The 57,671-nt window shown below is 40.6% G+C and carries 50 protein-coding genes and 1 pseudogene; 44 read left to right on the top strand and 7 right to left on the bottom strand.

Annotated elements, in window-relative coordinates:
• Positions 1–671: 671 nt before the first annotated feature.
• The 26 genes from GCA01S_RS09515 (at position 672) to GCA01S_RS09390 (ending at position 32,458) form a co-directional block, all read left to right on the top strand.
• Positions 672–1,982 (top strand): ABC transporter substrate-binding protein, encoded by a 1,311-nt coding sequence (locus GCA01S_RS09515; protein ID WP_042409367.1) that lies wholly within the window; start codon positions 672–674, stop codon positions 1,980–1,982.
• Between the two features lie 89 nt (positions 1,983–2,071).
• Positions 2,072–3,016: a carbohydrate ABC transporter permease gene (locus GCA01S_RS09510; RefSeq protein ID WP_017434292.1), complete on the top strand. Its 945-nt coding sequence runs from the start codon at positions 2,072–2,074 to the stop codon at positions 3,014–3,016.
• A 12-nt stretch (positions 3,017–3,028) separates the two neighbouring features.
• On the top strand, positions 3,029–3,865 hold the full coding sequence (locus GCA01S_RS09505; RefSeq protein WP_026078374.1) for a carbohydrate ABC transporter permease: 837 nt from the start codon (positions 3,029–3,031) through the stop codon (positions 3,863–3,865).
• Between the two features lie 26 nt (positions 3,866–3,891).
• A complete protein-coding gene (gene arfA, locus GCA01S_RS09500; protein ID WP_017434290.1) occupies positions 3,892–5,400 on the top strand; it encodes an arabinosylfuranosidase ArfA in 1,509 nt (502 codons plus the stop codon).
• Between the two features lie 96 nt (positions 5,401–5,496).
• On the top strand, positions 5,497–6,492 hold the full coding sequence (locus GCA01S_RS09495; RefSeq protein ID WP_042409364.1) for a Gfo/Idh/MocA family protein: 996 nt from the start codon (positions 5,497–5,499) through the stop codon (positions 6,490–6,492).
• 67 nt (positions 6,493–6,559) lie between these two features.
• On the top strand, positions 6,560–7,612 hold the full coding sequence (locus GCA01S_RS09490) for an aldose epimerase family protein (protein ID WP_042409362.1): 1,053 nt from the start codon (positions 6,560–6,562) through the stop codon (positions 7,610–7,612).
• A 56-nt stretch (positions 7,613–7,668) separates the two neighbouring features.
• The gene (locus tag GCA01S_RS09485; protein ID WP_071997945.1) at positions 7,669–8,472 is read left to right on the top strand and encodes an HAD-IIA family hydrolase; all 804 of its coding nucleotides are present in this window, start codon (positions 7,669–7,671) and stop codon (positions 8,470–8,472) included.
• Complete coding sequence (locus GCA01S_RS09480) at positions 8,469–9,674, top strand: sn-glycerol-1-phosphate dehydrogenase (RefSeq protein ID WP_042409357.1); 1,206 nt, start codon at positions 8,469–8,471, stop codon at positions 9,672–9,674. Before GCA01S_RS09485 ends, GCA01S_RS09480 begins: the two co-directional genes overlap by 4 nt.
• 368 nt (positions 9,675–10,042) lie before the next feature.
• A complete protein-coding gene (locus GCA01S_RS09475; protein ID WP_244379919.1) occupies positions 10,043–11,650 on the top strand; it encodes a sensor histidine kinase in 1,608 nt (535 codons plus the stop codon).
• Positions 11,622–12,404, top strand: a complete 783-nt coding sequence (locus tag GCA01S_RS09470) for a response regulator transcription factor (RefSeq protein WP_042409350.1) — start codon at positions 11,622–11,624, stop codon at positions 12,402–12,404. The genes GCA01S_RS09475 and GCA01S_RS09470 overlap by 29 nt, the downstream gene beginning before the upstream one ends.
• Positions 12,405–12,482: 78 nt before the next feature.
• Positions 12,483–13,796, top strand: a complete 1,314-nt coding sequence (locus tag GCA01S_RS09465) for an extracellular solute-binding protein (protein ID WP_042409346.1) — start codon at positions 12,483–12,485, stop codon at positions 13,794–13,796.
• 73 nt (positions 13,797–13,869) lie between these two features.
• On the top strand, positions 13,870–14,748 hold the full coding sequence (locus GCA01S_RS09460; RefSeq protein ID WP_042409343.1) for a carbohydrate ABC transporter permease: 879 nt from the start codon (positions 13,870–13,872) through the stop codon (positions 14,746–14,748).
• A 92-nt stretch (positions 14,749–14,840) separates the two neighbouring features.
• Positions 14,841–15,650, top strand: a complete 810-nt coding sequence (locus GCA01S_RS09455) for a carbohydrate ABC transporter permease (protein WP_375781807.1) — start codon at positions 14,841–14,843, stop codon at positions 15,648–15,650.
• Positions 15,651–15,675: 25 nt separating this feature from the next.
• Positions 15,676–17,790 carry a glycoside hydrolase family 52 protein gene (locus GCA01S_RS09450; RefSeq protein ID WP_042409340.1) on the top strand — a complete coding sequence of 705 codons (2,115 nt, stop codon included), beginning with the start codon at positions 15,676–15,678 and terminating at the stop codon, positions 17,788–17,790.
• Positions 17,791–18,306: 516 nt separating this feature from the next.
• Positions 18,307–19,956: an extracellular solute-binding protein gene (locus GCA01S_RS09445; RefSeq protein ID WP_042409337.1), complete on the top strand. Its 1,650-nt coding sequence runs from the start codon at positions 18,307–18,309 to the stop codon at positions 19,954–19,956.
• 281 nt (positions 19,957–20,237) lie between these two features.
• Complete coding sequence (locus GCA01S_RS09440; RefSeq protein ID WP_375154101.1) at positions 20,238–21,098, top strand: ABC transporter permease; 861 nt, start codon at positions 20,238–20,240, stop codon at positions 21,096–21,098.
• A gap of 10 nt (positions 21,099–21,108) precedes the next feature.
• Positions 21,109–21,999, top strand: coding sequence for a carbohydrate ABC transporter permease (locus GCA01S_RS09435; RefSeq protein WP_026078372.1), 891 nt, complete (start codon positions 21,109–21,111; stop codon positions 21,997–21,999).
• Positions 22,000–22,038: 39 nt separating this feature from the next.
• Positions 22,039–24,120, top strand: a complete 2,082-nt coding sequence (locus tag GCA01S_RS09430; RefSeq protein ID WP_042409334.1) for an alpha-glucuronidase family glycosyl hydrolase — start codon at positions 22,039–22,041, stop codon at positions 24,118–24,120.
• Between the two features lie 49 nt (positions 24,121–24,169).
• A complete protein-coding gene (locus tag GCA01S_RS09425) occupies positions 24,170–25,678 on the top strand; it encodes a GH39 family glycosyl hydrolase (RefSeq protein ID WP_042409331.1) in 1,509 nt (502 codons plus the stop codon).
• 85 nt (positions 25,679–25,763) lie between these two features.
• Complete coding sequence (locus tag GCA01S_RS09420) at positions 25,764–26,714, top strand: sugar kinase (protein WP_042409329.1); 951 nt, start codon at positions 25,764–25,766, stop codon at positions 26,712–26,714.
• A 20-nt stretch (positions 26,715–26,734) separates the two neighbouring features.
• Complete coding sequence (locus GCA01S_RS09415) at positions 26,735–27,373, top strand: bifunctional 4-hydroxy-2-oxoglutarate aldolase/2-dehydro-3-deoxy-phosphogluconate aldolase (RefSeq protein ID WP_017434265.1); 639 nt, start codon at positions 26,735–26,737, stop codon at positions 27,371–27,373.
• 193 nt (positions 27,374–27,566) lie between these two features.
• Complete coding sequence (locus tag GCA01S_RS09410) at positions 27,567–28,268, top strand: GntR family transcriptional regulator (protein ID WP_017434264.1); 702 nt, start codon at positions 27,567–27,569, stop codon at positions 28,266–28,268.
• Positions 28,269–28,324: 56 nt separating this feature from the next.
• Complete coding sequence (gene uxaC / locus GCA01S_RS09405) at positions 28,325–29,728, top strand: glucuronate isomerase (RefSeq protein WP_017434263.1); 1,404 nt, start codon at positions 28,325–28,327, stop codon at positions 29,726–29,728.
• Between the two features lie 33 nt (positions 29,729–29,761).
• A complete protein-coding gene (gene uxuA / locus GCA01S_RS09400) occupies positions 29,762–30,844 on the top strand; it encodes a mannonate dehydratase (RefSeq protein WP_042409327.1) in 1,083 nt (360 codons plus the stop codon).
• A complete protein-coding gene (locus tag GCA01S_RS09395; protein WP_042409324.1) occupies positions 30,845–31,690 on the top strand; it encodes an SDR family oxidoreductase in 846 nt (281 codons plus the stop codon).
• Between the two features lie 117 nt (positions 31,691–31,807).
• The gene (locus GCA01S_RS09390; protein ID WP_042409321.1) at positions 31,808–32,458 is read left to right on the top strand and encodes a YesL family protein; all 651 of its coding nucleotides are present in this window, start codon (positions 31,808–31,810) and stop codon (positions 32,456–32,458) included.
• Positions 32,459–32,553: 95 nt separating this feature from the next.
• On the opposite strand, the pseudogene GCA01S_RS19845 reads toward GCA01S_RS09390, so the two are convergent.
• Positions 32,554–32,763, bottom strand: a pseudogene (locus tag GCA01S_RS19845) (hypothetical protein); the annotation flags it as partial.
• An 8-nt stretch (positions 32,764–32,771) separates the two neighbouring features.
• Between GCA01S_RS19845 and GCA01S_RS09385 the strand changes: the two are divergent.
• The 4 genes from GCA01S_RS09385 to GCA01S_RS09370 all read left to right on the top strand — a co-directional run bounded on the left by GCA01S_RS09385 (position 32,772) and on the right by GCA01S_RS09370 (position 38,608).
• The gene (locus GCA01S_RS09385; protein ID WP_042409319.1) at positions 32,772–34,379 is read left to right on the top strand and encodes a glycoside hydrolase family 43 protein; all 1,608 of its coding nucleotides are present in this window, start codon (positions 32,772–32,774) and stop codon (positions 34,377–34,379) included.
• A 149-nt stretch (positions 34,380–34,528) separates the two neighbouring features.
• On the top strand, positions 34,529–35,854 hold the full coding sequence (gene xylA / locus GCA01S_RS09380) for a xylose isomerase (RefSeq protein ID WP_042409316.1): 1,326 nt from the start codon (positions 34,529–34,531) through the stop codon (positions 35,852–35,854).
• An 18-nt stretch (positions 35,855–35,872) separates the two neighbouring features.
• Positions 35,873–37,372 (top strand): xylulokinase, encoded by a 1,500-nt coding sequence (gene xylB / locus GCA01S_RS09375; RefSeq protein WP_042409314.1) that lies wholly within the window; start codon positions 35,873–35,875, stop codon positions 37,370–37,372.
• A gap of 189 nt (positions 37,373–37,561) precedes the next feature.
• On the top strand, positions 37,562–38,608 hold the full coding sequence (locus GCA01S_RS09370) for a nitronate monooxygenase (protein WP_042409311.1): 1,047 nt from the start codon (positions 37,562–37,564) through the stop codon (positions 38,606–38,608).
• Positions 38,609–38,734: 126 nt separating this feature from the next.
• Here GCA01S_RS09370 and GCA01S_RS09365 read toward each other — a convergent pair whose 3' ends face one another.
• Positions 38,735–40,444, bottom strand: a complete 1,710-nt coding sequence (locus GCA01S_RS09365) for a sigma 54-interacting transcriptional regulator (RefSeq protein ID WP_017434254.1) — start codon at positions 40,442–40,444, stop codon at positions 38,735–38,737.
• A 275-nt stretch (positions 40,445–40,719) separates the two neighbouring features.
• On the opposite strand from GCA01S_RS09365, the gene ahlS reads away from it, so the two are divergent.
• From ahlS to GCA01S_RS09350, 3 genes are all read left to right on the top strand, one after another.
• Positions 40,720–41,568 carry an AhlS family quorum-quenching N-acyl homoserine lactonase gene (gene ahlS / locus GCA01S_RS09360; RefSeq protein WP_017434252.1) on the top strand — a complete coding sequence of 283 codons (849 nt, stop codon included), beginning with the start codon at positions 40,720–40,722 and terminating at the stop codon, positions 41,566–41,568.
• An 18-nt stretch (positions 41,569–41,586) separates the two neighbouring features.
• Positions 41,587–42,768, top strand: coding sequence for an iron-containing alcohol dehydrogenase (locus GCA01S_RS09355; RefSeq protein WP_017434251.1), 1,182 nt, complete (start codon positions 41,587–41,589; stop codon positions 42,766–42,768).
• 207 nt (positions 42,769–42,975) lie between these two features.
• Positions 42,976–43,377: an acyl-CoA thioesterase gene (locus GCA01S_RS09350; RefSeq protein WP_017434249.1), complete on the top strand. Its 402-nt coding sequence runs from the start codon at positions 42,976–42,978 to the stop codon at positions 43,375–43,377.
• A 204-nt stretch (positions 43,378–43,581) separates the two neighbouring features.
• Here GCA01S_RS09350 and GCA01S_RS20520 read toward each other — a convergent pair whose 3' ends face one another.
• Both GCA01S_RS20520 and GCA01S_RS09345 read right to left on the bottom strand, forming a co-directional pair.
• Entirely contained in the window at positions 43,582–43,719 is a 138-nt protein-coding gene (locus tag GCA01S_RS20520; protein ID WP_017434248.1) for a hypothetical protein, read from the bottom strand.
• Positions 43,700–43,891, bottom strand: coding sequence for a Fur-regulated basic protein FbpA (locus tag GCA01S_RS09345; protein WP_042409309.1), 192 nt, complete (start codon positions 43,889–43,891; stop codon positions 43,700–43,702). Before GCA01S_RS09345 ends, GCA01S_RS20520 begins: the two co-directional genes overlap by 20 nt.
• A gap of 181 nt (positions 43,892–44,072) precedes the next feature.
• On the opposite strand from GCA01S_RS09345, the gene GCA01S_RS09340 reads away from it, so the two are divergent.
• The gene (locus tag GCA01S_RS09340; protein WP_042409306.1) at positions 44,073–44,372 is read left to right on the top strand and encodes a MerR family transcriptional regulator; all 300 of its coding nucleotides are present in this window, start codon (positions 44,073–44,075) and stop codon (positions 44,370–44,372) included.
• A 39-nt stretch (positions 44,373–44,411) separates the two neighbouring features.
• Here the strand turns inward: GCA01S_RS09340 and GCA01S_RS09335 are convergent, their stop codons facing one another.
• The gene (locus GCA01S_RS09335; protein ID WP_042409304.1) at positions 44,412–45,587 is read right to left on the bottom strand and encodes an MGDG synthase family glycosyltransferase; all 1,176 of its coding nucleotides are present in this window, start codon (positions 45,585–45,587) and stop codon (positions 44,412–44,414) included.
• 154 nt (positions 45,588–45,741) lie between these two features.
• On the opposite strand from GCA01S_RS09335, the gene GCA01S_RS09330 reads away from it, so the two are divergent.
• Both GCA01S_RS09330 and GCA01S_RS09325 read left to right on the top strand, forming a co-directional pair.
• Positions 45,742–46,317, top strand: coding sequence for a YkoP family protein (locus GCA01S_RS09330; protein ID WP_042409302.1), 576 nt, complete (start codon positions 45,742–45,744; stop codon positions 46,315–46,317).
• Between the two features lie 57 nt (positions 46,318–46,374).
• Positions 46,375–47,223: a metallophosphoesterase gene (locus tag GCA01S_RS09325; RefSeq protein ID WP_042409300.1), complete on the top strand. Its 849-nt coding sequence runs from the start codon at positions 46,375–46,377 to the stop codon at positions 47,221–47,223.
• Positions 47,224–47,241: 18 nt separating this feature from the next.
• Here GCA01S_RS09325 and GCA01S_RS09320 read toward each other — a convergent pair whose 3' ends face one another.
• On the bottom strand, positions 47,242–47,634 hold the full coding sequence (locus GCA01S_RS09320) for a MaoC family dehydratase (protein ID WP_017434236.1): 393 nt from the start codon (positions 47,632–47,634) through the stop codon (positions 47,242–47,244).
• 190 nt (positions 47,635–47,824) lie between these two features.
• Here GCA01S_RS09320 and GCA01S_RS09315 point away from each other — a divergent pair, with 190 nt between their 5' ends.
• Positions 47,825–49,351: a Na+/H+ antiporter NhaC family protein gene (locus tag GCA01S_RS09315; RefSeq protein ID WP_026078369.1), complete on the top strand. Its 1,527-nt coding sequence runs from the start codon at positions 47,825–47,827 to the stop codon at positions 49,349–49,351.
• A gap of 115 nt (positions 49,352–49,466) precedes the next feature.
• Entirely contained in the window at positions 49,467–50,405 is a 939-nt protein-coding gene (locus tag GCA01S_RS09310) for an endonuclease I family protein (protein WP_017434234.1), read from the top strand.
• A gap of 30 nt (positions 50,406–50,435) precedes the next feature.
• Here GCA01S_RS09310 and GCA01S_RS09305 read toward each other — a convergent pair whose 3' ends face one another.
• Positions 50,436–51,395 carry a bile acid:sodium symporter family protein gene (locus GCA01S_RS09305; protein WP_017434233.1) on the bottom strand — a complete coding sequence of 320 codons (960 nt, stop codon included), beginning with the start codon at positions 51,393–51,395 and terminating at the stop codon, positions 50,436–50,438.
• Between the two features lie 355 nt (positions 51,396–51,750).
• Here GCA01S_RS09305 and GCA01S_RS09300 point away from each other — a divergent pair, with 355 nt between their 5' ends.
• The 6 genes from GCA01S_RS09300 to GCA01S_RS09275 form a co-directional block, all read left to right on the top strand.
• A complete protein-coding gene (locus tag GCA01S_RS09300) occupies positions 51,751–51,972 on the top strand; it encodes a FeoA family protein (RefSeq protein ID WP_017434232.1) in 222 nt (73 codons plus the stop codon).
• 3 nt (positions 51,973–51,975) lie between these two features.
• A complete protein-coding gene (feoB, locus tag GCA01S_RS09295; RefSeq protein WP_042409296.1) occupies positions 51,976–53,976 on the top strand; it encodes a ferrous iron transport protein B in 2,001 nt (666 codons plus the stop codon).
• 337 nt (positions 53,977–54,313) lie between these two features.
• Positions 54,314–54,619, top strand: coding sequence for a hypothetical protein (locus tag GCA01S_RS09290; RefSeq protein ID WP_042409295.1), 306 nt, complete (start codon positions 54,314–54,316; stop codon positions 54,617–54,619).
• Positions 54,598–55,443 carry a Ger(x)C family spore germination protein gene (locus GCA01S_RS09285; RefSeq protein ID WP_071997943.1) on the top strand — a complete coding sequence of 282 codons (846 nt, stop codon included), beginning with the start codon at positions 54,598–54,600 and terminating at the stop codon, positions 55,441–55,443. The genes GCA01S_RS09290 and GCA01S_RS09285 overlap by 22 nt, the downstream gene beginning before the upstream one ends.
• Before the next feature lie 282 nt (positions 55,444–55,725).
• Positions 55,726–56,301: a DUF5317 domain-containing protein gene (locus tag GCA01S_RS09280; RefSeq protein WP_017434227.1), complete on the top strand. Its 576-nt coding sequence runs from the start codon at positions 55,726–55,728 to the stop codon at positions 56,299–56,301.
• Between the two features lie 470 nt (positions 56,302–56,771).
• Positions 56,772–57,671, top strand: a 900-nt coding sequence (locus tag GCA01S_RS09275) for a GGDEF domain-containing protein (protein ID WP_155835561.1), incomplete at its 3' end; no start/stop codon positions are given.

Below are 57,671 nucleotides of genomic sequence, written 5' to 3'. Positions count from 1 at the left end.
AATGGATCTGACGCCAATCTCCCCTTTGGCAGAAATTGATAATCTCCCTTCTATTGTCGCGAAGCGCTAAGTGAAATAACCTAATGTGGTTGAAAGAAAGAAGTAATTTCAGTTGATGTTGGTAAGAATAACCGATAGTAATAGAAAAGGAGAATTGCAACAAGGTATTTGAAGAAAGATGAGGGCTTTTCAGCGGAACAAAACAGAACAAATTTTTATAAAAATGAAAAATTCTAAAAATTCTTATTGAAAAAACCATGACAAATGTTAAAATTTAATTAGAGTTATACGTACAATTTGTATCAAAAATAAATTAATGCATAAATTGTTATGACAAATTTTATGTTATTGTTATTTGTTTGTACAATATAGTCACTTAACAAAGTTATTTTTTACAGGAGCTATGGTAGCATCTATTAGCTGATTTAGGAATTGGAAGTTTACGAAGGGTTGGGAAAAATTAAAAACAGATAACATCTTTATGGGTCAGCTCTCATCCTATCTGAATAATAAAGAAAATCCTCTTTTACACAGGTGAACCTCACTTATTATAGGGTTGATATGCTGATATATAGGGGTTATTTATTGCTGAGAAAGGAGGGGATTGAATTATTTTGTTTAAGCGTTTTCATACTTGCTATAAGCAATTATTTTAAAAAGGGGATGGGAATATGAAGAGGTTGATGATGTTGCTATTTACATTGACAATGACAGTGTCCTTACTGTTAAGTGGATGCTCCAGTGAAGCGAGTGACTCCGGTCAATCCGGAAAAAGTTCTGATGGTGCTACTAAATTAACTCTTTGGACATTTGTAGAGCAGCATGCTAAATTCTACAAATACATGGCTGATGAATGGAACAAAAAGCATCCCGACAAAAAAATTGAATTACAAGCTACTACTTATCCTTATGACGATATGCATAATAAGCTATTATTATCCTTGCAGTCTGGAGTAGGGGCGCCGGATATCGCAGATATTGAAATTTCCCGTTTTTCCAACTTTTTGAAAGGTAAGCCTCAACTGGTAGAATTAAATGATATTGTGGAACCAGTTAAAGATAAAATCGTTCAATCTAGATTAAATATCTATTCAAAAGACGGAAAATATTACGGCATCGATTTTCATGTAGGCGCCACCGTTATTTACTATAACAAAGAATTATTAGGTAAAGCTGGTGTAGATCCCAATAAAATTATAACATGGGAAGATTTCAAAGAAGCAGGCAAAAAAGTTGTCAGTGCAACAGGGAAGCCGATGATTACTATTGAAACTAACGATTTATGGAGCTACTGGCCATTAATTGTGCAGCAAGGTTCTGACTTCTATGGCAAAGATGGCAATGTTACTTTGGATAATGAAATTAATGTAAAGACGTTAGAGTTTTTAAAACAGTTATTAGACGAAAAGATTGCTAAAGCAGCTCCTGGAGGAGGTCATCACACAGAAGAATATTATGGCTTTATGAACAAAGGAGGAGCTGCATCCGTTGTAATGCCAATGTGGTATATGGGAAGATTCACAGATTATATGCCTGATCTAAAAGGAAAAATGATTATTCGCCCTATGCCACGTTGGACAGCTGATGGTAATCGTTCCGCTGGTATGGGCGGGACTGGAACGGCTATTACGAATCAATGTAAAAATGTAAAGCTCGCGAAGGAATTTTTAGCATTTGCGAAACTGTCTAGAGAGGGAAATATTCAAATTTGGAAACAGCTTGGATTTGACCCAATACGTTGGGATGTTTGGGATGATCCGGCATTAAAAGAGCCGAATAAATATACTGAATATTTCGGTAAAGATATTTTTAATACCCTAATGAGTGTGAAAAACGAGATTAACTCACCGACAATTACAGAAAATACTCCGAAGATGAATCAACTTGTTGTGCAATCCGTTCTTTACAAGGTGTTAAAGGAAGGGAGTCTGTCGCCTAAGCAGGCGCTAAAGAACGTGGCAAAAGAGATGAAAAAACAATAATTTTCGAGATGGTAAGGAAGGTTCGAACGACACGTAGTCGTTTTAACCTTCCAAAATCACCCATTTGCTCGATATAAGGGGGAAGTATAATGGAGAATTATCATTTGAATTATTCAATAAATACGCAACCAGTACCCCAAAAGAAGAAAATACGCAGGAATATTTTATTTTCTCAAAAAATAGCTCCATATATTTTTGTATCTCCGTTCATTATTTCATTTTTAGTCTTTTTTCTTTATCCTTCTATTTCGACGATTATCATGAGTTTTCAAGAGGTTTTGCCCGGCGAGACAAGGTTTATCGGATTGCAAAATTATAAGAAACTATTAAATCCGCATTTTTACGCGGCGTTGCGCAATACAACGATTTATACCATTTGGACATTAATAATTCTGATTCCACTGCCCCTAGTATTAGCTGTGATATTAAACTCCAAGGTTATACCAGGGCGTAACTTTTTTCGTTCTGCGTATTTTATACCGGCGTTAACGTCTACTATTGTGGTTGGCGTAATATTCCGGTTGATCTTCGGGGAATTGGAGTCCTCTCCAGCAAATATGTTAATGAAAGCATTAGGGCTACATGCTCAACAATGGACAATGCATTGGGGAACAGGGATGTTTTTGATGGTATTTTTAGCATCTTGGAAGTGGCTAGGTGTTAACATTTTATATTTTCTTTCAGGATTACAAAATATACCGAAGGAACTTTATGAATCGGCCGAAATGGATGGAGCAGGGGTGTTTACAAAATTTTTTAGGATTACACTTCCGCTTTTGAAACCAGTGACAATTTATGTGTTAACCATCAGTATTTTTGGTGGATTCCGCATGTATGAGGAAAGTTTTGTATTTTGGCAAAACCAGTCTCCTGGCGATATCGGACTTACCTTGGTAGGTTATATTTATCAGGAAGGGTTTATGAACAATGATATGGGGTTTGGATCTGCCATTGGGATTGTATTGTTGGCTATTGTATTAGTTATTAACTTGATTCAGCTTAAGTTTACAGGGGCGTTTAAAAAGGAGGGGTGAACAATGGAATCAATGGCAAGACCAAATACGGCCGTAAAGATCATCCTTGTATTAATGTTACTTTTTATTGCTGTTATTGCATTATTTCCTTTCTTTGCTCTTTTATTAGCATCATTTAAACCATCTACTGAATTATTGCGATATGGTTTAAACCTCAAGCTGCAAGCGCATTTATTATCGTTTAAAAATTATATTTACCTTTTTCAAGAAGGAGCCAAATATCTTATTTGGTATAAAAATAGCTTAGTAATTACGATAGTAGGAACCATATTATCGTTATTCTTTTCTTCAATGGTTGGATACGCATTAGCAGTTTATGATTTTAAAGGTAAGAATGTTGTTTTTATTCTTGTCTTGGCTGTGATGATGATTCCTATGGAGATTTTAATGTTACCATTATACAAGCTAATGGTTTCTTTTAAAATGATTAATACGTATTGGGGAGTAATTGTTCCCATTATGGTAGCCCCAGTAGCAATATTCTTCTTTCGCCAATATGCTTTAGGATTACCGAAAGAATTGCTGGATGCCGCTAGAATCGATGGATGTTCCGAATTTAGAATTTTTTTTAATATTATGGTTCCATTAATGAAACCTGCTTTTGGGGCAATGGCGATTTTACAAGCGATGGGTTACTGGAATAGCTTTTTATGGCCAACCGTTATTCTTCGCACAGAAGATATGTTCACATTGCCAATCGGTCTATCAGGATTATTAACTCCTTACGGAAATAACTACGATATTTTAATTTCGGGTTCTTTGCTAACGATTCTTCCAATTATTATTTTATTTATTTTCTTCCAGCGCTATTTTATTTCAGGTTTAACCGTTGGAGGAGTAAAAGGATAATATTATTAAGCGAAAGGATGAAAACCATGAACACAAAAAAAGCCAAAATGATTGTCGAAAAAGATTTCAGAATTGCGGAAATCGATAAGCGGATTTATGGCTCATTTATAGAGCATCTTGGCCGTGCGGTATATGGAGGAATTTACGAACCAGGTCATCCGCAAGCGGATGAAAGAGGATTTCGAAGAGATGTTATCGAATTGGTAAAAGAGCTGCAGGTTCCATTAATTCGTTATCCAGGAGGAAACTTTGTTTCCGGGTATAACTGGGAAGATGGGGTAGGTCCGAAAGAAAAGCGACCGCGGCGTTTGGAGTTAGCGTGGAAATCAATTGAAACAAATGAAATCGGTGTCAATGAATTCGTGGAGTGGGCGAAACTTGTCAATGCTGAAGTCAATATGGCGGTTAACTTAGGAACACGCGGCATTGATGCTGCCCGCAATTTAGTCGAATATTGCAACCATCCATCAGGTTCGTATTATAGTGATTTACGTATTTCCCACGGCTACAAAGAACCGCATAAGATTAAAACGTGGTGTTTAGGAAATGAAATGGATGGTCCATGGCAAATCGGCCATAAGACTGCAGTAGAATATGGGCGCATTGCCTGCGAAGCGGCAAAGGTCATGAAATGGGTCGATCCAACGATTGAGCTTGTCGTTTGTGGAAGTTCCCACCGCAACATGCCAACCTTTGCGGAATGGGAGGCAACAGTGCTTGATCATACGTATGAACATGTAGAATACATTTCGTTACATCAATATTATGGGAATCGTGATAATGATACAGCGAATTATCTAGCTCTTACATTAGAAATGGACGATTTTATTCGTTCTGTGGTTGCAATTGCAGACTATATTAAAGCGAAAAAGCGCAGTAAAAAAACACTTTATCTTTCTTTTGATGAGTGGAATGTTTGGTATCATTCCAACGAAGCGGATAAGTTAATCGAGCCTTGGACGATTGCCCCTCCTTTATTGGAAGATATTTATAACTTTGAAGATGCATTATTAGTTGGATGCATGTTGATTACATTGATGAAACATGCCGATCGTGTGAAAATTGCTTGTTTAGCGCAATTGGTGAACGTAATTGCACCAATCATGACGGAGAAAAATGGCCCGGCTTGGAAACAAACCATTTACTATCCATTTATGCATGCATCCGTGTATGGCAGAGGTGTAGCCTTACATCCAGTGATCTCTAGCCCGAAATATGACAGCAAAGACTTTACCGATGTTCCTTATTTGGAGGCAATCGCTGTTTATAATGAAGAAAACGAGGAATTTACGATTTTTGCGGTCAACCGTGACTTGGAAGATGCACTGTTGTTAGAATGTGATATCCGTAATTTCGATGGATATCAAGTGATCGAACATATTATTTTAGAGCATGAGAACGTAAAACAAACAAATTCGGCAACCCATTCCCCTGTTGTTCCACACAGCAATGGAAATGCCCATCTATCAGATGGAAAAGTGGTAGCCCAGTTGCCAAAACTATCGTGGAATGTGATTCGTTTGGCTAAGAAATAAGCGGAAGCAGGCTGGTCTAATTAAGTTATGAATGGGACCAGCCTATCCCTTTGATGTAAATATGTAAAATAATATAAGAAAAAAGGAGAAAAATTTATGGAACAAAAGGTTCGTTGGGGAATATTAAGTACAGCCGCTATTGCTAGAGAAACGATGATTCCGGCTATTCAACGTGCTAACAATGCAGAAGTGGTGGCAATTGCTAGCAGTAGCGGAAAAGCAAGTAGTATCGCCAAAGAATTAGGAATTCCTATTTCATATGAGAGCTATGACCAGTTGTTAGATGATCCAAATGTGGATGCTGTTTACATACCGCTTCCTAACAGCATGCATGTGGAGTGGACGATTAAAGCAGCAAATAAACAAAAACACGTTCTTTGCGAAAAGCCAGCTGCGTTGTGTGAAGCGGATGTAAGAAAAATGGTCGAAGCATGTAAACAAAATAACGTGTTTTTTATGGAAGCGTTTATGTATCAGTTTCACCCTCAGCATCAGAGAGTGAAAGACATTATTTCCTCAGGGGAAATAGGAGATATCAAATGCATGCGCGCTAGTTTTTCGTTTTATCTTCACGATCGGGAAACTAACATTAGAATGAACGCACAGATGGGCGGAGGAAGTTTATTTGACGTAGGATGTTATTGTGTCCATTCGATTCGCAATTTATTAGATTCAGAGCCTGTGGAATTGTTTGTTCAATCTAATTACGATGAACATCACTCTATTGATATGACCACTAGCGGGTGGATGAAAATGAAAAACGGAGTTCATGCATTGTTTGATTGCAGTTTTGAAATGTTTCCGCAAAATAAATATGAAATGATTGGGACAAAGGGAAAAGTAGAAGTGTCCCGAGCATACCGTCCGGATGTACATGGGGGAAATGGAATTATTACCGTTACGACCGATAGTGGGGAAACTCGGAAAGAAGTCGTTTTCGGCGACCAATACGTATTAGAGATGGAACATGCTTCCCGCTGCATTCTTGAAGATGTAGAGCCGCTTTATTCAGGCGACAATATGATTCAACAGGCGCGAGTGTTGGAAGCATGCTATACATCTGTGAAAACAGGAAATGTTGTACGACTTTAGGTATTCTCATCATGCTGATGAAAATACAAAGCCTTTCTGATTGGTTTGAAAAAGGGGGATGAGCAGAATGAAAGTCATTCCAGAAAAATGGGCAGAAATCAACCAACAGCCGGTAATATCTTTCACACTGATCAATGATCATGGAATCGAAATTACCTGTATGAATTATGGCTGCATTATTACAAAAATCATTGCACCTGACAAAAATGGAAACTATGAAAATATAGTGTTGGGTTTTAACCGTTTTGAACCGTACTTAACGAATTCCCCTTATTTTGGCGCAGTCATTGGGCGAGTGGCTGGGCGAATTCAGGGAGCCAGCTTTGAATTAGACGGGAAAATATACCGGTTGTGTAAAAACGAAAACAATAACCATTTACATGGCGGAATCAAAGGATTTCATCATGTACTTTGGGACGCGGAGATAGTGGAAAAAGACGAGGAAATAGGTGTTCGCTTCTCCTATACAAGCCCTGATGGAGAAGAGGGATATCCAGGTGCTGTCCACGTTCAAGTAACCTATCTATTAAATAAAGAAAACGAACTAATTATTTCTTATCATGCCCATTCCGATAAAAATACGTTATTGAACTTAACAAACCATACGTATTTTAATTTAAGCGGCAATATAAAAAGGGATATTTTAGATCATGAATTAAAAATAAAAAGCGATCGGTTTTTAGAGTTAGATCAGGAATTGATTCCAACAGGGGCCATTTTGGATGTAACGAATACTCCTTTTGATTTACGCCAAGGAAAAAAAATAAAAGATGGAATTATGACCAATCATTCGCAAATTGAGCTGGTTGGGCAAGGATATGATCATCCGTTTGTGCTGAATACGCACCATGATGAAGAAATTGTCTTGCAAGATCCCGAAAGCGGACGTACATTGACGATCGAAACAGATGAAGTAGGAGTAGTAGTATACACAGGAAATCAACTGCAATCAGGAATGGATATTTACGGTGTACCATCACGAAAATATTTAGGAATTTGTTTAGAAACACAAGGGCTGCCCGACGCTGTTCATCATCCTCATTTTCCTTCTTATGTATTACAGGCAAATCAGAACTATTCATCGGTAACCAAGTACAAATTTGGTGTTTTGAAATCATAAATATAGTCATAAATATAGTCACAAAAGTTTCTTTCAGAAGGGGCAAGGGAGAACAGGTGCTACAAGAAATTGAGGCGGTTATTATTGACTTAGATGGTACTATGTTTAAAGGAAAAAGATTGATTCCTAAAGCAGACGATGCGGTTGCGTACTTGCGCTCTCTTGGCAAGCGAATCGCGTTTGTTAGTAATCGTGGCAACATATCACAGAGAATGTGCTACGAGTGGCTAAAGAAATGGAGAATTAGTGTACGGAAAGAAGAAATTATTTTGTCATCTACAGTTACGGCAGAATTTCTGTACGTACATTATCCGTTTTGCAAAGTATGGACATTAGGAGATGATGGATTACAGGAAGAGCTTCAACGTTATCATGTTCGATTGGCAAAAAAACCGGAAGAAGCGGATTTTCTGGTTATAACACTACATGAAAGAATGACATACGATGATTTAAATTTAGCGTTTCAAGCTGTGCAGCACGGAGCGAGAATCATTGCGACACATGCAGATAAAACATTTCCGAATGAGAACGGAAATGCCATAGATGTGGTAGGAATGATTGGAGCGATTGAAGCAACAACAGGACGAAAAGTGGAACTTATTTTAGGTAAACCTTCTTGTTTTATGGCGGAAGCTGCTTTGCGTTATTTGCAAGTAAGCCCGCCAAAGTGCCTGATTATTGGCGACAGTATTGAAACGGATATTCGGATGGGGCGTATGCACGGAATGAAAACAGCACTTGTCTTGACGGGAAATACAAAGAAAAAACATCTCGATTCGTTATTAGAGAAGGAGCTCCCCGACTATATTATTGATTCGATTTACGATATCGTTCGATTTGGGGAGGAAATAGTGCAATGAATCGAACATTAATAGAAATTAAGGCTCTTTCTAAACAATGTCACTGTGGGAACGACCATAATGACATCCCAATTGAAACCATTATGATCAGCGATGATGCTTTACAACAAGTAGTTATATACTTGCAAAGAAAAAGATATCAAACAGTTGCTTTAATTGTAGACCAACATACATTTGAAGCAGCTGGACGACAGTTGAGCGCATTATTGCAAGGGGAACAGATTCATCATACTACTTGTTTCATTCAGCCAGATGAAAATGGTGATGTTATAGCAGATGAAGCGTCCATTGTACAAGCGCTTTTGGAGGTTCCTCATGATGTTGATGCAATATTAGCGGTTGGATCCGGAACGATTCATGATATTACACGCTTTTGCAGCTATAAAATGAAAGTTCCGTTTATTTCCGTGCCAACAGCTCCATCTGTCGACGGATTTACCTCTATGGGCGCGCCATTAATTATCCGAGGAGTAAAAAAGACTATTCAAGCACAGGCGCCTATTGCTGTATTTGCGGATATTAGTGTATTAAAACAGGCGCCTAAACAGATGATCGCAGCAGGATTTGGGGATATGATAGCCAAATACACTTCGCTTATTGACTGGCGTTTTGGCCATCTTGTTGCTGGCGAGCCATATTGTCCGCTGGTTGATAAGATTACTCAAGAGTCGTTGCAGGAATGCGTCAACAATATCGAGAAAATCGCTGCTGCGGAAGAAGAAGGAGTGCAGATTTTAATGAACGCACTTCTTCAATCGGGAATAGCGATGCTGATAATGGGACAATCATATCCAGCATCTGGTGGAGAACACCATCTATCTCATTATTGGGAAATGGAATTTTTGCGTAGGAAAAAGCCACAAGTGCTTCACGGAACTAAAGTAGGGGTTTCCACATCATTAATTGCTGAAGTATATACCAATCATTTTTTAATCCTCTTAAATGATTTACGAGAAAATAAAGCATTATTAGGCAACAAGACTATAGAACTGTTGGAGAGAAACAGACAAAAAATAAAAGAATGGTTTGGGTCGCTGCCATCTCCATCGGAACTGCGCTTAATGATGGAAAGAGTAGGAGGTGCTTGCACTCCAGAACAGCTTGGGATAGATCAAGAATTGGTTGATAGAAGCCTTAAAGAAGCATATCATTTACGTGATAGATTTACTATATTACGTTTTCTAAATGAGTTTGTTAAATAGTGGAGTTAGTATTATGAGGGAATTCCATATTTGGAATTCCCTTTAAATCTGTTTTTTCTGTCTTTTTAGATATAATTATAATATTACGATAAAACGGAATATGAATCACTGCTTAGGTTTGTGGCCCATACTATTATTTGTCCCTTTATTATGTAAGAAACATCGTTCATGAAAGCAAACAATCATGCTATGGGGGGATAAAGATATTGAAGAAGAGATTATATAAATTTAATACGCTTCGTAACCAAATATTAATTGTTTTTGTATTTGTAATGATCATGGTGCTATGTTTGGTAGGAATGATGACCTTTCATTCAGTTTCTACGTTGCTGAAAAACAACGCCGAGAAGCAGATCGAGCAGACGGCGATGCATGCCAACGGACGTTTAGAAGCTCTCTATCAACAAATCGATACATTAACAAAACAGGTGGCCACTAATATATACGTACAACAGCTGCTTTTGAAAATAGCTAACGGTTACTCTCCCGGATTCAGGGAAAAGCAGGGGCTAATGCATATTGTAAATACGTTTCAGGCGTATTCTGATGGAATTCATTCTCTTGAACTTTATACGAATAACTACAAAAAAATATTTCCATTAGATGAAGAGGATTTAGGTGACCGAATAGGTATAAAATGGATTAAACAAGCTTCCGAGGCAAAGGGAAAAATGGTCTGGGTTGGCCGTGATCCGAAGGCTCCGGGATATTTTCTAGCTTTGCGGCAAATTCGCCTAATGGAACGATGGTTTTCCCCAGGCGGTTATTTATTAGTTCGCATAAATCGGGATTATTTTCAATTTAGTGATTATTTTTATCCATCTAAAGGAAAAAAAGGATATATGCTTCTTATTGATTCCAATTCAAATCCAATTTTTTTAAACTACAAAGGGGATTTCCGCCAACTTCTTCATGCCAAACAACCTATGATTCGAAAAGATGGGGAAGAATATTTAGTGGTAAAACAATTATCTAATTTAACTGGATGGACGCTTGTAATTGTAACTCCCGTGAAGACGCTTACCGAAGGGGTGTCGATCCTTAAAAATGCGATTATCCTTTCCGGAACGATAGGTTTCTTTATTTTTTTGATATTTTCTTTCTCTCTCTCTACAATGATTACTCAGCCGATTTTGAGATTAACGAGAATCATGCAACGTGGCAGAAACGGCGAGTTAAGGACAAGCCCGCCGATTTCATCAACGGTTGAAATTAATGAGTTGAATGAAACATATAATGCGTTAGTAGAAAATATTAAACACTTAATTCAAGTAGTTTATGAAAAAGAATTGGTTCGCAGCCGCGCAGAGTTGAAAGCTCTGCAGGCGCAAATAAATCCTCACTTTCTTTTTAATACGCTTGACGCCCTTTATTGGTCCCTTGTAGAAAAGGAAGAAGAAGAATTATCGCAATTTGTCCTTAATATGTCTCAATTATTTCGCTACACTATAAGTAGCTCAAAAAATGACGAATGGGTAACGCTTCGCGAAGAAATAGAACATATTAGACGTTACATGGAAATCATGAAATTAAGATGGGGAGATCGTCTGATATGGGATATAGTAGTCCCGGCGCGATGTTTAGATATCCGGATACCAAAACTGTTAATCCAGCCGCTAGTGGAAAATGCCGTTTTGCATGGGATTGGAAATAAGATGGAACAAGGTTCTGTGTTGGTCACTGTAGAGGAATCTGATCATTCCAATGAGTTAATTATTAAAGTAATAGACGATGGTGTTGGAATGGATGAAAAAACTCTACAGGAAATAGAACAGTTGTTAAATAAAAAGGAGTTTCCAACATTTAAAGGAAGCAGGATGGCCATTGCCAATGTAAATAGGAGACTGCAGCTTTATTATGGGGAAGATAGAAAAGTGGTCATTCAAAGTGAGTTGGGCAAAGGCACATGCATATCTTTCAAAATTCCCAAAAGCGGGGGATTCGATGATGAATTTTCGGACTATTTTGATTGTTGATGACGAACCACGAGCACGACAAGGATTAAAGAAAACTTTAGAGTCCTGGTCAGCGGGGAAACATGAAATTTTTTGTGCGGCAAATGGGGAAGAGGCGATCAACATGATGAATCAGCGAACGATCCATTTGTTAATCACAGATATTCGCATGCCTGAAATGACTGGTTTAAAACTAATCAAGTCAATAGAGAAGCAGAAAAGCAAACCGGTTGTGATTATCATATCCGCTTATTCTGAATTCGAATACGCGCAAGAAGCTATTACGTTAGGTGTAGTGAATTATCTTTTAAAACCGATAGATAAACATAAACTTATTCATGCAGTGGAGCAAGCGATAAAGATTTGGGAAGAGCGTCAGAAAGCGGCGGTAGTGGAGAAAATGATTGATAACCGGGTAATCAATATCCAAGAAGGAACGCGTTCTCAAGTCGTTAAAGAAGCAATACAGTTTATTCATGAAAATCTAAATAGACCATTTAGTTTACGTGAAGTATCATCATTCGTACATTTAAACCCTAGTTATTTCAGCACTTTGTTTAAAGAGGAAACAAACATGACTTTTAGCGAATATGTAACAAGATGTAGACTGCAAAAAGCAAAAAGCTTATTAATTACAACAGATTTAAGTATTGCAGAGATCGCAGAAGAAGTAGGGTATCAGACCGCAAAATACTTTATCAAATTGTTTAAAGAGTTTGAAGGAATAACCCCTTACCAGTTTAGAAAAGAGAATCTAAAAAAAGTAGAATTTTAGCCAACCATCGTTACCTTAATCCCCTCGCTTTTACAATGCTATAATTGCATTGTAGCAAAAACCAAGGGGGGATTGGATTTGTCAAAGAAAGCGTATTCATTATTTTGCGTGATGGTCATTGCTTTTGCACTTGTGTTAACAGGCTGCTCCAGTTCAACAAATGGAAATCCATCTTCGTCCGAATCGGGAAAAAAAGTAACGATTACATTTATGCACCTTTGGCCTGCGGGAAGTTCGAAGCAGCAAAACATGATTGTGAATGAAATTATTAAAGAGTTTGAAAAGCAAAATCCAAATGTTACGGTTAAACAGGAAGTTTTAGAAAATGAACAATATAAAAATAAACTAAAAATACTTGCTTCTTCCAATGAACTTCCTGATGTAGGAATGACTTGGGCTGCAGGATTTTTAGAGCCTTATGTAAAAGGAAATTTATTTGCGCCGCTAGATGATATCTTGAATTCCGGGCTGAAAGATAAGTTTGTTTCGGGAACAACTGAAGCATATGCTGTTAACAATAAAACGTATGCGCTTCCATTAGAATTAAATATCACTCCTATTTACTACAACAAAAAAATCTTTTCCAAGTACCATTTAGAGCCACCTCAAACATATGAAGATTTTAAAAATATTGTTCAAACGCTTGTTAAAAATGGTGTAGCACCGATTGCGCTTGGAAATAAAGATCGCTGGACAGGATCATTGTGGTACATGTATCTGGCTGATCGAATTGGTGGAGCAGATACGTTGAAAAATGCGATTAATCGTAAAGGCTCTTTTGAAGACCCAAGTTTAATCAAAGCAGCGGAAGAAGTTCAAAAATTAGTAAAAATGAAAGCGTTTATTAAAGGATTTAATGGATTATCTAACGATGAAGCAAAATCAGAATTTATGAATGAAAAAGCCGCTATGTACTTAATGGGAACATGGGAATTGCCCAACTTTACTACTAATGAGGAAGTACCAAAAGAGTTTAGAGACAAAGTCGGTTTCTTTAAATTCCCTGTAGTTGATGGTGGAAAAGGAGATGTAAATAGCTGGGTTGGTGGTCCTGGAGTTGGATTGTTCGTTTCTGAAAACTCTAAAGTCAAAAAAGAGGCAAAAGAATTTGTGAAATTCTTTATTGAAAAGTGGGGAGAGCAATCTGTCACAAAAGCTGGGGTTATTCCTGCAACAAAAGTCGATACGGCAAATATCCATTTACCACAGCTATACATCGATGTACTCAGCGAGCTAAATAAAGCTAGCAACATCACATTGTTTGCCGATGTGCAAATGAATCCGGAAGCAGCACAGACTCACTTGAATTTAATTCAATCATTGTTTGGAGAAGAGGTTACACCTAAGGACTTCGTAAAACAGCATGAAGAAGTACTTGCAAAGACACAATAAAGAAAATCTGACCAAAAAGGACATATTTGAAAATATGTCCTTTTTGGTCAATGAGTAAAGGAGGGAAGACGTCATGAATAACATGATGTCTGATAAAAAAGTCATTGCTTTATATATACTTCCACCTTTGTTATTGATTGTAGCATTAATTTATATTCCGATCATCATGACAGGATATTATAGCTTAACCCAATGGGACGGTATCGGACAGATGAAGTTTATTGGTTTGGATAATTATAAAGAACTGATAAAAGATGGAATGTTTTGGAAAAGTGTCTATCATTCATTCTTACTAGCAGTCTTTTCTGTTATTAGTTTGTTAGGTTATTTAGCGGTATCACTTGTACTCTCTGGGAAAGTCAAAGGCGCAAATTTATTAAGAAAAATTTACTTAATACCGATGTTGTTGTCTTCTGTTGCTATTGGTCAACTTTGGCTGAGAATTTACCATCCATCTAATGGCATGCTTAATTATTTTCTCTCCTTTTTAGGAATAGAAAATCCTCCTAACTGGTTGGCAGATCCTTCGATTGTACTATATGCGATCTTTATCCCGATTATATGGCAGTATGCAGGGTTTTATATTTTGATTTACTATGCAGCTTTAAAAAGTATCCCGCCTTCTATTATAGAAGCAGCGATTATCGATGGAGCAAATCCTTTGCAATTGGCTTATAAAATTAAAGTTCCTTTAATTTCAGGGGTTATTAAAGTAACCATTGTGTTAGCCGTTGTAGGTTCTTTGAAATATTTCGATCTTATTTATGTAATGACAGACGGGGGGCCGAACGGCGCAAGTGAAGTAATGGCCTCCTATATGTATCATAAAGCGTTTCGCAGTTTTAATTTTGGGTACGGAAGCACGGTCGCCTTTTCTCTATTATTCATTTGTATGATTGTTACATGGCTTATTCGAAAACTTACTAATTCTAGTGAAGAAGTACAATATTAACCGCAAAGGAGGGGACAAAGATGGAGCGAGCAACAGTGACCGAAAAGCCGGTTATTTCATTGCTGCCTGGTCAAATCGGAAAGAAGATAGGCATGTTCATTTTCTATACAGTGCTAATTATTCTAGCTGTTTTTCAAATACTTCCTCTAATTTGGCTATTGTTCTTTTCTCTGAAGAATAACCAAGAAGTATTTAATACGCCACTTTTTGCATTGCCATCTCCGCCTAGATGGGAAAACTATGTAAAAGTATGGGTGGAAGGAAATATAGGACGTTATTTTTTTAATAGCGTCTGGATCACTACGTTATCGGTCATTTTCACAGTATTATTAGCCAGTTTCGCTACTTTCGCTATTACGCGTATGCATTGGAAATTAAAACATGTTGTATTGGGATTGTTTATGGTCGGGTTGATGATTCCAGTTCATTCAACACTGATTCCATTGTTTAGCTTTTTTATGAAAATGAAATTAGTAGACCATCCATTATCTGTTATTTTAACGAATATCGGATTTAACCTGCCACTTACTATAATGGTTTTGCTTGGGTTTTATTACTCATTGCCGCGTGAGTTAGAAGAATCCGCAATTATGGATGGGTGTTCTGTTCATCGGATGTTTTTCCAAATCATTTTACCGATGACTTCTCCTGTCATCGTAACGACGGCGATTATTAATATGATTTATAACTGGAACGAATTCGTTTTTGTAAACACATTTATTAGTTCAGATCAATATAAAACCCTTACGGTAGGGATCCAAAACTTTATTGGACAATATACGACAGATTGGGGAGCAATTGGTGCAACGTTGATGATTAGTATTTTGCCAATTCTACTAGCATTCTTTTTCCTCAGCGACCGAATTGTAGAAGGAATTACGGCTGGAGCAATTAAAGGATAATTAGTTAGAAAGGAGAAGTATAGACATGCCAAAAAACATGTTTTTTAACGCCCATCACTCACCAGTAGGGGCGTTTGCCAGCTTCACGCTTGGATTTCCAGGAAAAAGCGGAGGGTTGGATCTCGAGTTGGGACGTCCGCCTCGGCAAAATGTATATATAGGTGTTGCCTCATTGGATCAGCCAGGTATGTATGAGGTACTGCCGTTTTTTGAGTCCGGTGATGATGAGAGTAAAAGATATGATATTGAAAATCCAGATCCAAATCCACAGAAACCACAAATTCTTGTTCCATTTCCTAAGGAAATGATCCAACGGGAATTTCATGTTTCTACCGACACGTGGAAAGCGGGAGATCTTACGTTTACCATTTATTCTCCTATGAAATCTGTTCCGGATCCTGACACAGCAAAAGAAGAAGATTTAAAGTTTGCTTTAGTTCCTGCGGTGGTTGTTGAACTCACTGTTGACAATACGAGAGGAACATCGCCAAGACGCGCATTTTTTGGATTTGAAGGGAACGATCCTTATACATCAATGAGACGAATTGATGATACGTGTCCACAATTGCGTGGGGTTGGACAAGGCCGCATAACGGCTATTGTATCGAATCAAAACGATGTACGTTCGACACTGCATTTTAGCTTGGAAGATATTTTAACGAATCCGTTGGAGGAAAATTGGACCTTTGGATTGGGAAAAGTTGGGGCATTAATTATGGATACACCAGCCGGGACGACGAGAACATATCAGTTTGCAGTATGTTTTTACCGTTCCGGATACGTAACTGCTGGATTGGACACATCTTATTTTTATACCCGTTTCTTTAAAAACATTGAAGAGGTGGGAAAATATGCTTTGAATCACATCGAAGCGTTGAAAGAGCGCTCTTTTCAATCAAATCAGTTGATAGAGAAAGACTGGTTATCTGATGATCAAAAATTTATGATGGCTCATGCAATTCGCAGTTATTACGGCAACACCCAGTTGTTAGAACATGATGGAAAGCCAATCTGGGTAGTGAATGAAGGCGAATACCGCATGATGAATACGTTTGATTTAACAGTAGATCAGTTGTTCTTCGAGTTAAAAATGAACCCATGGACTGTTAAAAATGTCTTAGATTTGTATGTAGAAAGATACAGCTATTACGATCGAGTTCGTTTCCCAGGAGAGGAAAAAGAGTATCCAGGAGGTATCAGTTTTACACATGATATGGGGGTAGCAAATACATTTTCCCGCCCTCATTATTCGGCATATGAGCTTTATGGGATCGATGGTTGCTTCTCACATATGACGCATGAACAATTAGTTAACTGGGTACTGTGTGCAGCTGTATATATAGAACAAACAAAAGATTGGGCTTGGAGGCAAGAAAAACTGCCAATTTTAGAACAGTGTTTGGAAAGTATGGTAAATCGGGATCATCCAGATCCGGAAAAACGAAATGGGGTGATGGGCTTAGACAGTACGCGTACGATGGGTGGAGCAGAGATTACAACCTATGACAGTCTAGATATCTCCCTAGGACAAGCGCGAAATAATTTGTATTTGGCAGGAAAATGTTGGGCAGCGTATGTAGCGCTTGAAAAAATATTCCTGGATACTGGAAAGGAAACGTTGGCCGCTTTAGCAGGGGAACAAGCGGAAAAATGTGCAGCTACGATTGTTAGTCACGTGACAGAACAAGGATATATTCCAGCCGTTATGGGAGAAGGGAATGATTCAAAGATTGTTCCAGCGATCGAAGGATTAGCGTTCCCATACTTTACAAATTGCCGTGAAGCATTAGATCCAAATGGACGCTTTGGTGAATATATTCAAGCTTTACGAAAACACTTGGAGTACGTATTAAAGGAAGGAATCTGCCTATTTCCAGATGGAGGATGGAAAATTTCGTCTACAAGCAATAACTCATGGCTAAGCAAAGTATACTTGTGTCAGTTTATTGCCCGACACATTTTAAGATGGAAATGGGATGAAGCAGGTGCGAAAGCAGATGCGGCACATGTAGCCTGGTTGACACATCCAACCCTTTCCGTTTGGAGTTGGAGTGACCAAATTATTGCCGGAGAGATTAGTGGAAGCAAGTATTATCCTCGTGGGGTGACAAGCATTCTATGGCTTGAAGAAAAAGAGTAAAAATATGGGGATAAAAAAGTAAGGAAAGAAGAATTGGCTGTTTGTTTTTGATGAGTTCCATCACCCTAACTATCCTTTTGGAAAATTGTAAAGATCAAACAATGCCGCCATCGTCTTGGATGATGATGGCGGGTTCCTCTTTTTAAAATTTATTAGTTAAAAAATTCTGAAAGGCATTGAATGAATACAAGCATTTGTTTATAATCAATTTAGAACTAGTATACTAGTGTTACTAATAAACATATTGGTTCATGGAGAAGTTAAGAGCCAATAAATGGGAGCTATTTACCATAGCTGCCATACGAAAATAGCAAGTTGCTAAGGCTAACACATTTTGAAACCGTTTACGGATAGAACCTTAAGGAGAGAGATCCTTATGTTTCTGTAATCACGAATGGATTGCGTGAAAGGGGGGATAAACGGGGGAGGGAAATTTTTCTTCGTGAAGTATCGGCAGTTTTGATAGCTCATTTGTAACAGAGGGCATTTCATTGAAAACGATTGGAGGGAGAAGAGGTGTTAAAAAAGCTGTTTGCTTCAGTGGCAGCTGCGGTTATGACTGTCGGAATGCTAGCAGGTTGCACCGACAAAGAACCGGCTTCGTCAAATAGTTCAACTAAATCGGATGGTGGAAAACAGCTAGTGACGATTACGACAATCCGGACTCTAAAAGACGATACGAAATTTAGAAAAGGAGAAGATGTGAATAACAACCCTGTTACAAGATGGGCTGAAAAAGAGCTCGGTATTAAATTCAAGACGTTATGGACAGCGCCAAACGATGAGCAATATTATAACAAAATTCGTTTAGCGCTTTCATCTGGTCAAGAACTTCCAGATGTTTTTATGGTAGCGGATGGTTTGTTAATTAATGACCTAATCCGTTCAGGAAAAGTTATGCCGGTAGATGAGGCGATTGAAAAGTATGCTTCACCAAGATTGAAAGAAATATTTAATAAATTTCCTGAAGCGTTTTATCCGGCAACCGTAAATGGCAAACGATATGGTATCCCTCGTTTCTCGGGAGGAAACGGATCGGATTCATTGTTATGGATTCGTAAGGACTGGTTGGACAAATTAGGGTTACAGCCCCCAAAAACAATCGAAGATCTTGAAAAAATTATGGATGCTTTTGTAAACCAAGACCCGGACGGAAACGGTAAAAAAGACACCATTGGGTTAACACTTGCCAGCAAAAATGGTTTAGCTACTTGGCTTGCAGATGGAAGTTTTATTTTTGGAGCATATGGCGATTATGTACCCGGTTCTTGGTCAAAAGGAAAAGATGGCTCCTTAGTATACGGATCGGTTCAGCCGTCTATTAAAAAAGGGTTAGCCAAGCTACATGAATGGTATGAGAAAGGATATTTGGATAAAGAAGTAGGAATTTTAGATGAACAAACAGCTATCAAAAGTTTTGTTGCCGGGAAATCAGGAATTTTATCGGCACCGCCATGGGCAGCAGGTTGGCCAGTATCTGACGCAATTAAAAATAATCCAGGAGCAGTTGTAGAACCTTACCCTCTGCCAAGCGGGCCAGATGGAAAAATAGGACGCCGCGGTGAGGGACTAACTGTAGGAATGTTTCTATTTAATAAAAACTTTAAACATATGGATAAATTTTTCGAATACTGGGATGCAATCTACAGTTATATATTCAACGATTCTAAATATTTCAAATATGGATTGTTTGAAGGATACGACTATGTTATGAAGGATGGAAAGCCTGTATATGACCCGAAACAAATTCCAGGCGGAGCAATAGATCCAGGAAAATATTTCTTGACAACCGATATTCCTACGATTCCTTATATGCTTTATAACCTTGCAGAAGAGCTATACACTACAAAACGACAACCAAAAAATGCATACGAGTATACGAAGATCGTAGCACAAGGTGAGCCATATATGAAAGCGGCCACTATTGTGAATCAACAAAATCAATACCGAATTGAAAACGAGTTCAATGGCCCTCCTACGAAAACAATGCAAAAAAGAGGAGAATTCCTCACAAAAATGGAAAGAGAAACATTTGCAAATATCATCTATGGAAGAGCGCCTCTTGATGAATTTGACAAATTCGTTAAAAAATGGAGAAAATCCGGCGGCGATGACATTACGAAGGAAGTCAATGAATGGTATAAATCAGTGAAGGGGAACAAGTAAAAATACTTTTGAACGGTGCGAACTTATTTGGAATTTTGCGTATGTTCGCGCCGTTCTTTACCATAACTTATTGCTCTTATAATTGATATTTTGTTAGCAATGGATATAGTTGGACGATAAAAGTTTACATCACATGGTTTCGTGGTCCCTCGTTACTTAAGAAAAGGAGGAGAAGGGATTTGCAGACGCAAACGCATTTAGAAAGCCAAACGGTTATAAACAAAAAGAAAAAATTAAAAAAGAATGGTTGGAATTTGAGAAATACATGGCAGTTACATGCAATGTTACTGCCAGCCGTAATCATTGTTTTTATTTTTCAGTACATTCCTTTGTTCGGTCTTGTAATGGCATTTCAAGATTATGAGCCTTGGTTAGGTTTTCTTCACTCCCCTTGGGTGGGACTAGATCATTTTAAAACGATGTTTGAATATGAGGATGCTAGACAAGTAATTTGGAATACCTTAATCATTTCATCGCTAAAGATTGTTTTTAACATTGTTGTTCCTTTAGCGTTTGCCTTATTGTTAAATGAGGTTTATATCATGAAATTTAAAAGAACTGTGCAAACGATTGTTTATTTGCCCCACTTTTTATCTTGGGTTATATTAGGAGGTATTTTAATTGATATGCTTTCTCCAGAAGGAGGAATTGTTAACCGTGTATTAGTTTCGTTGTTTAATATTAAACCGATTTTCTTTCTCGGAGATAACGATTGGTTCCGTACGGTTGTTGTCATCACGGATGTTTGGAAAGAATGCGGTTTTAATACGATTGTCTTTCTTGCTGCTATTACCTCCATCAATCCAACGTTATATGAAGCAGCAATTGTCGATGGTGCTAACCGGTGGCAACAAACTGTTTATGTTACATTGCCGTCCATGCTTCCTATCATTATTGTAGTTGGTACATTATCATTAGGAAACATTTTAAACGCAGGGTTTGACCAAATTTTAAACCTTTATAATCCGCTTGTATATAAAACGGGGGATATTATTGATACGTATGTTTATCGTGTCGGACTTTTAAACGGAGACTTTAGTTACGGTACAGCTGTTGGTTTATTCAAATCGATTATTAGCTTTATTCTAGTTGTTGCAGGATACCGTTTAGCGTATAAATACGCAAACTACAAAGTATTCTAAGCGGGGGAGGATCATGTACCATTACCAGAAAAGTTTGTCATATAAAATATTTATTATATTCAATTATTTTATTCTAGCATTATCAGCATTGCTATGTATACTGCCGCTCATTCATATCTTGGCTGTTTCTTTTAGCGGAAGCGCGGCAGCAACAGCTAACATTGTTGGTTTGTGGCCTGTTGATTTTACGCTAGATGCATATAAAAAGACGATTGGAAACGAAAATTTTGTACGTGCATTATTGAATTCGCTTCTCCGGGTTGTATTGGGAACATCTATATCCATGGCATGTATGTTATGTGCCGCCTATTCTTTATCAAAGAGTGATCATGCTTTTAAAGGTAGAAAAATTTATATGTGGTTTTTCGTTTTCACCATGTTATTCCACGGAGGACTAGTGCCAACCTATATGGTTGTAACAAAGCTAGGGCTAACCGACACGATTTGGGCATTAGTGTTGCCCTCGGCAATAAGTTCCTTTAATTTGATATTGCTTGTCAACTTTTTTAGAACTTCCGTACCAAAATCACTAGAAGAAGCTGCTATTATCGATGGAGCTAATCATTTCACCATATTTTGGAGAATATATTTACCAATTTCCGTGCCAGCTATCGCTACAATTTCTCTGTTTACCATGGTGTTTCATTGGAACTCATGGTTTGACGGTATGATTTATATGTCTAATGTAAAGCACTATCCGCTATCTACATTCTTGCAGACGATTATTGTGCAGCAAGATTTTAGCAAAATGAGTGTCGATGCAGAAACATTGAAAAACTTATCAGAGCGGACTGTAAAATCGGCGCAAATTTTTATCGCTGCATTGCCTATGCTTATTGTATATCCATTTGTTCAGAAATTTTTTGTAAAAGGAATCGTTTTGGGAGCAGAAAAAGAATAAAAAGATCCTTATATTTTGAATTAACAGGAGGCATTATATATGGAAGGAAATGGGATAGTGTTGCAGGAAGGGGAACAATACGAACCTTGTTGGCTAAGATATGAGAAAGTAGAAGGATACTATCAAAACCTTTCCTTATTTTCAAATATTGTTGTTAAAGGAGCATCGCCTGTTTTTCATTCGGCTGTTGAGGAACTTTCGAGAGGCATATCGTCTATTTTGGGCATTCAACCGAAAGTAGTAAAGAGCGTCGAAAAAAGTGGATTTATTCTATTAGGTACTATAGATGATGAAGAGGTAAAACATCGATTTTCAAGTTTAAGAGAGTTTCGGCAAATGAACAAGGAAGGATATACTATTCAGTCTATATCCTTTAACGGGGAATTATCTATTTATTTAGTGGGAAAAACGGATAAAGGTGTTTTGTATGCTGTATTCCATTTTCTTCGATTATTGCAGATGAAAAAAGATATTGATCATTTATCTATTTTTGAAAATCCGAAAAATCAATTGCGCATGATTAACCATTGGGACAATATGGATGGAAGTATTGAACGTGGATATGCGGGACGCTCTATTTTCTTTAAAGACTATCAGTTTATAAAAAATGGGAACCGTATCAAAGATTATGCACGGTTGCTTTCTTCGGTAGGAATTAATGGGGTTGTTATTAATAACGTGAATGTCCACGAAGCAGAAACGAAATTGATCACAGAGGAATTTTTATCGGATGTTGCAAAAATTGCAGATATTTTTAGAGCTTACGGTATACAGACGTTTTTAAGTATCAACTATGCAAGTCCGATCCAAATTGGAGGATTATCAACGGCTGATCCGCTGGATTCTAGTGTACAGCAGTGGTGGAAAAGTACAGTTGAACGCATTTATCAGCATATTCCGGACTTTGGCGGTTTCTTGGTGAAAGCAGACTCCGAATTTCGGCCTGGACCATTTACGTATAATAGAAACCATGCCGAGGGAGCAAATATGCTTGCCAAGGCGCTACAGCCATTTGGGGGAATCGTGATTTGGAGATGTTTTGTCTACAATTGTCAACAAGATTGGCGGGATCGTTCGACCGACAGAGCGAAAGCGGCTTATGATCATTTCAAGCCATTAGATGGTCAATTTCATAACAATGTCGTTTTGCAAATTAAAAATGGCCCGATGGACTTTCAGGTAAGGGAGCCTGTGTCCCCTTTATTTGGTGCGATGCCAAAAACGAATCAAATGATGGAGTTTCAAATCACGCAAGAATATACAGGGCAGCAAAAACATTTATGCTATTTAATTCCACAGTGGAAAGAAGTATTGGAATTTGATACGTATGCAAAAGGGAAAGGCTCACAAGTGAAAAAGGTAGTAGATGGTTCTTTATACGATTATCAGTATAGCGGGATCGCAGCTGTTTCTAATATAGGCGATGATCCGAACTGGACGGGGCATACATTGGCGCAAGCTAACTTATATGGATACGGGCGCTTAGCTTGGAATCCAGACCTTTCAGCGGAGGAAATAACGAATGAATGGGTGCTGCTTACATTTGGGGATGACCCGGAGGTTGTTGAACAGGTTAGCCAGATGCTTTTAGACTCTTGGAGAATTTATGAAAACTATACAGCTCCACTTGGAGTAGGGTGGATGGTGAATCCAGGGCATCACTACGGTCCTAATGTAGATGGGTATGAGTATTCTCCGTGGGGAACATATCATTATGCGGACCGTTACGGAATCGGAGTAGATAGAACAGTAAGAACTGGGACAGGTTTTACAGCTCAATATTTTCCTGAAAACGCTGAGATGTACGAATCCATTGAATCTTGTCCAGATGAATTACTTCTATTTTTCCATCACGTCCCTTATACACATCGCCTAAAATCCGGCGAAACCGTTATTCAGCATATATACAATACTCATTTTGAAGGTGTGGAGCAAGCGAAACAGTTAAGAGAAAGATGGAAAAGATTAAAAGGTAAAATAGATGAAAAAAGATATCGTGATGTTTTGGAGCGTTTAAATATTCAAGTAGAACATGCAAAAGAATGGCGGGATGTGATTAATACGTATTTTTATCGCAAATCAGGAATTGGGGATAAATATAATCGCACTATTTATAAATGATGAGACGGATTTATTCAACATATCCTCATAAAGGAAGTGAATCATTGTCATGAAAAAAATAAAAGTTCGTGATGATGAACCAAAATTGTTTAAGAAGAATTGGAAATTCTGTGTCGGCACAGGAAGATTGGGGCTTGCATTGCAGAAAGAATATTTAGATCATCTGAAATTGGTTCAAGAAAAAATAGGATTTCAATATATCCGCGGACACGGTTTGCTTTCTGATGATGTAGGCATTTATCGTGAAGTGGAAATCGATGGAGAAACAAAACCTTTTTATAATTTTACTTATATTGACAGAATTATTGATTCCTATTTAGATCTAGGAATCCGTCCGTTTGTCGAGCTTGGGTTTATGCCAAGCGCCTTAGCGTCTGGAGATCAAACTGTATTTTATTGGAAAGGAAACGTTACGCCTCCTAAGGACTACAACAAATGGTATGACTTAATCGTAGCGGTAGTCTCTCATTTTGTGGAGCGTTATGGTATAGAAGAAGTGCTGAGATGGCCTTTTGAAGTCTGGAATGAACCAAACTTAGTGAATTTCTGGAAAGATGCTGATAAACAAGAATATTTTAAGCTATATAAAGTTACGGCGGCTGCAGTGAAAAGTGTTCATCCTGATATTCAAGTTGGAGGGCCGGCAATATGTGGGGGAAGCCATGAATGGATTGTTGATTTTCTTAACTTTTGCGCCGACGAAAATGTACCGGTCGACTTTGTAAGCAGACATGCTTATACATCAAAGGCGCCGCATAAAAAGACATTTGAGTATTATTATCAAGAATTAGAAGCTCCGGAAGATATGTTACAACAATTTAAAACAGTTCGTGAGCTGATTGATCAATCACCGTTCCCGCACCTGCCTTTTCATATTACGGAGTATAATACATCCTACAGTCCGATCAACCCGGTTCACGATACCGTTTTAAACGCGGCATATATAGCCCGTATTTTGAGTGAAGGCGGGGATTATGTTGATTCTTTCTCTTATTGGACATTTAGCGATGTATTTGAAGAAATGGATGTTCCGAAGGCACAATTTCACGGCGGATTTGGTCTAGTTGCCCTTAATTCGATCCCCAAACCAACTTTCTATTTGTTTACATTTTTTAATGCTTTAGGTAATGAACGGCTTTATCGTGATGAGGAAATAATTGTGACTAGAAGAGAAGATGGTTCTATTGCGATGGTTGCCTGGAACTTAGTTATGGAGAAAGGAAATGATTTTACAAAAGATTTAGAAATTGAAATACCGATTCCGTTTGAAGATGTTTTTGTGAAGCGGCAAACAGTAGATGAGGATAACGGTAACCCATGGGCTGTATGGAAACAAATGGGGAGACCGCGGTTTCCAAATAAAAAAGCTGTAGAGACACTTCGCCAGGTAGCACAGCCTAAGGTGACTACATGCCGAATGCGGACAGAAAATAATATTTTAAGGTTGCAAGTAAGGTTAACAAAAAACGAAGTGACGCTTATCGAAGTAGAACCGGTGAAAGATGAAACATATACCTATGTTGGATTAGATGACAGCTTCATTACATCGTACTCATAATGTTAAGCGCAAATACAGGGAAGTCTTAGTTTGGATAGATTTCCCTTCACCAATATGACATTAATATGAAAAGTGGAGGTTTAAGATGGATGTTGTTACAATAGGAGAATCCATGGTAGTTTTTACTCCTACTAGCAATGGATTAATGAGATACGCAACCCATTTTACGAAAAAGATCGGTGGTGCTGAGTCTAATGTTGCAGTTGGTCTTGCAAGGTTAGGACATCGTGCCGGTTGGATTAGCAGAGTCGGAAATGATGAATTTGGAAAGGCGATTCTCGCTTTTTTAAAGGGAGAAGGCGTTGATATAAGCAAGGCAAAGATTGATGAAGAAGCACCAACAGGCATTTATTTTAAGGAAATGAGAAGGCAAAATGACATTAGGGTTTACTATTATCGCAAAGGCTCTGCAGCAAGCCTATTATCACCGGCTGATTTGGACGAAGAGTATATCGCAAGTGCAAAATATTTACATATTACAGGCATTACCCCTGCTCTAAGCGCTAGTTGTCGGGAAGCTATTTTAGCCGCAATAAAAATAGCGCGCGATAATGGGGTGAAAATTGTATTCGATCCTAACTTGCGACTCAAACTTTGGAAGGAAGAGATTGCTAGGGAAACGCTTCTCCATATCGCATCACAAGTAGATATTGTACTTCCGGGGATGGTAGAAGCAACCTTTTTATTTGGCAACCATCCTCCTGAAAAATTAGGGCAATTATTTCTCGAACATGGGGCTTCCCTAGTAGTACTGAAACTAGGGGAGAAAGGTGCACATTATTTTACAGGTAAGGAAGATAAATGGGTTCCTGGATTTCCGGTTGAACAAGTTATCGATCCGGTTGGAGCAGGTGATGGGTTTGCTGCTGGATTTATTTCGGGACTGCTAGACGGATTAAGCATATATCATGCTGTGGAAAGAGCTAATGCTGTAGGCGCGCTGGTTACAATGGTTTACGGCGATGTTGATGGTCTGCCTGAACGTGATGAGATTGAAAAACTAATAGCGAAAAATAATGAGGATGTTATTCGATAATAAAGTGGGGGGTAAAAAGCATGGATCATATTATTACTATCAAAGAAACGGGGATTATTCCTGTCATTAGAGGGGCAACCGTTGAGAATATCATCCCCGTTGCGCACGCGTTAAAAAAAGGTGGAATGAATATCATTGAAATCACAGTGGAAACTCCAGGAGCGCTGGCAGCGCTTGAAAAAGCGGCAAACGAGCTAGAGGGTGTATTGGTAGGTGCTGGCACGGTATTAGACGGGGAAACGGCACGATTAGCGATTTTATCCGGAGCCAAGTTTATTGTTTCTCCTTCCATGAACATAGAGACGATTCAAATGACAAAGCGGTATGGGGCAGTAAGTATAGCAGGAGGATTAACACCTACTGAAATCGTTACCGCTTTTGAAAGTGGAGCTGATTTTGTAAAAGTATTTCCTATTAGTATATTCGGACCTAGCTACATTAAAAGCATGAAAGATCCTTTGCCGCAAATACCGTTAATTGCGACAGGGGGAATAAATATAGAAAACATAGAAGATTATATAAGAGCAGGTGTGGAGGCGGTAGGGATAGGAAGTTCATTAGTCAACGTAAAAAAGAACCTCACTGATTCATACCTGTTGGAAATAACCCGTAATGCTTCCTTATTAGTAGCTGCGGTAAAAAAAGCAAGAGCAAAATAACGACGTTTTTGAACGTAAACAAAATATTTTTAACAACAACAGTATTGCTGAATGTATAAATATATTGTGCAATTGACAGGAAATATTTTCTTAGCTAAAATGGAAACGAATTTCTATCTTTAAAGAGAAATGTTTATTTTTCGAATAATACTACCATACTAGTATAGTGAGATAAAACGAAAGGGAGAATTCAATGGTAATGTTTACATTCCAAGAAAGCCAACAAATAAAGGGCTCTACAAGAGGATCAACGAGAGATCAACTGTATCATTTGTTAAAGGAGAAAATTTTGCGATTAGAGCTTGAGCCAGGTACAAAAATTTCTGAAAAGGAAATTGCCGAAAATCTTCATGTTAGCAGAACCCCTGTTCGTGAAGCTTTCTTAAAATTAGCCCAAGAAGAATTGTTAGATATTATTCCTCAAAGTGGTACCATCGTATCGCGGATTAATTTAGAACATGTAGAAGAAGGCAGATTTATTAGAGAGATCATTGAGAAAGAAGTAGTGGCGTTGGCATGTGAAAAATTTACTGAGGAATATTTATTTCAATTAGAAAAAAATATTGCCATGCAGGAATTATGTGTGGAAAAGAGCAACTATTTAGCACTTTTCGAGCTGGACGAGGAATTTCACAAGATTATTTTTGATGGTTGCAGGATGTCTCGGTCATGGAAAATGGTCCAGCACCTAAATAGTCATTTTAACCGCCTGCGCGTGCTTCGATTATTTTCCGATTTAGACTGGGATATTATCATCTCTCATCATAAGCAAATTTATCAACTAATTGCTAATAAGGAAGCGGAAAAAGCACGAAAAGTGATGGAGGAACATTTAAGGCTAGTGGTAATTGAAAAGGACGTACTAAAGAAACAATATCCGCATTATTTTGTTTGAATTCGCCCTGTTTAGGGGGTAATGTATAGATTTTAAATGAAAAAGGGGGGAGCTGCGTGCAGACATTTATACACGAAGATTTTTTACTGAAGAATAAATCTGCGAAGATTCTTTATCATGAATATGCGAAACATATGCCAATTATTGACTACCATTGTCATTTAAGTCCGAGGGAAATCGCGGAAGATAAACGATTTAAAAACTTAACCGAGTTGTGGCTAGACGGCGATCATTATAAATGGCGTGCAATGAGGATGCTGGGGATTGAAGAGAAATATATAACAGGGGACGCAAGTGATTATGAAAAATTCGAAGCATGGGCTAAAGCAGTACCTTATTGCATTGGAAATCCCCTATATCATTGGACTCATTTAGAATTAAAGCGCTATTTTCATATGGATACAATTTTGAATGAAAAAACATGCAGGGAGATATGGAATCATTGTAATGAAATATTGCAGCAAGAGGATTTTTCAGCCCGTAGCATCATTTCTAAATCGAATGTAGAAATGATAGGAACAACGGATGATCCATTAGATAGTTTAGAGTACCATAAAGTTATTCAAAGTAACCAAGATATCAAAACAAAGGTACTGCCCACTTTTCGGCCGGATCCATTATTAGAAATTAATCATCATTCTTTTTCAAAATATATAGGAGAGTTAGGGAAAATTACGAATATCGAAATAACTAATTATGAACAAATGTTAGAGGCAATTAGAAACAGAGTAAACTATTTCCACGAAATGGGATGTAGAATTTCTGACCACGGGCTCGAGTATATGCCATATGAAGAAAGCGATTTAAAAGAAGTGTCCGCTATTTTCCAAAAGCGAAAAGATGGTTTTATTGTAACGAAAGCAGAAGAAGATAAATATAAAACGTTTACATTGCGTTTTTTAGGACAACTTTATCATTCATTAGATTGGGCAATGCAACTGCATATTGGTTCAATAAGAAATACAAATACAAGAAAGTTCCAACAGTTAGGCGCAAATACCGGGTATGATTCTATTAACGATTTTATATTGGCAAAGCCGCTGAATTCTTTTTTAAATGCGTTAGAAAAAGAAAATAAGCTGCCTAAAATTATTATTTATACTTTAAATCCTGCATATAATTACGTTATTGCATCGACTGTTGGCAATTTCCAGGGCGAAGGAATTAAAGGGAAAATACAGTTTGGAGCAGCCTGGTGGTTCAACGACCATAAAGACGGAATTTTATCACACATGAAGGACTTAGCCAATGTAGGACTTTTAAGTAGTTTTATAGGCATGCTGACTGACTCAAGAAGTTTTTTGTCCTATGTACGGCATGAATATTTTCGAAGAATACTATGCAATTTAATAGGAACGTGGGTGGAAAATGGAGAAGTTCCGCCTGATTATCCTTTTTTAGGAAAAATTGTTCAAGATATTTGTTATTTTAATGCCAAAAATTACTTTAACATTCGGTAAATTTCCTTCAATGAATCAAGGGAGTGCAAAGCGATGAAAATGACATTTCGGTGGTTCGGCAAGGACAATGATACTGTTTCGTTGGATGAGGTTAGGCAAATTCCCGGGGTGGAGGGAATTGTAGGAGCATTATATCATATCCCTGTGGGAGAAGTTTGGCCGCTTGAAGATATTTTAAATTTGAAAAAACAGGTAAATGAAAAAGGATTCCATCTTGACGTAATTGAGAGTGTGAATGTTCATGAGGATATTAAACTGGGATTGCCTTCACGGGAGCGCTATATTGAAAATTATAAACAAACTATTCGGAATTTAGCGAAGGCTGGTGTGAAAGTTATTTGTTATAACTTCATGCCTGTTTTTGACTGGACGAGATCGGATCTAGCGAAAAAAAGAAGCGATGGCTCTACGGTTTTGGCTTATGAGAAAGATAAAATAGAAAATATTGATCCGGAAGAAATGGTTAGAAGAATCGAAAGTGACTCAAACGGTTTTTTGTTGCCAGGGTGGGAACGTGAAAGATTGAAAACTATCAAAAACCTTTTTGCTCTATATAAAGGGGTTACAGAAGACGATTTATTTGAAAACCTGCGTTATTTTTTGGAACAAATTATCCCTGTCGCAGAAGAGTGCGGGATTAAAATGGCGATTCATCCCGATGATCCGCCTTGGTCGGTATTTGGGTTGCCGCGAATCGTGACAAATAAGGAAAATTTAGAGAGAATTGTAAAGATGGTCGATAGCCCATCGAATGGAATCACATTGTGTTCAGGGTCATTGGGTGCTAATCCTAATAACGATATTCCAGAAATGTTCAGATATTTCTTGAAAATGGATAGAGTCCCGTTTGTCCATGTGAGAAATATAAAAATACATGAAAACGGCGATTTTGAAGAAACATCCCACCGTAGTTGCGATGGTTCGCTTGATATATGTGAGATTGTAAAAGCACTTCATGATATGAACTTTCAGGGATATATACGTCCTGACCATGGACGTATGATTTGGAATGAAAAAGCGCGGCCGGGATACGGGTTATATGACCGGGCGCTTGGTATCATGTATCTCCTTGGAATTTGGGATAGTCTGGAAAAACAAAAGAAAGGGAGAGTATAAATGCTGCCAATCCATCCAAATCTAAAAGGCAAAGTAGCAGTGGTTACCGGCGGTGGCGGAGTGCTGTGCAGCTGCATGGCTAAGGAGCTGGCTAGGCAAGGAATGAAAGTGGCAATCCTTAACCGAACGTTGGAAAAAGCGGAGAAAGTAAAGGAAGAAATTATCAAGCAAGGCGGCGATGCCATCGCCGTTCAATGTAATGTGTTAGATGTTGATAGTGTAAAAAAAGCGGAAGAAATCGTATTTCGTGAATACGGCCCCTGTGATGTATTGATTAATGGGGCCGGCGGTAATCATCCACAAGGGATTACCACAAAAGAGATACTTGAACAAGAAGATTTGGATCACACGGAAATCACTACATTTTTTGATCTTACTACCGAAGGGTTTAAGTACGTGCTCGATTTAAATATTGTGGGCACTGTCATTCCAACGCAAATTTTTCTAAAACGAATGATCGGAAAAAAAGGGACGATTATCAATCTCTCATCGATGAGCGCACCGCGGCCAATGACGAAAGTTCCGGCATATAGCGCTGCCAAAGCGGGGATTGAAAATTTCACAAAATGGCTGGCGGTGCATGTAGCTAGTGTCGGAATTCGTGTCAATGCGATTGCCCCAGGATTTTTTCTAACGAAACAAAATGAAAATTTACTAAAAAATCCAGATGGATCATATACGGAACGTACAAGAAAAATTTTATCCCACACACCGATGAAGAGATTAGGGAATCCTGAAGATTTATTAGGAACTTTGCTCTGGCTTGTCGATGAACAAACAAGCGGGTTTGTTACAGGAATTGTTGTACCAGTTGATGGAGGATTTTTGGCATATGCTGGCGTCTAAGGATAGGGGGCAGGGAGAATATCCTCCTCAGTTTATTTTTAAATATTCAAACAATATAAATATATTTGTGATATACTATTCCGTAGGAGAGATGTCATTGCAAAAGGTGGATTAAAAATGCGTTCCGGTTGGCTAGAAGGAAGAATATATGGCATATGCGAATGGATCACCCGATTGGCGTATGTCAATATACTTTGGGGACTCTTTACATTAGTAGGAGCGATTTTTTTAGGCGTTGCGCCTGCGACGGTTGCGTTGTTTACTGTTGTAAGAAAATGGCTTCTTTTTAGCGATAACGATGTGCCGATTTTTAAAACGTTTTTTAACACATATAAAAAAGAGTTTTTGCGGGCCAATAAGATTGGGCTATTTATAGGGCTTGTTTCTTATATTTTATATATTGATTTTCTATATATTGCAAACGTCCGAGAAGCGTTTCAGCTAGCATTTTCCGTTTTTCTATTTGTTATTTTAGTTTTTTATGCTATCACGCTTTTATATATCTTTCCTATTTATGTTCATTATGAACTGCGGTTCTTGCAGTATATAAAATACTCCTTCTTTATCGGGATGGCGAATCCGTTAATGACACTGACCATGTTCCTTAGCATCATCTTGCTGACTGTTTTATTTATTTATATACCTGGACTTATTCCATTCTTCAGTGTCAGCTTAGTTTCGGTTGTTTTAATGTGGTGTGCGTTAAGAGGATTTCGTAAGATTGAGGAGAAGCAAAATGCTATTCATCGTTCTAACAGCAAAGCTTAACAAAAAACCACAGCATTCCACTACGGTGATTTTTGTATAACTAGCTAGAATGGACAAATAAACTACTATTACATTGGCTCTAATTTCTTTCACTAGAACACATTATAAACTACGTCGGATTTAAGCCGCTTCCACAGTCCTTGGACTGTACGGAGGGCAAAACAACAGTTCCAAGCGGTGTTTATTTTCTTCTAAAAATGGTTCGTGATGAATGCAGGCGTTGTCAACACCATCACCATCTTCCCGATTATATGTGTCAAGGTAGTTTCATATCTTTTTGCAAATGTTTTCGGAAAAAGGAGGTAACACAGATATGGTAAGAATAAGAAATCCCATTTTAACCGGATTTCATCCAGACCCATCCATATGTCGTGTAGGAGAAGATTACTATATTGCCGTTTCCACATTCGAATGGTTTCCAGGAGTGAGGATTTATCACTCGAAAGATTTAAAAAATTGGCGTTTAATTTCAAGACCATTAAATCGATTGAGTCAGCTGAATATGTTAGGGAACCCAGATTCAGGAGGAGTTTGGGCACCCCATCTATCATACAGTGACGGTAAATTTTGGCTTATATATACAGATGTAAAAGTAGTGGAAGGACAGTGGAAAGATTGCCATAATTATCTTGTCACTTGTGAAACAATTGATGGCGAATGGTCTGACCCTATTTACTTAAATAGTTCAGGTTTTGATCCTTCTTTATTTCACGATGATGATGGAAGAAAATATTTGGTTAACATGTGCTGGGATCATCGTGTCGGCAACCATTCTTTTTATGGGATTGTGCTTCAGGAATATAGTGTTGAACAACAAAAACTCATTGGGAAACCGGAGATTATCTTCAAAGGAACGGATTTGAAAATTACCGAAGGCCCACATTTGTATAAAATCAATGGCTACTATTACTTATTGACAGCGGAAGGAGGTACAAGATACAATCACGCAGCAACCATTGCGCGGTCAAAATCTCTCCGGGGACCGTATGAAGTGCATCCAGAGAACCCATTGATTACATCCTGGCCATATCCGCGTAATCCGCTGCAGAAAGCGGGGCATGCCTCCATTGTGCATACCCATACGGATGAGTGGTTTTTAGTACATTTAACAGGCAGACCGCTTCCGCAAGAGGATCAACCATTGCTGGAACACCGAGGCTACTGTCCGCTTGGGCGTGAAACAGCAATCCAAAGACTGGAATGGAAGAACGGCTGGCCTTATGTTGTAGGAGGAAATCAGCCTTCTTTAGAAATTGAAGGACCGAATGTGGAAGAAGTAAAATGGGAGAAGGATTATGACGAAAAGGATGATTTTGACTGCGATGTTTTAAACCCTCATTTCCAGACGTTGCGAATTCCGTTAGGAGAGGATATAGCTTCATTAAAAGATAATCCTGGACATTTGCGGCTATATGGAAGGGAGTCGCTAACCTCGAAGTTTACGCAAGCTTTTGTAGCTAGACGATGGCAGCACTTTAACTTTATTGCAGAAACGAAAGTTGCCTTTCGCCCTACAACATTTCAGCAATCTGCAGGACTTGTAAATTACTATAATACGCAAAACTGGACGACGCTTCAAATTACTTGGCATGAGGAAAAAGGAAGAATTCTTGAGTTAATGACATGTGATAATTTTACATTTGATCAACCTCTTCGAGGGGAAGAAATCGTTATACCAGATGACGTAGAATATGTCTATCTTCGGGTCGAAGTACAGACGACTACTTATCAATACTCTTATTCATTTGACGGGGAAAATTGGATAAAAATTCCTATAAGATTTTATTCATACAAATTATCAGATGATTATGTAAGAGGCAGAGCAGCTTTTACCGGCGCGTTTGTCGGGATGCACTGCCGAGATAGTTCAGGGCAAAACAATTATGCTGATTTTGATTACTTTTTGTATAAAGAATTGTGATAGCTTTGTTAAATTATACAAAACACTTTGTTTATACAATAGACAAACAAAGTAAAAGACGTTATAATTTTGTTAAGATTTCTAATTGCTGTTATATTTATTTATCACCTACTATTAAGTTCTAAAAGATTATGAGGAGGAGTCCTATTATGTCTTATTTCAACACCATCAACGCCATATCCTATGAAGGACCAACGTCTAAAAACCCACTTGCGTTTAAATTTTACAATCCGGAAGAAAAAGTCGGAGATAAGACAATGGAAGAGCATTTGCGCTTTTCGGTTGCGTATTGGCATACGTTTACAGGGGATGGATCGGATCCGTTTGGGGCAGGCAATATGATCCGTCCGTGGAACAAATACAGCGGAATGGACTTAGCAAAAGTGCGTGTAGAGGCAGCTTTTGAGTTTTTTGAAAAACTAAATGTCCCATTCTTCTGTTTCCATGATGTGGATATCGCTCCAGAAGGAGAAACATTAAAAGAAACATACAAAAATTTAGATATAATCGTAGACATGATTGAAGAATATATGAAAACAAGCAAAACGAAGCTGCTTTGGAATACGGCGAACTTATTTACCCATCCCCGCTTTGTCCATGGCGCCGCCACTTCTTGCAACGCCGATGTATTTGCGTATGCAGCGGCCAAAGTAAAAAAAGGTTTGGAAATTGCGAAACGATTAGGAGCGGAAAACTACGTATTTTGGGGCGGACGGGAAGGATATGAAACGCTGTTAAATACCGATATGAAACTAGAGCTGGACAACTTAGCCCGCTTCTTGCATATGGCGGTGGATTATGCAAAAGAAATTGGATTTGACGGCCAATTTCTAATTGAACCGAAACCGAAAGAGCCAACGAAACATCAATATGACTTTGACGTTGCGACGGCGTTGGCATTCTTACAAACATATGGGCTAAAAGATTACTTTAAGTTCAATATTGAAGCGAACCATGCAACGTTAGCGGGGCATACGTTTGAACATGAACTGCGAGTAGCCCGCATCCATGGCATGCTCGGGTCGGTGGATGCGAACCAAGGGGATACGCTGCTAGGATGGGATACGGACGAATTCCCGACAGACTTATATTCTACCACGCTTGCCATGTACGAAATCTTGAAAAACGGCGGCCTTGGCCGTGGCGGATTGAATTTTGACGCCAAAGTAAGAAGAGGATCGTTTGAACCAGAAGATTTGTTTTACGCTCATATCGCTGGAATGGATAGCTTTGCTGTTGGATTAAAAGTAGCCCATCGATTAATCGAAGATCGCGTTTTTGATGAGTTTATTGAGGAACGATACAAAAGTTATACGGAAGGAATTGGACGGGAAATTGTGGAAGGAACTGCAGATTTCCACAAATTAGAAGCACATGCTTTACAGCTAGGGGAAATCCAAAATCAATCGGGCAGACAAGAACGGCTGAAAACATTGCTTAATCAATACTTGCTTGAAGTTTGTGCAACCCGTTAAGGAAAAGAGGGATTAGTCTTGGATCACGTCATTGGTGTGGATTTAGGGACAAGTGCGGTAAAGGCGCTGCTTGTGGATCGGAATGGGAATGTAAAGGGAGAGTGGACAGAAACTTATCCCTTATATCAGCCCCATTCCGGATATAGCGAACAAAATCCTGAGGATTGGGTAGAAAAAACGATTGTTGCTTTAAGAAAGTTATTAGAAGTTTCCCGTGTTTCTCCTCGCTCTGTTGGTGGATTGAGCTTTTCCGGCCAGATGCACGGGCTTGTGCTTTTAGATAAGGAACGGAACGTACTACGAAATGCCATTCTGTGGAACGATACGAGGACAACGGAAGAATGCCGGGAAATTGAGGAGAAAGTGGGAAAAGAAACGTTATTATCGATTACGAAAAATCGTGCATTAGAAGGATTTACGCTGCCGAAGCTGTTATGGGTGAAAAAACATGAACCGCATCTTTATCAGCGTGCGTATACGTTTTTGCTGCCGAAGGATTACGTCCGTTTCCGTCTTACGGGACACATTGCGATGGAATATTCCGATGCGGCGGGGACGTTGTTGTTAGATATTGAAAATAAGACATGGAGCCAGCCTATTTGCGACATCCTTGGCATTGATGTTCAGCTGTGCCCTCCTTTAGTCGAATCAACGGCATATGTCGGAACATTGCTTCCGGAAATCGCGGAAGAAACTGGATTATCTACGAATGTAAAAGTTTTTGCCGGCGGTGCCGACAATGCTTGCGGTGCAGTTGGCGCTGGAATTTTATCGGAAGGGAGTATGATGTGCAGCATCGGTACATCCGGTGTCGTTTTGGCGTACGAGCAAACAGGAGAGAAAGATTTTGCTGGAAAAGTTCATTATTTTAATCATGCCAAGCCGAATGCCTACTATATTATGGGGGTGACATTGGCCGCCGGGTATAGTTTTGATTGGTGGAAGCGCACGTTTATGGAAGACCTCCCGTTTGCCGATATTGTCAAACGGGCCTATGAATCACCGATTGGCGCCAATGGCTTGTTGTTTACCCCATATTTGGTAGGGGAACGAACTCCTCATGCCGATGCCGATATCCGCGCCTCCTTTATCGGGATCGACTCTTCGCAAACAAAGTGGGATTTTGCGCGTGCAGTGATGGAAGGAATCACCTTTTCGCTGAATGAATCGGTGGAGATGATTAAGGCAAGTGGAAAAACGATCGAGTCGGTCGTTTCCATCGGCGGGGGAGCGAAAAGCAGGGAATGGCTGCAATTGCAGGCAGATATATTTGCGATCCCAGTGGAAAAATTAAAAAATGAGCAAGGTCCAGGACTAGGCGCAGCAATGATTGCCGCGTATGGCTGCGGCTGGTTTGATTCGCTCGAGCAATGTTCGGACGTGTTTAAGCAGGTAGAGCTTGTTGTTGAGCCGCAAAAAGAGGCGGTAGCACGTTATCAGGAGTTATTTGCTATTTACCGCGAGATTTATCCGCAAACAAAAGAGTTGACGAAAAAGTTAAAAGCATTTCGGAACTAATTTTTCTGTGCGCGCCGGTGCATTTCGTGCCGGCGCATCTGCTTTAAAAGGCTAGATCAATAAACCCCAATCCCCTTTGATGAACAGCAAATTTAGTTGTTCTATTTTTAGCAGGAATTTCGCTGACATATTGTGAATTGTTTTATTAGGCAGCAAATATACAAAATATACAAGGAAAGAGGAGAAGCGATGTTACACACCCTTTCTGTTCCTATTATTCAAGCGCCAATGGCCGGCGGGGTTTCAACGCCGGCGTTAGCTGCGGCAGTGTCCGAAGCAGGAGGACTTGGCTTTTTGGCCGGCGGTTATAAAACAGCGGAAGAAATGCGAAAGGAAATTGCCACGCTTCGAGCGCTGACCGATCAGCCATTTGGCGTAAATGTGTTTGTACCAGGCGAGGATGATGCAGATGAGAAAGCGGTGCGCCGCTACAAAGAGGTGTTGGAAGAAGAAGCAAAACGGTTAGGAGTATCCCTTGGCGAGCCTAAATGGGACGATGATGATTGGGAAGCAAAACTTACAGTTTTGTATGAAGAAAAAGTTCCTGTCGTCAGTTTTACGTTTGGCTGCCCTTCGTCCAAGATCATCAGCAAACTACAAGACAATGGCTCCTTTGTCATTGTAACCGTTACCTCCAAAACCGAAGCGCAAATCGCGGCAGGGCAAGGAGCGGACGTCCTATGTGTGCAAGGGCCGGAAGCAGGGGGACACCGCGCTACGTTTCGCAATGACGAAACGGCGGATGAGAATGTAAGTTTGCTTGTTTTGCTGCAGCAAATTCGCGAGGCAGTAGACCTCCCGCTCATTGCCGCTGGCGGCATTATGCACGGACGCAATATTGCCGCGGTGCTGGCGGCAGGGGCGTGTGCCGCCCAATTGGGGACGGCGTTTTTGCGCTGTCCGGAAAGCGGAGCGAGTCCGTTGCACAAAAACGCCCTCATCGACCCGCAGTTTCAAGCAACCGCCGTTACCCGTGCGTTTACCGGCCGTCCTGCGCGCGGGCTAGTCAACCGTTTTCTCACTGAATATGACGCGTTTGCCCCTGCAGCGTATCCCCATATTCATCATATGACAAAACCACTTCGCAGCGTCGCCGCCAAGGCCAATGATCCGCAAATGATGTCTCTGTGGGCGGGGCAAGGGCATCGTTTGGCAAGGAATATGCCGGCTCAGGAGCTTGTAAGGGAGTTGATGAAGGAGATGGAAGAGGCGGTACAAGGACTAATAAGGAAATAAGGCATTTTTGAATGGTAGAAGTAGAAGGAAAGTTTTCTAGAAGAAAATTTCGCAGCAGCGAAAGCGTGAATGATGGGAAAATAGGGGGATTTGCGGACAAATTGAACAAGATGACACCGCGCCATATTAATACGAATACGGCCGCGGTGTTTCTGTTTTTTGCCATCTTTTTAGCTTTTTGATCAGCGTGGAGTGATCGATTCCCAGCCGTTCCGCCGCTTTTCGCAGCGATGGGGATTTTTCGATCGCTTCATAGACAAGCCGCTTTTCAAACTGCTCCACTTTTTCCTTCAGCGTGAGGCAGGAGGAAGTGTCTGATTGACTGCGAATATGAGTTGGGAGATCATCTGGTTCAATGTATCGGGCAGGGACAGAAACGACCAAGCTTTCCATTAAATTTTTCAGCTCTCTGACATTGCCGGGCCAATGGTATTGCTGCAAAACCGCTTTTGTGCGTGGAGAAAGCTGTTTGTGGATGCGATAGAGCTTGCAATAAAATGTAAAATAATGGTCTAAAAGCGGTTCGATGTCTTCCGGGCGTTCCGCCAGCGGAGGGATAAATAGTTCGATCACTTGCAGGCGATAGTATAGATCGGAGCGGAATTTTCCAGACGCGATCAGTTCAGACAAGTTTTGATTTGTCGCCGCGATAATACGGATATCGAGTTTTTTTGCATGGCGGCTGCCGATGCGCTGTATTTGTTTTTCCTGCAGGACGCGCAATAATTTCACCTGTAAGGATAGCGGCATTTCCCCGATTTCATCAAGCATGATCGTTCCGCGGTCCGCCAGCTCAAATAAGCCGATTTTGCCGCTTGCTTGCGCACCGGTGAACGCACCCTTTTCATAGCCGAACAGCTCGGATTCAAGCAGTGTCTCGGGAATCGCGGCGCAATTGACTTTAATAAACGGCTGATCTTTCCGCGGACTAAGATGATGAATCATATTGGCGATCACTTCTTTTCCTACGCCGGATGGCCCAGTGAGCAGCACGGTCGTAGGATAGGCGGCGATTTGTTCGACCTTGTGAATAAGCGTTTTCATGAGGGGACTGCGGCAAATGATTTGCTCATCGCTGTCGCTAGTGGAAAAGGTGTAGCGATGCTGGCTCATTTGTGAGAAACTTTTCGCTTTTTCCAGCTCCATTTTCAGCTCGTTCAGCTTGGAAATATCACGGACGCTTGTGACGATCATGTCAATTTCCCCTTGGTCGTTGAAAACCGGATTTCCCGTGACGATCACATCTTTTTTGCCGCCGATTTTTTGCAAAATGGAAACACGCTGTTTTTGTTGCAAAACGAGAAGGGAAACGGACTGGTCAAAGTATCCTTTACCAACCAGTTCCTCCATATGTCTCCCTATCAATTCCTCGCGGCGAAATCCGGTGATCTTTTCATAGGCGGAATTGACCATGAGCGTAACTCCGTTTCCATCGACGACATAAATGCCATCGGTGGAAAATTCGATAATCGTTTCCATTTTTTTGGACAGTTGATGATAATGCTCCATTTCCGAAATATCTTGCAGCACAGCGATCGCGCCGATGCGTTTGCCGTCGCAATAGAGCGGCGTGCGATTGACCAAACAGGCCCGTCCGGCGATGTTCACTTTGACGCCAATGGTGCTTTCTCCCGTTTCTACTACATGTGGAAGCTGGGTTGTCGGAATGAAACCGCGAATATCTTTTCCTTTCCAGTGATCGTGTTCGATATGCAGCAATTTTTTCGCCGCCTTGTTTAAAAAGACGATGCGGTTATGCTGGTCGATCACGATGATCCCGTTATGAATGGAGGAAAAAATATGTTCGAGCATTTCGGAAGCGATGATGGCCATCATCCGATCCCTCCTTTAAAAACGGTGAATGATTTCACCGAGTGGTGAAAACGGTCACAATTTATTCATTTCGCTATCACTACGGTTTCTCCTTTGTTAGTGGTGATTTTTTTCAGCATGCCTATCAGTTTTTGCTAGATAAATCAGGCTTTTACGAGGTGGCATAGGACTTGCAAGACAAAAAAGGGGGGGGAGAGACCGATATTGAAAGCATTTTTTGTACACCGGTTGGTCCTGATGAAGAAGGAGCATTATTTTGACAAGGGGGAGGATCAATAATGGCGAATGTGATCAAAGCACGTCCTAAATTGTATGTGATGGATAACGGGAGAATGAGGATGGATAAAAATTGGATGATCGCGATGCATAATCCAGCAACGATTCATAATCCAAATGCACAAACAGAGTTTGTGGAATTTCCTATTTATACGGTGCTGATTGATCATCCAGAGGGAAAAATTTTATTTGATACCTCTTGTAATCCTAATTCAATGGGACCTCAAGGACGATGGGCAGAATCGACGCAGCAAATGTTCCCGTGGACGGCAACTGAGGAGTGCTATTTGCATAACCGTCTGGAACAGCTGAAAGTAAGACCGGAGGATATTCGCTACGTAGTCGCTTCTCATTTGCATTTAGACCATGCCGGATGTTTAGAAATGTTTACAAACGCAACGATCATCGTTCATGAAGATGAGTTTAACGGGGCATTGCAATGCTATGCAAGAAATCAAAAAGAAGGAGCATATATTTGGGCGGATATCGATGCATGGATTAAAAATAATTTGCAATGGCGGACGGTCAAGCGGCATGAGGATAACATCCTCCTTGCGGAAGGAGTGAAAGTCTTAAACTTTGGCAGTGGACATGCGTGGGGAATGTTGGGGCTGCATGTGGAGTTGCCGGAAACGGGAGGGATTATTCTCGCTTCTGATGCCATTTACACAGCGGAAAGCTACGGTCCGCCAATTAAGCCGCCAGGTATTATTTACGACTCGCTCGGTTATATGAACACCGTTGAACGAATTCGACGTATCGCGCAGGAAACAAAGTCACAAGTATGGTTTGGGCATGATGCCGAACAATTTAAAAAGTTTCGCAAATCTACAGAAGGATATTACGAATAAGAAAGGAGCAAGAACCAAATGTCAGTCGCACGCATCGTATTTACACCACTTAGCTATGTCGGCTGGGGAGCGCTGGAACATTTAGTCCCGGAAGTGGAACGGTTTTCTGCGAAAAAGATATTAGTTGTCACCGATCCGGTGCTAGAGAAAATCGGCCTTGTCGGGCAAGTAACAAAACCGCTTCAGGAAAAGGGCTATGATGTTCATGTTTATACGGATGTCGTACCAGAGCCGCCGTTAGAAACGGGGGAAAAAGTGGTCGCTTTTACCCGGGAAGGCCAATTTGACCTTGTCATTGGCGTCGGCGGCGGAAGCGCGATGGATTTGGCGAAATTGGCTGCGGTGCTTGCCGCACACGAGGGCTCGGTTGCCGATTATCTAAATTTGACAGGAACTAGAAAGATTGAAAAAAAAGGCTTGCCGAAAATATTAATTCCGACCACATCCGGAACGGGATCGGAGGTCACGAACATTTCCGTGTTATCGTTAGAGACAACGAAAGACGTTGTCACTCACGACTACTTATTGGCGGATGCCGCCATTGTCGATCCGCAATTAACCGTTTCCGTCCCGCCGCGGGTGACGGCCGCAACAGGGATTGACGCGCTAACCCACGCGGTCGAAGCGTATGTATCCGTTAATGCCAGCCCGACGTCAGACGGTTTAGCGCTTCAAGCAATTCGTTTGATCGCGCGGTCGTTGCGCAAAGCGGTGGAAAATGGCGCAGACAAGCAGGCGCGGATCGATATGAGCAATGGCAGCTATTTAGCCGGTTTAGCGTTTTTTAACGCCGGGGTCGCAGGAGTGCACGCACTCGCCTATCCGTTAGGCGGGCAGTTCCATATCGCCCACGGCGAATCGAACGCCGTATTGCTTCCGTATGTGATGGGGTACATCCGCAAAAGCTGCACGAAGCGGATGGCCGATATTTTGAATGCGCTGGGAGGAAACTCGAGCTTTCTTTCTGAAGAAGAAGCTTCGTATAAATGCGTCGAAGAGCTGGAGCGAATCGTCCGCGATGTAGGCATCCCAAGAACGCTCGGCGGCTTTAACATCCCGGAAAGCGCATTGGAAAGCTTAACGAAAGATGCCGCCCAGCAAAAACGGTTGCTGGCGCGCAGCCCGCTGCCGTTGCTGGAAGACGATATACGGACGATTTACCAATCCGCTTTTAAAGGTGTGGTGACGGAGCCGAAATAAGATAGAGGGATGAGCAGGAAAAATATTGATAGAAACGGCCTGCTGTGCTACGGTGAAGAAAAGGGAAGCCTGATCCGGCTTTCCTTTGCGTTTTTATTTGAAACAGTTCGTTTGCCGTAAAACCTTATTTATCGCAATGATCGGAGCTGCCTCTTGCCTAGCTAGAATGAGTTACATTTTTTAAAAATCAGGGAATGGAGGATGTCAATGTTTACAACTGTCATTGTCCCAAGAGTTTCCGAAACAGACGGCGTCGGCCATATTAACAACACGACGATTCCGGTATGGTTTGAAGCCGGGAGGGAAGAAATTTTTAAAATGTTTACTCCCGATCTTTCCTTTAAGAATTGGAGAATGGTGATTATCCATATGGAAGTAGATTATGTGAATCAAATTTATTATGGCAAGGAAGTGACCGTTTATACAGGAATCGAGCGTATCGGCAACACAAGTCTAACCATCTACGAAGAAATTCATCAAAGCGGGCGGCTTTGTGCGAAAGGAAGATCGGTTTACGTCAATTTTAACTTCGAAACGCAAAGGCCGGAGCCGATTCCGGATGGAATAAGAGAGAAATTAAACGAACATTTATGGCGCCCGCAAGAATGAGAGAAGAGGTTTGGGGATGTTGGCGGTTTTTGGATCGTTCAGAAGCTGCAAAAAACATGAAAAGCGGCATCAATCAGTCCACCGAAGCGGTGAAACAGTCCGTAAGAGCATAACAGAAACAAGGATCTTGCCGGTATTTTGTCAGCAAGAGATGCAGGCAAGCGCAAAAAGAAAGGGACAGCGTCCAGCTGTCCTTTTCTGCCGTTATATACGGTTTTGGACGAAACGCAGTACTTCGTAGGCGCGCTCTCCGATTAATTGGATCAATTGTTCGAACATCGCGTCGCGCTTCAAATCAAGTTCTACGATCCGTCTGGCCAGCTCAAGAGCTTTTTGGTCCATGTTCATCCCCCCGCTTCTTCTTTCGTATTCTGTGCCGTTCGTATTCGTTCTGCAATTCGCTTACCGTCCATTGTTGCAGTGCGGCAGAGTCATGAAACAAGCCAGTTTGCAACAGTCTATCAATATAAAATCGCTTTTGCCTCGTAATTGCTGTGCGCATCAGTTTCCCCATCTTTTTTCCCTCCTCGTATTTATCTCTTAATATACGGTGTTTTTCTTCATATTACATTTATTTTGTTAAGCCACTTTACAATAAAATTAAAAAATATGTTAATTTTATTTACAAAAATAATCATAAATGGTGAAAAATCGGTATAATTATGTTAGAAAATATAACACGTGAGGTGAAGAGGATGACGAATAAAGAAGATTCCTATAAATTCAAAAAAGTCATCTCTATCGGCATCGTCAGTGAATTAACGGGGCTATCGCAGCGGCAAATCCGCTATTATGAAGAGCGGAAGTTGATTTTTCCGGATCGCTCGAACGGAATTCGCAAATATTCGTTCGCCGATGTTGAACAGTTAATGGAGATTGCCAATAAGCGGGAAGAAGGGGTTCCGACAAGGGAAATCCGCCAGGAAATGACGAAAGAGCTGCGGGAAAAAATGTTAAAGGGGCAGATGAACGCCCATTTCCGTTTCCGCCCGTAAACATCCCTTTACCTTAGATTGCGTACCAATCAGGTCTGTCTAAAATGACGGACCTTTCTTTTTGTTGGTCGCAGGATTGTTTGCGCCAAGAAATAATGGCTTTTCCAAGGAAGCGAGCTTCGCGTAGAGCAACGCTGCTGGGTGCTCGGCAGAAAGCTGGCGGTGGTATTGTTCGACATGGGCGAAATAGTGCGTGATTTGCGGAGAGTGAAGAATAGAAAGAATGACATCGGAAATATTACGCAACTCCTTCCAGTTTAAAAAATCAAACACGAGATGATGCCGCTTCAATATGCGAAAGTTGATTTCCTCTTGCCCCGGAAGCGTATCATAAATAAAAATCGGCAGTCTTTTATATAAACATTCGCTAATGGTCACGCCGCCTGGTTTGGTTAAAATAAAATCTGCTTGATCATAAAGCGCGTTCATCTCCTGGCGTGATGAAATGTAAGGGAGCGGAATAAGGCGAGGATGGTTTTCGCTTTGCAGCTGTTTGTACATTCGTTCGTTTTTCCCGCAAAGGACATAATAATCGATTGGATCGTCGGGAGAAATTTTTTTCAACATATGCTTAAGCGTGCCAATGCCTAAGCTGCCGCCGGAAATAAGCCCGAAATAGCGGGAGCGCTTCATTTGTTTTTCCCGTTTTTCGATCGTTATGTCAGGGTGAAGCGGAATGCCGGTTACACAAATGCGGTTTTCCGGAACTCCTTTTTTACGCAGCTGCATTTTCATATAAGGATGGCCGATAAAATGGCAATCAATAGCTTCCGTTCCCCATAAATCATGAACAAAATAATCGGTATAGACGTTGACGACCGGATTGGTTATTTCCCCGTTTCTTTTGAGCCGGTTTAACAAGTAGGAAGGAAGGGAATGTGTACAGAGGATGATATCTGGCTGGACATGTTTCACTATATTTTTTACATGTTCAAGAAAAAGCAGTTCGTAATGCGGAAATGATGGCTGTCTCTTTTTCTGGCGGACGACGGAGTGATAGTACAAGGTGTTGTATGTTTTAGGGAAATGACGAATCCAGTTTACATAAATATAGGAAACTAGCTTTTCCCCTCTTCCTAGCCGCGATGAGAGCAGTTCTATTTTATGGCATTGTAATTGTGGATCCATAGCTAGAAGTCCATCTTTTAACGCATCCGCCGCCTGGTGATGGCCGGAGGGGATTTGCAACAATGGAAGAAAGAGTACGGTTTTCATGTCAATCACCTGATGAACAAGATTATTATCGAGTGTGTGCAAAATATGAATTTTTATGCGGTTTGTCCGTCCCTTTTTTATCCATTTATAAACCTTAGGAGAATGTTTCACAATATCAATGTAAATGAGCAATAACCGGAAAAGAGGGGAGTGTATGAAGGAAAAAGCGAGACAATGCGTTTTAGCGGTATGGGGGGCGTTTGATCCGATTTATTACGCATGTTCCAGGCTTGAGTATGTTGGAACGGAAAGGAACGGCTGCCAGCCGATTTTTCGTGTCCGCATAACGAGGTATAAAGGAAGGGAAGTGGTGTTATCAGACGGCACGAAAATACAAAAAAACGACCTTCTCCTCAAAATTCATTTGCATAACGTTCGTCTTATTCGCGAGCTGCTTCGCTTCGATAGCGAAATTAAAAAAGGCCGTTATATTTTTGAACAAGTGAAAGCCGGGCTCCCTTACGTTGCCCATTATCTCCGCCATCATGAACAATTTCCGGAAATCAAAGGGATTATCGGCATTACAATGTTAAACAAAGGATGCGAGCGATTAGGATTTGAAACATTTTCTATCGTCAATCCGTTTTATAAGTGGTTTAAAACCATCGGGCTCATTCCAATGACCGTAGTTGCTCAACTCCGTTTTCAACCGGTGGGGCGGCCGCCGAAATATTTATTCATGTCGAAAAAGAAGCTATTGGCATTATACGGTTACCAGCCGATCCATTAACTCCCTCTTTTTTCTCTCTTCCCATTTACTATAATGGTAAAGAGGGAGGAAAGAGCAATGATATTCTTTTTTGTTTTTATTATTCTAATGCTTCTTTTATTTATGATTTATAAAGCGCACCGCAATACGTATGAAGCGGTTTTGCATAAAGTGAAAGTGCATTGCCGCGAGAGTGATCCAGACGTCGTCCGTATTTTGCATTTATCAGATCTTCACTTAGAAAAACTATCGATTTCCCCTGACTATCTATATAAGAAATTAAAAGATGAACCAATTGATTTGATTGCTTTAACCGGCGATTTTCTTGATCATGAAACAAGCATTCCTAAGTTTGGTCCGTATTTGACGGCATTGCAAAAGCTAAATCCGACATACGGCATGTATGCGGTGTTCGGCAACCATGACTATGTTTTACAAGGAGAGCAGTTCGAACATTTAAGAGCAACGTTAGAACAACATGGATGCACCGTTTTGCAAAATGAAGCAAAGTCGGTTTCCATTAAAGGAAAAACGGTGAATATCATCGGCATTGATGATTTTTATACAGGGCGCAGTGACGTGGAAAAAGCGTATGCCCATGTAAAAGACGGCTTAAATCTCGTACTCACGCACGACCCGAATATTGTATTGCACATGCGCCATTATCACTTTGATTATTTGCTTTCCGGGCATTTTCACGGCGGACAAATTCATTGGCCAAAGCCGTATCATCTTGTAAAAATGGGAAAACTAGTGCGGATGAATATCATTAAAGGCTATCACGAACTGGATGGTAAGCCGTTTTATATTAGCGAAGGATTAGGTCAAACGGGGGTAAACATCCGCATTGGCACAAAACCGGAAATTACGCTGCATACATTGTCGTTAACACCATTGCATCAAGGCGAAGCGGTGAAGGCTGTCTAAAGCGACAGCCTTCTTTGTTTATAAGGATGGTTCCTCGTCTCTGATGATCCCCGTGCTTGTTCCTATTAAGACTTCTTTGCCATGTTGATTTCGATACACCGTCTTCATCGCCACTTTTTTGTATCCGTCCATCGGGACGACATCGGTAATCGTCAGTTCGCACGTAATCGTATCGCCGGAAAACACGGGGCGGATAAACTCACTATGCATTTCTCTTGCAATATAGTTTAAGTCCCCGCCGATTTTTGTGCCGATGCTGGCGGTAAACAATCCTTGGACCATCAGCCGGCCTTTCTCATCCCGTTCCATATGATGTCTCCCTTTGTCGCCAGATAACTCAGCGAATTGCCGTATTTCTTCCTCTGTGAAAGTGCGCTGCCAAGTAAATACATCCCCAGGTTTTAAATTCATTTCTTCCCTTCTCCCTTCTGCTTGTTCATCATTTATATTACAAAATTTTTATAATAATGAGAATATTTATTTATAAACAATCTTGGTGTTTTTGCATGAAAATAAATCGCAATGCACTTACTATAGCATAGAGAAACTGATCAATGCCCATACTTTTAAAGAAGAAAAAGGAAAAGGAGTGATGGCATTCATGGAACCATCATGGAAAGCGCTGCTTCCGTTTTTAGTGGTGATTCCCATATCGATTTGGACGAAACAAGTGATCCCTGGCTTGTTTGTTGGGTTGCTTTTAGGCAGTTATTTAATGGACCCGTCGCTGCTTGGCGGCTTGCGTACGATGCTTTCGTATTTAGTTAAGAATATAATGCAGATGAATAATATTCGCATCATTATTTTTCTGTATGTATTTGCTGGGCTGGTTAGTATGATTAAGTATACGGGCGGAATTAAAGGATTTGTGCATCTGATCAGTAAAAAAGTGAAATCAGCGAAAAGCGCGTTGATGTTAACATGGATTTCGACGATGGTGACATTTAGCGACCCTGATTTCCGCATTGTGACGATTGCGCCGATTATGAAAGCGTTAAAAAAACGCCTCGGATTATCTTCGCAGCAAATCGGGTTTGCGATTGAAGTGACGTCCAACCCAGTGGTAGCGCTTATTCCGTTGGCGACGGCATTTGTCGGCTATATGGTTTCCGTGATTGATAAAGCGCTAAAAACAGCGGGTATTGGCGCACAGCCATATATTGTATATGTCAAAAGCATTCCGTTTAACTTTTTTTCCTATACGATTATTATCGTTGGACTTTATTACAGCTTTTTTAAATATTCACGGAAAGCAGAAACACGTGCTGCGGCAGAAGGAGAAGGAAAGGTTGCGCCGATCCGCCGATGGAACGAACGGCTAGCCTTGGAGTTTGCCGAGGAAAATCAAGTCCATACGAATAAACAAGAAAAGGAAAATCCAAACGAGGCGCAAGGGGAAGAAGGGGAAGAGATGCAAACTTGCCCGCGCGCGTATAATAAGGAAACCCCAATCAAGCCATGGAATTTGATTGTTCCGTTATCCATTGTGCTTGTGCTGACGTTATTTTTAAGCTGGTGGGACGGACATAAAGGGGCAAAAACGTTTTTCGATGCGTTTTTGCGCAGCGATGCACTTGGCGCTATGTTAGAAGCATTATTTTTAACAGTAATCATTACGGTTGTTTATTTTCTCTTGCAAAAGTTTAAATTAAATGATTTGTTGACGCATTTTGTGAAAGGCGGAAACGAATTAATTTCCGTGATTTTAATGCTAGCCCTTATTTGGGCGCTTTCGGCGGTGTCGGAGGATTTAGGATTTTCGCAGTATATTACCGATCATGTAAAAGGGTGGATTCCGCAATATTTTGTGGCCCCTGTGCTGTTTTTGCTTGGTGCGGTCATTTCCTATTTTATCGGCTCTTCATGGGGGACATGGGGAATGTTAATGCCGCTTGGCGTCACGCTCGCACATCAGGCAGGAACGAATATTTTGCCGGTGATTGGCGCCGTGTTTGCAAGCGGGACGTTCGGGGCGTTTGCCTCGCCGCTGAGCGATAATACGGTGACGTTATGTACGATTTTAGATTTGCCGGTGATGGAATATGCGCGGACAAAATTAGTTCCTGCGTTTATCGCGGCGGGAATGGCTGCCGTTCTGTTTGGTGTCATGTCGTTTATCATGCGCTAGGCCTTATCGGTAAAGTCTGCTCGAGATTTGCGAGCGGACTTTATTTTTTTGGCAACGAAATAACGCAGACGTGGTAAACTGTAATACAAAGGGAAAAGGGAGCAAGGTGAAACGAATGGAAGAAGTACGGAAGCAACTAGAAGAATTGCAGCAATGGCAGGGGAATGATCCACAGGAGCAATTAGACGTCTTGCAAGAGCATCTTAAGCATATCGAAGCACAAATGGATGTGTATTACGATGAACAGGAAGATATCCGAGCGATGCATCGGTATTACCGGCGTGTACCGTTGGAGGGGGATGGACTTACGCTGTTTGTGAAATATCATGAACTCGTTTCGCGCACGCATAAGCGGCGGCTTCCTTATTTTTTCAGCAAGGATGAATATTTATATACATGGGTCGATTTGCAGCCGGATGGAACGGTCAGAAGCATTTATTCAGGAGAGAAGAAAGATCCAAAGACATTAATTCTTCAAGATTATGAAACGATGAAAAAGCGCTATGATGCGTTCCGACAATTGTTGAAAAGAACAAGAGAATGGAAGAAAGAGGAAAAGTATCGGGTGAAAAAGATTGAACAGCAATGGAAGTTTAACGCCGAGCATGTCGTGCCGCAGTCATGGTTTGGCGCAAGAGAGCCGATGAAAGGGGATTTGCATCACCTCTTTGTTTGTCAGCCCGAATGCAATACGCTGCGTTCGAATTTTCCGTACGCTGATTTTCCGTTTTATAATCCGGAATCACCAAAAGAGAAGATTCAGAACCGCTGCGGCGTCGTACAAAACGGCTATTTCGAACCGGAATACGGAAAGGGAACGGTGGCGCGGGCGATGCTCTATTTTTTGCTGCGCTATCCGCACACTATCGCCAAAGCGTTTCGGAGTAAAATCGACGTTCCGCTTCTGATTCGCTGGCATCGGCAATTTCCAGCAACCATTTATGAGAGGCACCGTAATAGCGCTATTTTTTTCATTCAAGGAAATCGCAACCCATTTATTGATATTCCGGAGCTTGCGGAACGAATTGCGTTTCCGTTAAACTTAGCTCCATAAAAAACGGGCTCCCCGCCGGGGACCCGTTTTTTATGCAGAAATTGTGGGTTGATCCACTTTTTCCTTCTCACTTTTTTTGCGGAAATAGGTTGCAACAATTGGTCCGGAAATGTTGTGCCAGACGCTGAAAATGGCGCTTGGAACAGCAGCGAGCGGCGAAAAATGAGCGGTTGCGAGCGCGGCACCAAGCCCGGAATTTTGCATGCCGACTTCGATGGAAATCGCTTTTTGTTTCGGTACCGATAAGCGGAATAGTTTGGCAAACCAGTAGCCAAGCAATAATCCAAGCCCGTTATGAACAACGACGATGAAGAAAATGGCAAGCCCGCTTTTGGCAATCGCCTGCTGGTTTTGTCCGACGACGGCCGCGACAATGGCGACAATCGCGATGACAGAAACGAGCGGCAGAACTGGGATGCACGCTTTCACTTGTTTTTGGAAAAGAGCTTGCGCAATCAACCCTAAAATAATCGGAATTAGGACGACTTCTACAATCGACCAAAACAGCGATGCAGCAGAAACGGAGAGCCATTTTCCGGCAAGCAGCAAAATCAGCGACGGCGTCACGATCGGTGCCAGTATCGTAGAAGCGGATGTCACGGCGACCGACAGCGCGGTATCTCCTTTGGCCAAATAGGTCATCACGTTAGACGCTGTTCCGCCAGGACAGCAGCCAACGAGAATAATGCCAAGAGCGACTTCCCTCGAGACCGGCAAATAATGAGCAAGCAAAAAAGCAACAAGCGGCATAATGAGAAATTGGGCGACTACACCGATTAGCACCTCTGTCGGGCGCTTGAATATTTCTTTAAAGTCATTGACCGATAAGGTAAGGCCCATGCCAAACATGACAATGCCAAGCAGCGGGACTATGTATGGAGCGATCCACGTAAAAGCGTTTGGATTATAAAAAGCAAGAGCGGCAAATAAAAGCACCCAGACAGCAAAGGTGTTTCCAACAAAGTTGCTAAATTTCTCCAATGCCTTCATTGTTTTTCCTCCTTTAGTTAGTGAAATATATACAAAGTATTATATATATTATTCTGAAAAGTTCAACTATACAGATTTTAGATTTGTAATTAGCCTGCTCCTTCCTCTAGACAGATACACCCAACGCATGGTATTTGTGAATTTATTGTGACGATAGAAAAAGTGTGAAAAAAATCACTTTCACAATCGTAAATTGTGGTATTATATTAATTGAGAAAAATAATCATTATTGTTCTATGATGAAAACCATTCTTATTTAAATTAGGAAAATGCCAAACACCACTTTATAAATTTTCACACGTTGACATATTGCTAATTGAAAAAAAGAATCATTGTTGACTGGGGGACGGAAAAGGTGGTTTTGACTGATCTTCGACAAGGGCAAAAGGCCGTTATTACAAATCTGGCAATAACCAATGAAGTAGTGAAACAACGTCTTCTTCATATGGGGATGCATGAAGGCGAAAAAGTTTGCGTGAAATGTGTAATGCCGTTTGGAGGGCCTGTCATGGTAGAGGTCGATGGACAATACATTTGTCTGCGGCGTAAAGAAGCTGCTTGCATTGGAGTGAGATAATCGATGTCATCATATATTGCGTTATTCGGTAATCCTAATACGGGAAAAACTTCATTGTTTAATAATTTGACAGGCTCCTATGAATATGTTGGAAACTGGAGCGGAGTAACGGTAGAAAAAAAGGTTGGCATACTGCGGCAGCACGGTGTTCCCATCGTTGACCTTCCGGGAATCTATTCGCTGCAGCCGCTTTCCCGTGATGAAGGGGTAGCGACCGACTTTTTATTAACGGAACCTTGTTCTGCGATTGTCAACATTGTCGATGCTTCCCAGCTGCGGCGGAATTTGCATTTAACCGTGCAGCTTTTGGAGTTTGGCAAGCCGTTGATTGTTGCGTTAAATATGGTGGACGTAGCGGAAAAGCGTGGCGTCAAAGTCGATGCGGAAAAACTGTCGCGATGTATTGGCGCTCCTGTCGTTCCGGTGATTGCCCGCACTGGAAAAGGAACGAAAGAGCTTGTTCGCGCGATTTTGTCTTTGTCCGAACAAAGTGGGGAGCGGGAGCATGTCGCGATCGATTACGGCCAAGATGTGGAAGCAGCCGTGCAAAAAATCAGCGAGCAGCTGCCTGACGATTTGCTGGCATCAAAGCGCTGGCTTGCGCTTCAGTTTTTAGAAGGAAATGAGCGTATTCACGCTTATTTGCAAACGTATATGGACATCGCCCCGCTTGTGGCGGTTCGTGATGAGGCACAGCAAGCGCTCGGCCGTCCTTTAGCTGAACATATTTATGACGCGCGCGACAAATGGATTGTGCATGCCATCGAAACGTCAACGGTTATATTTCAGCAAAAGCCGCTTACATTAACAGAGAAAATCGATGCTGTCGTCACTAATAAATATTTGGGCTTGCCGATATTTCTCACATTTATGTATATCATGTTTATGTTAACGTTTGATTGGCTTGGTTCGCCGCTTGCTGATTTGCTAGATCAGTTTTTTTCCGGTCCGTTAACGGAGTGGCTTTCTAAGCTGTTGACGCTTGTAGGAGCATCACCGTTCATTCAAGCGCTCGTATTGGATGGAATCGTCTCCGGGGTTGGCGGCGTGCTTGTCTTTGTGCCGCAAATTTTCATTCTCTTCTTTTTCATCTCGTTGTTGGAGGACTCCGGATATATGGCGCGCGTCGCCATGGTTATGGATCGGTTTATGGAGGCGATTGGCTTAAACGGGAAAGCGTTTATTCCGATGATTATCGGTTTTGGTTGCAACGTTCCCGGCGTCATGGCCGCACGAACGATTGAGCAGCCCAAAGAGCGGCTGTTGACGATTTTGTTGCTGCCGTTTATGTCTTGCTCTGCGCGTCTGCCGGTATATGCGTTATTTGCTGGTACATTTTTTGCAAAAAACCAAGCAATTGTCGTGTTTTCGCTATATGTATTAGGGATTGTTGTCGCACTTGGTCTTGCAAAACTGTTTTCTTCTACCTTATTAAAAAATGAAAGCTCCATTTTTGTGATCGAACTGCCGCCGTATCGGATGCCGCAAGCGTTGACATTGTGGCGGAGCACATGGGACAAAGGAAAAGGATTTGTGCGAAAAGCTGGTACGTTTATTTTCGGCGGCTCGGTTGCGATTTGGTTATTGACGTATGTTGGGCCAAAAGGAATTGGCGTTTCCATGGATGACAGTTTTCTTGCGGTCATAGGCGGTGTGCTCGCACCGATTTTGGCGCCGCTCGGCTTTGGAACATGGCAAGCCGGTGCGTCGTTGATAACGGGATTTTTGGCCAAAGAAGTCGTGGTTTCGACGATGAATATTATTTATCATGCAAAAGATATGGACTTGCTGCAAGGGGCAATCACACAACACTTTACGCCGCTATCAGCGCTTAGCTTTATGGTGTTTGTGCTCCTTTATATCCCATGTCTGGCAACGGTGGCGACGATCCGCAAAGAAGCGGGTTCAAGGAAATGGACGTTGATTTCCATTGGCTGTGCGTTAACGATTGCGTATACCATTTCATTTCTCATTTACGAAGGCGGGAAGCTGTTCGGATACTGATGGGAGGGAAGAAAAAACATGATTGCAAGTATTTTAATTGGCGGATCCATTTTTGCCTATGCCGGATGGACGCTCGTTCGCCATATGAAAAAAAGTTCCAAAGGAATGTGTGCTAGCTGCTCTCTATCTGACAATTGCCATGGATCGTGTTCGGCAAAAAAATCTTGAAGAAGCCGTTGGTGGAAAACGGGGTTCCCTATCGTTGCAGGGAATCCCGTTTTTTATCCTAGTTCAATAGTTTGTGATTTTGTAAATTTGCAAAATGGACATAACGTGTCAAAGTTTTGGGAATAGTAAAAGTGTAATCGTACGTTCGTGCAAATCGGGGGTTCGAGTGATGAAGATGATGAGATGGATAATGAAGAGGTGGCTTAAACGGCAAAAAGCAGTATATGAACAGCCGCTGCCGCCTCCTTCTGAAAAACAGCCGCTGTCGATTTACATGAACGAAAATATTCTCTCTATCCAGCGTACAATCGGGGAAAGCTCTGATATCGTAATGCGGACCATCCGAGGCAAAAAAGATGGGGGGCGTCAGCTAAGCATCATTTATACGGATGGGCTTGTATTGTCTTTGGTGAGAGTGTTGCAAAAGAAGGGTTACGGAAACCGCTTGATTTTTTGTCGCGCGATCACGAAATGAGGGCTGATTTTTATATTTTAATTGCCCGGGGGACGCGCGCGGAAAATATTTTAAAAACGTTAGACCCGCAAGAAAACATTCCGGCCAACGCCATGTTTTTATCGCTGGAAACGTCGGAGAAGAGCTTCGCTGCTACCGTCGTCAAGGAAATTGATGATTTAATTACAGAGATTGTCAGTGATGGACAAGACCCTGTTATTACTGGAATTAAGGTAACGGGAAGAGAAGAACAGGGAATGAGCATGGAAGAAAATTTAAAAAAAGTCGAGGCGCCAGTACGATTGAATTTAAACGGCACTGCGGTATTTCGCGACGATAAGCTTGTAGGGTGGCTGAACGACTCAGAAACAAAAGGATATAATTACGCGACGGGACGGGTCAAAAACACGGTCGGTAATATCGCTTGTCCGAATCATCAAGGCAATATGGCGATCGAAGTGATGCGAACCGATGCCAAAATAAAGGGGAAAGTAAAGAATGGCAGGCCGATAGTCGATATATATATTGAATCGGAAGCGAACATCGGCGAGGTAGAATGCGATATAGACTTAATGAACCTATCTACTTTTACAAAATTAAAACGCATGCTGAACAAACAAAGTAAGAAACAGATCGACATGGCAGTGGAAAAAGCGAAAGAGTTTCGCAGCGATATTTTCGGATTCGGGAATGCGATTCATCGGTCGGATCCAAAAGGCTGGGCACAAGTGAAACATCACTGGAGCGATCTCTTCCCGGACACAAAGGTGAATGTTCACGTCCACACCAAATTGCAGCGCACAGGGACGATTACGGAATCGTTTCAAAAAGAGAATGTGAAGTGATGAATAGAAACTGTGGCATTGAGTGAATTTTTACAGAGCCGCCAGGGCAACGTTAGGGCATTTCGCATGCGAAAGCTTTCGTTGCCCCCATTTTTTGTTGATTATTGTCTAAAAATGATGGGCAACAACCGTGAATTTTAGGAGGAATTGAGAAATTTTGTTTTAAATTAGGAAGAAAGTCCTATTTACATTGTCAAAAAGAATCGATAATAATGGGAATAGACAGAATAGTTTCGAAAAGATGAAATATTCTGTCTAATGAAAATGATAGGAGAACACATCATGGTATATGATGGAATTTTATTATCGCTGCTAGTCGGCTTTTTTCGCGGGGGAAGTTTTAAAGGCCTCGCCAATATGAAGCTGCGTGGCGGCTGGTTGTTTCCAATATTGTTGGCAGTGCAGTTCGTTATTTTTATCTTGCAGGATAAAGTGGCAATCATTGGCAAACTCAGCAACGCCTTGTTTCTTCTTGTATATGTGGTTGGCCTCTTTTTTCTCTGGCTTAACCGGAACCAGCCTGGATTTATTGTTATTTTTGCCGGAGTGCTATTAAACTTTATCGTAATGGCGCTCAATGGGGGACGGATGCCGGTATCGATCGAAGCGGCGCAATTTCTTGGCCGTGAATACATCGACGCATTAAGAGCGGGAGTATACGGCAAACATCAGGCGATTACATCTGATACATTATTGCCGTTTTTAGGCGATATTATCCCATTATCCCCGCCATACCCGCGCCGACAAGTGATCAGCATTGGCGATGTCGTTATGAACGTAGGAGCGTTTTTCTTTATTCAGCATCTAATGCTTAGTGCACCAGGCAAAAACACATCTGCCGCTCCTGCGAGTAGATAAATTTTATATTATAAGGAGGTGTAGACCTGGTTGCTAAAATCGTTGTCGTGTACTGACCGATGGAAGGAATGGTGCACGACAGATGCCGTCGCTGACAGCGAGCCACGGGGTGTCTTTCACAGTAGGTGAATGACAAGGGGATTCCCTTCCTGATGGAACTCGGTGAGAATCCGAGCGGCAAGCGGTGTTTCCTAGTTCCATCGCGATGAATCGATTTTTATAGATTTTAGTAACTAGGCAAAAAGCATGAGTGTAAAAGTAAAACAAGTACTTATTAATCTTTTTATTATTGGTTCTATCGTTATAGCATTAACTTCGGGATTTAGATTGACGTAGTATTAACTTTGGGATTTAGAATGGACAAGCATAGGTTTTTACATTGACATATATATCACTATATATCATATTTAAGAAGGGAGAATGAGAAATCACTTCTCCCTAAAATTTTTTAAAACGTGAGTTGGTAATAAATGTTAGTTGGTTGTTTAAAAAATTACGTTAAATGGTATGTAATGTTTATTTATCTCTTAGGTATATCCCTCTATTTTTGGAAAAGTGATTTTTTTTCTCAATCCGTAGAGGATTGGGTTTTAATTTATATGTTATCAGCATCTGTTCTTTTATTAAGTTACTTTACTATTCACCTTCCTCCGAAAGATAATTCGTTTTCTATGGATTCAGCGATTTATTTAGCTTCTATCTTTTTATATGGAATTTCTCTAACGATTAATGTACTATTTGTAAGTATTATTATTGAATTAATGTATAAAAAAAGGGTTGCTCTATGGAAGCATGTTTTTAATTTTTCTATGTACTGTATAATGATAATAGGAGCATATTATTCTTTCTTATTGTTCGGTGGAAAGGTCGGCGAAATCAATATCTATAATTTATTTCCGTATATGATTAGTCTATTAGTCTATTTTAGCTTAAACATTTTTTTCATCTTTCTCTTTTTCTTTTTTTCCGGACAGATGTTTAAAGGTACCTTTGATGTAGGAATTTTAAAAGAAGCTTGTATCAGCTATTCTGTGACCTTGTTGTTGTCTTTAGTATTAACAATTTTATTAAACGAACAAGGATTTTTCAGTTTGTTTTTATTCACGGTTCTAGTTGTGTTACTGTCGTTTGTATTTCGTAAGTTTTTATATTTGTATCGAGATGTTTCGGAAAGAGCTAACAAAGACCATTTAACAGGTTTGTACAATCATGGATTTTTTAAGGAAGCATTAAATGAACATTTCTCCGATGCGAAAAAGTTGCAGCAGCCGTTTTGTTTAGCGCTACTTGATCTGGATGATTTTAAAAAATATAATGATCGAAATGGTCATTTGCAAGGAGACAAATTATTGCAGTTTTTCGGCAATTTT

This window comes from Parageobacillus caldoxylosilyticus NBRC 107762 (genome assembly GCF_000632715.1).
Lineage (GTDB): Bacteria > Bacillota > Bacilli > Bacillales > Anoxybacillaceae > Saccharococcus > Saccharococcus caldoxylosilyticus.
The sequence above is the reverse complement of the archived record's forward strand: the minus strand, read 5'-3'. Positions and strand labels throughout refer to the sequence as shown.

Excerpts from the sequence above, each read along its gene's own strand:
- GCA01S_RS09430 (WP_042409334.1), top strand. The coding sequence starts at position 22,039 with ATGGAAGGAAATGGGATAGTGTTGCAGGAAGGGGAACAATACGAACCT.
- GCA01S_RS20520 (WP_017434248.1), bottom strand. The coding sequence starts at position 43,719 with ATGGACCAAAAAGCTCTTGAGCTGGCCAGACGGATCGTAGAACTTGAT.
- arfA (WP_017434290.1), top strand. The coding sequence starts at position 3,892 with ATGAACACAAAAAAAGCCAAAATGATTGTCGAAAAAGATTTCAGAATT.
- feoB (WP_042409296.1), top strand. The coding sequence starts at position 51,976 with ATGTCATCATATATTGCGTTATTCGGTAATCCTAATACGGGAAAAACT.
- GCA01S_RS09385 (WP_042409319.1), top strand. The coding sequence starts at position 32,772 with ATGGTAAGAATAAGAAATCCCATTTTAACCGGATTTCATCCAGACCCA.
- GCA01S_RS09460 (WP_042409343.1), top strand. The coding sequence starts at position 13,870 with ATGAATAACATGATGTCTGATAAAAAAGTCATTGCTTTATATATACTT.
- GCA01S_RS09440 (WP_375154101.1), top strand. The coding sequence starts at position 20,238 with ATGTTACTGCCAGCCGTAATCATTGTTTTTATTTTTCAGTACATTCCT.
- GCA01S_RS09320 (WP_017434236.1), bottom strand. The coding sequence starts at position 47,634 with ATGAATTTAAAACCTGGGGATGTATTTACTTGGCAGCGCACTTTCACA.
- GCA01S_RS09315 (WP_026078369.1), top strand. The coding sequence starts at position 47,825 with ATGGAACCATCATGGAAAGCGCTGCTTCCGTTTTTAGTGGTGATTCCC.
- GCA01S_RS09290 (WP_042409295.1), top strand. The coding sequence starts at position 54,314 with ATGAAGATGATGAGATGGATAATGAAGAGGTGGCTTAAACGGCAAAAA.
- GCA01S_RS09490 (WP_042409362.1), top strand. The coding sequence starts at position 6,560 with ATGAAAGTCATTCCAGAAAAATGGGCAGAAATCAACCAACAGCCGGTA.
- GCA01S_RS09415 (WP_017434265.1), top strand. The coding sequence starts at position 26,735 with ATGGATCATATTATTACTATCAAAGAAACGGGGATTATTCCTGTCATT.
- GCA01S_RS09455 (WP_375781807.1), top strand. The coding sequence starts at position 14,841 with ATGTTCATTTTCTATACAGTGCTAATTATTCTAGCTGTTTTTCAAATA.
- GCA01S_RS09505 (WP_026078374.1), top strand. The coding sequence starts at position 3,029 with ATGGCAAGACCAAATACGGCCGTAAAGATCATCCTTGTATTAATGTTA.
- xylA (WP_042409316.1), top strand. The coding sequence starts at position 34,529 with ATGTCTTATTTCAACACCATCAACGCCATATCCTATGAAGGACCAACG.
- GCA01S_RS09305 (WP_017434233.1), bottom strand. The coding sequence starts at position 51,395 with ATGAAGGCATTGGAGAAATTTAGCAACTTTGTTGGAAACACCTTTGCT.
- GCA01S_RS09495 (WP_042409364.1), top strand. The coding sequence starts at position 5,497 with ATGGAACAAAAGGTTCGTTGGGGAATATTAAGTACAGCCGCTATTGCT.
- GCA01S_RS09355 (WP_017434251.1), top strand. The coding sequence starts at position 41,587 with ATGTCAGTCGCACGCATCGTATTTACACCACTTAGCTATGTCGGCTGG.
- GCA01S_RS09410 (WP_017434264.1), top strand. The coding sequence starts at position 27,567 with ATGGTAATGTTTACATTCCAAGAAAGCCAACAAATAAAGGGCTCTACA.
- GCA01S_RS09310 (WP_017434234.1), top strand. The coding sequence starts at position 49,467 with ATGGAAGAAGTACGGAAGCAACTAGAAGAATTGCAGCAATGGCAGGGG.
- uxuA (WP_042409327.1), top strand. The coding sequence starts at position 29,762 with ATGAAAATGACATTTCGGTGGTTCGGCAAGGACAATGATACTGTTTCG.
- GCA01S_RS09280 (WP_017434227.1), top strand. The coding sequence starts at position 55,726 with ATGGTATATGATGGAATTTTATTATCGCTGCTAGTCGGCTTTTTTCGC.
- GCA01S_RS09340 (WP_042409306.1), top strand. The coding sequence starts at position 44,073 with ATGACGAATAAAGAAGATTCCTATAAATTCAAAAAAGTCATCTCTATC.
- GCA01S_RS09420 (WP_042409329.1), top strand. The coding sequence starts at position 25,764 with ATGGATGTTGTTACAATAGGAGAATCCATGGTAGTTTTTACTCCTACT.
- GCA01S_RS09350 (WP_017434249.1), top strand. The coding sequence starts at position 42,976 with ATGTTTACAACTGTCATTGTCCCAAGAGTTTCCGAAACAGACGGCGTC.
- GCA01S_RS09335 (WP_042409304.1), bottom strand. The coding sequence starts at position 45,587 with ATGAAAACCGTACTCTTTCTTCCATTGTTGCAAATCCCCTCCGGCCAT.
- GCA01S_RS09395 (WP_042409324.1), top strand. The coding sequence starts at position 30,845 with ATGCTGCCAATCCATCCAAATCTAAAAGGCAAAGTAGCAGTGGTTACC.
- GCA01S_RS09450 (WP_042409340.1), top strand. The coding sequence starts at position 15,676 with ATGCCAAAAAACATGTTTTTTAACGCCCATCACTCACCAGTAGGGGCG.
- GCA01S_RS09470 (WP_042409350.1), top strand. The coding sequence starts at position 11,622 with ATGAATTTTCGGACTATTTTGATTGTTGATGACGAACCACGAGCACGA.
- GCA01S_RS09480 (WP_042409357.1), top strand. The coding sequence starts at position 8,469 with ATGAATCGAACATTAATAGAAATTAAGGCTCTTTCTAAACAATGTCAC.
- GCA01S_RS09330 (WP_042409302.1), top strand. The coding sequence starts at position 45,742 with ATGAAGGAAAAAGCGAGACAATGCGTTTTAGCGGTATGGGGGGCGTTT.
- GCA01S_RS09475 (WP_244379919.1), top strand. The coding sequence starts at position 10,043 with ATGCATGCCAACGGACGTTTAGAAGCTCTCTATCAACAAATCGATACA.
- GCA01S_RS09365 (WP_017434254.1), bottom strand. The coding sequence starts at position 40,444 with ATGATGGCCATCATCGCTTCCGAAATGCTCGAACATATTTTTTCCTCC.
- GCA01S_RS09325 (WP_042409300.1), top strand. The coding sequence starts at position 46,375 with ATGATATTCTTTTTTGTTTTTATTATTCTAATGCTTCTTTTATTTATG.
- GCA01S_RS09345 (WP_042409309.1), bottom strand. The coding sequence starts at position 43,891 with ATGGGGAAACTGATGCGCACAGCAATTACGAGGCAAAAGCGATTTTAT.
- GCA01S_RS09425 (WP_042409331.1), top strand. The coding sequence starts at position 24,170 with ATGAAAAAAATAAAAGTTCGTGATGATGAACCAAAATTGTTTAAGAAG.
- ahlS (WP_017434252.1), top strand. The coding sequence starts at position 40,720 with ATGGCGAATGTGATCAAAGCACGTCCTAAATTGTATGTGATGGATAAC.
- GCA01S_RS09510 (WP_017434292.1), top strand. The coding sequence starts at position 2,072 with ATGGAGAATTATCATTTGAATTATTCAATAAATACGCAACCAGTACCC.
- GCA01S_RS09370 (WP_042409311.1), top strand. The coding sequence starts at position 37,562 with ATGTTACACACCCTTTCTGTTCCTATTATTCAAGCGCCAATGGCCGGC.
- GCA01S_RS09515 (WP_042409367.1), top strand. The coding sequence starts at position 672 with ATGAAGAGGTTGATGATGTTGCTATTTACATTGACAATGACAGTGTCC.
- GCA01S_RS09390 (WP_042409321.1), top strand. The coding sequence starts at position 31,808 with ATGCGTTCCGGTTGGCTAGAAGGAAGAATATATGGCATATGCGAATGG.